A 57,671-nucleotide genomic window follows, 5' to 3' on the forward strand; every position below is an offset into this window, starting at 1 on the left:
ATCCGAACAGATAAGGCTCTTACGCGGCATCCATGCCGCGTAAGGTCCCGCGACGGTGAGCGGGCAAGGACCAGTCGGGATGGTCGGTGTGCATGGTCAGCAGCAGGAGCAGCGGCCGGTGGGTCAGACGCAGCGGTAGTTCCTTGCTCCTTTTGATCTGGCTGACGTGGTCTGATTTCCAACAGCGCTTTCCGTGGGATGCAGGCAGTGTGAGGCGATTGGGTTTTCCTCTATCGCTACATTGCCATGCAGTCATGCATACAAGCGGCTAGGCCGCTGCGTTAAGTCATCTCGCTTTTTGCAGTTCCATCAGCGCACGACCAACTTGGCAGGCGTGCTGTCCTTACCGGTTCCGGGACCCTTGGCGGCATGGATGCCGCCAAGGAGCCTCCATGGACGGATTCACGGCGTGTCCCGGAAGTGGTGAGGGCATCGCGCCCTCGACCAACCAGGCTCTCGACTGCATCCAGCAAGGTGCAGCCAACAAACACCACCGCTCTCACTGCAGGACGGGCGCAGTCGCGCTAGGAAACAGCATGTAAACCTCGTTCACCGCGGTTCCTACACGCCATCCGCGCCACGTCTGACGACTGCGCGCTAGATTTGTTAGCGCGCCAACCCAGCGATGCAGCGGTCATGACCCCGCTCAATACACATCGCGCCGGTAACGCCCCGCCGCGGTCAGCGCCTCCAGCCGCGTCTCGCCCAGCAGTTCGCGCAGCGTGGCATCGACCTCACGCGCCATGCTGTCCAGGCTGCCGCAGACATGGATCACCGCACCGCGATCGATCCAGTGGCGCACGGCGTCGCCGGCTTCGCGCAGGTGATGCTGCACGTAGCGCTTGTGCGCCTGGTCGCGCGAGAACACCCGGTCCAGCTGCTGCAGATGGCCACGCGCGTGCCAGGCCTGGAGTTCGTCGGCAAACAGACCATCGTGCGCGGCCTGCCGTTCGCCGAACAGCAGCCAATGCCCGTGCACGCCGGCCAGTTCGGCCTCGCGCAGCAGGGCGCGCAAGCCGGCGATACCGGTGCCGTTGCCGATCAACACCATCGGCGCCTGTTCGATGCGATGGAAGCCAGGATTGGTGCGCAACCGCGCGCGTATCTGTCCACCGACGGGTGCGTGGCAGATCAGCCAGCCCGAGCCCAGGCCGGGGCTGCCATCGGCGCCTGTGGTCAGGCGCACCACCGCGGTCGCCACGCCATCGGCCGGCACGCTGGCCAGCGAGTAGTCGCGGGTCGGCAGCCAGGCGCAGGCATCCAGCCACGTCTGTGGATCCGGATGCGGCGTTGGCGGGCGCGTGGGCGGCTCCGGCAGCACGCGCTCGGCGACGGCCTGCTGCAGCGGCAGCAGCTGCGCATCGACATGCACCAGCGCGTCGGGCGGCAGCCCCCAGGCGGCCAGGCACGCGCGGACGTGGGTGTAGGCATGCGCCGGCTGCACTTCGAGAATGTCGCCGGCCTGCCACTGCGCACCGGACAGTGGCAGCAGATCGATCTGCCAGATCGGGGCGCCCTCGCTGCCCGGGTTCAGATGCTTGCGCGCCGACAACGTCCAGTGCAGCAACGTCGGGCGGGCCAGCGGCACGGCGGCCACCGGCGCGCCGGCAATCTGCGCCAATTGCGCATGCCATTGCGCCAGGGCCTGCGGATCGGTGTTGTCCATCTCCACTGCCGGAAACAGCGGCTGCGCGCCCTGCGCCTGCAGCCACTGCTCGATGCGTCGCGAAAACCCGCAGAACTGCGCGTACTGGCGATCGCCCAGGGCCAGCACGGCATAGGTCAGCTGTGACAGCGTCATGCGCTGACGCAACAGTTCGCGCTCGAAGCCGCGTGCGGTGTCGGGCGGCTCGCCATCGCCAAAAGTGCTGACCACGAACAAGGCATGCCGGGTGCCCTGCAGATGCTGCGCGGTGAGCTGTGCCAGCGAGCGCACCTGCACCGGCAGACCGGCGGCCTGCAGATGCCCGGCCGCCTGCCAGGCCAGCCGCTCGGCAAACCCGCTCTGGCTGGCGAACCCGATCAACCACGGCTCGGCCTGCGACGCCGCCGGCGCACCGTGCAGGACATCGCGCGCGGCACGCAGCTCGCGCTTCTTGCGGCGGCGATCCAGATATAGCATCCAGCCGGTCACGAAGAACACCGACATGCCGACACTGGCCAGCATCACCACGATGCGGCCCGGCAGCCCGAAGAAACTGCCCGAATGCAGCGGGAACATGCTGACCAGCAGCTGCTGGCCACGCGGCAGCAGCGCATAGTCCTGGCGACGCAGCAACGCACCGCTGCCCGGCTCGATTTCCAGATTGTCGTAGGCGCGATCGTGGTCGGGATGGTCGGGCAGGAACCGCGCGCTCAGCGGTTGACCCGCACGCGGCGGGATGCGCAGGTCCAATGCGGTGCTGTGCGTGGCCGGGATGGCATCCAGGGTGCGCTGCACGCCCGCGAAATTCACCGTGGCGGGGCGGTGATCGCGCCCGTCGCCGCGCATCGCCGGCTCGGTGCCGAGCAAGGCCACCATGCCGTCGCGGTACCAGGGGTAGGACCAGGTCAGCCCGGTCAGCGCCACCAGCAGATACACCAGCAGGCACCAGGTGCCGAACACCGCGTGCAGGCTCCACAGAAAGCTGCGCCCCTGTCGTCGCCATTCCACCGCCCACCAGGTGCGCAGGCTCCACCAGCGTCGCGGCCAACGCAGATACAGGCCGGAGGCGCAGAAGAACAACAGGATCAGGGTGCTGGCACCGGTCACTGCCTGGCCGCGCTTGCCGGCCGCCAGATGGCGATGCAGATCCTCGATGAAGGCAAACGCGCCGCTCAACCGCGGAGCGGCGGCCTTGTCGCCGGTATACGGGTCGAAATACACCCGCCCGCCCCCCTTGCCGGCCAGGCGTGCGGTGGACGGACGCTTGCCGGTCGGATCGATCAGCATGCGCGTGACTGCCTGCTGTTGATCCAGGTCGAGCCGACGCAGCAGCACATCCACCGGCAATGGCCGCTCGCCTGCCGCATGCCGCTGCGCCAGCTGTGCGATCGCCGGGTTGGCCAACCGCACGATCTCGTTCTCGAAGGACATCAACGCGCCGGTCAGCCCCATTACCGACAGCACCAGCCCGGCCGTGATGCCGAGCAGCCAGTGCAGTTGGAACAGGACGGTCTTGAGCACGCGCGAACAGCCTGAAACAGTGGGGTCCGCTATTGTAGATGAGAATCGTTATCGCAGTTTGCGTGGGATTTTCGAGGCTCACGCCTACGCCATCAGCGACAAGAGCGCGCGGGTCAGCGTGCAGGTCGGCAACCTGCAGGGCGTGGTCGATGCGGATATGCGGCACGCCGCCTGACGCAATGCGATGACGTCGCGATCGGTTATCGCTTGATCATTGCCGCACCGCCGGTGCCTGCTGATCCGCGGAAATCAGCCTGGCCAAAGCTGTCTGCGTCGCAACCTCCTCGCTCATCAGGCGATTGCCGCGCTCTGCACCAAGCGCGGGCCGCGAAAGAACGCGGCCCGCGGGGATCATTGTGTTTCCATCGCATCAAGCCAAGCCTGCAAGCGCCGATTCCCCGCCTGCCAGGCATCACACCACCGCATCCCTCTACTCAGCCTTCCCGCAACCAACGCGCCACCTGGGGGGCGAAATAGGTCAGCACGCCATCGGCGCCGGCGCGCTTGAATGCCATCAGCGCTTCCAGCACGCAACGACGCTCGTCCAGCCAGCCATTGGCGGCGGCGGCCTTGAGCATCGCGTACTCGCCGCTGACCTGATAGGCGAAGGTGGGCACGCGGAATTCCTGCTTCACCCGCCGCACCACATCCAGATACGGCATGCCCGGCTTGACCATCACCATGTCGGCGCCCTCTTCCAGGTCCAGCGCGATCTCGCGCATCGCCTCGTCGCTGTTGGCCGGATCCATCTGATAGGTGGTCTTGTCGGCCTTGCCGAGATTGCCGGCGCTGCCGACCGCATCGCGGAACGGACCGTAGAACGCCGAGGCGTACTTGGCCGAGTAGGCCATGATGCGCACGTTGAGATGGTCCTGCGCATCCAGCGCGCGGCGGATCGCACCGATGCGGCCATCCATCATGTCCGAGGGCGAGATGATGTCCACACCGGCTTCGGCGTGCGACAGCGATTGCCTGACCAGCGCCTCGACGGTGATCTCGTTGAGCACATAGCCCTTGGCGTCGATGAGGCCGTCCTGGCCGTGCGTGGTGTACGGGTCCAGCGCCACGTCGGTCATGATGCCGAGTTCGGGAAAGCGCGCCTTGAGCGCACGTACCGCACGCTGTGCCAGGCCGTCCGGATTCCAGGCCTCGGCCGCGTCCAGGCTCTTGCCGGCCGGGTCGATCACCGGGAACAGGTCGATCACCGGGATACCCAGTTCCAGGGCCGCTTCGGCTTCGCGCAGCAAGTCGTCCAGCGACAGACGCTCCACGCCCGGCATCGAGGCGATCGGCGCACGGCCGGACAATTCATGCACGAACACCGGCCAGATCAGGTCGTCGGTGGTCAGCGTGTTTTCGCGCATCAGGCGCCGCGAAAACGCATCGTGGCGCATGCGGCGGGGACGGTAGTGGGGATGGGCCATCGTGGGCTCCTGTCGGCAGCCGGCAAGTTTACGCCCGCCATCCGCCGCCGGACGCGCTGCGACGCAGTGTCGCAGCGCTGCAACGGACAGGAGCGCGCCGCGATTCATGCCAGCGTGATTCGCCGGGGCACACGGTCGGCTCGCCCCATAGTGAACGCGTCCGGATGGCGGCGGTGTCACGCAGCGACCTTCTTCATCGCCAGCCGGTGCAAGGCGCTTCCGGCTCGCGCGACCTGCTTTGACGCCGCCGCGCGCTAGATCACGCCGCCGCCCAGGCTCAGGCGGATCACCCCGACCACGATCACCAGGCCGTTGAGCAGCAGACCGGTCTTGGCACGCCCGCGATTGCCGGCCGAGGTGAACAGCAGCGCGATCGCCGCAATCAGCGCGCCCACCGCCGCAAACGGGATCAGGAACCAGTTGCCCCAGCCCAGCAACGGGATGAAGGCCAGCACCATCCACAGCAGCGCCACAATGCCCCACAGCAGGCTGATCAATCCCACGTGCCACCTCGTATCTAAAGAATGGCATGAGCTTAGCGCCGCGCCCGCCAAGACGCTGTGGGCAGATGGTCACCCTGACCAATGGCGGTTTGGCGGTAGCCTCACGTGGGCATGGCTAGGGTGCGGCAAAGTCCGGAGCGATTCAGTCCGGGCGCCGGATCATCGCCACCATCGTCGTCAACAGGGCCCACATCATGAACAAGCATGCCGTCATCGCCGCTGCGCTCGCCATGCTCCTGGCCGGTTGTGCCAGCAGTTCCAAGGTGATGCTGGGCCAGGCGCGCGTGCCGATCGACCCGGCGCAGGTGCAGGTGTACTCCAATGCACCGGTCGGCTCGGTGGAGATCGCCCAGCTCGAATCCACCAGCGCTGCCGGTTTCGGCACCCAGGGCCAGACCGATGCAGCCGTGCAACGGCTCAAGCGCGAAGCCGCCAAGCTCGGCGCCAACGGCGTGGTCATCGTCGGCGTGGGCTCGGAACGCTCCGGCGGCGGCCTGTCGGTGGGCGGCGGCAGCTACGGCGGCCGCGTCGGCGGCGGCCTGGGCATCGGCATCCCGACCACCCAGAAGCGCGCGGCCGGCATGGCGATCTGGGTGCCGGCGGGGGCACCGCAGCGCGCGGCGCAAGAGGTGCCGCCTCCAACGCCCTGAGGCGACTCCAAGGATTGGAAAGCATTTGAAAAGGCAGCTCTGCATCAAGGCGCGATGGTTGGCTGATTGAAGCTCCATCGTGCCCTGATGCGTTACGCAGTCTCGAGTGGCTTAGCGCTTGCCCTGCTGTGCCGGGATGAACTGCGTCTCCACCGCCTTGGCCAGCTGGTCCGGCGGCAGCAGGCCCTGGTCGAGCAGGAAGTTGTTGAAGGCCAGGCGGTCGAACTTTTTGCCTAGAACCAGCTCAGTGCGCATGCGCAGTTCCAGGATTCGGGTGTAGCCGTAGAAGTAGCTACCGGCCTGGCCGGGCGCGCGGACGGTGTAGCGGTCCAGCTCCTGGCGGGTCATGGCGGGCGAGAGGCCGAGGTCGTCTTCGAGTACCTGGCGTGCGCGGTCGCGGTCGATCAGGCCGAGGTTGAGCATCGGGTCGAGCATGGCGCGCGCGGCGCGCAGCAGGCGGAACTGCAAGGCGATCAGCTGGCCGTCGAGCGGCTCGTACGGGACCATTTCGGCTTCGGCATACAGCGCCCAGCCTTCGACGTTGACCGAGTTGAACGCGAACAGACTGCGCGCCAGCGATACGCCGCGTTCGACCATGGCGGTGAACTGCAGCTCGTGGCCGGGGCGGCCTTCATGCGCGCTGAGCGTCCAGGCGGCCGAGCCGAAGTTGAAGTCGTCGTACTGCTCCTTCTTGGCGCCGTCAGCGGTCGGGTTGCCCAGCGGCAGCACGAACTGGCCCTGCTGACCGGTATTGCCGATCAGCGGGGCCGGCAGGAAGTGCGGCGCCGGTTGCGCGGCGCTTTCGGCCGCACTGCCCAGGCGCATCTGCATCGGGCGGTTGGGCACATCGACGATGCGCTGTTGACGGATGATCGGGTCGATCTGGTCGATCACGCCTCGGTAGTGGGTTTCCAGCTGGTCGTCGGCGATCTTGTTGCCCTTGAGCGCGCGGATCACCTGCACGTAATCGCTGCCCTGCACGCCCTTGGCCTTGGCCACCAGCGGCGCCAGCTGACGCATCGCCGAGCGCGTTTCCATGAATTCCAGCTGTGCGCGCTGGATCAGCTGCTGTGGAGCGATGTCGATGCCGACCTGCTTGAGCTGGAAGGCATACAGCGGCTCGGGCAGGCGGGTGTCCTTGCGCGCCTTCGGCAGCACCGTGGTGCGGGTCCAGTTGGCGTATTCCTTCAACTGGGTGGACATCGCCTTGAGCGCTTCGTCGGCGCCGGCGATCTTGTACTTGGCGAACAACTCGCCGATGCCGGCGACATAGGTGTCCACGTTCGCCAGCGCCTGCTCCACTTCGCGCTCGGTGGGCTGCAGCAAGGCCTTATTGCCAAGCTGTTCCTCGTAGCGCTGGCGGGCCAGCGTGGTGGTCGGCGTGCTCCCCGGCACCAGGCCGACGTAACGCTTGAGGCGATCCAGCGCCTTGGCGCGGCGCTCGGGCACGGTCTGGTCGGACAGCAATCCATTGAGGCCGCTGAAGACCAACTGCGGCGCGTCGTTCCACGGCAGCAGGTAGCGCTCGTTGAGCTGGCTGCCTTCGATGTTCTGTTCGGCCGCACCGATCATGATCTGCAGGTCCTGGCGCACATTGATGTCGCGCTCGGTCGCCAGCTTGGCCTGCAACGCGGCGCGCGCCTTGTTCATCGCATCGCGGTAGCGCGCGGCATTGTTGGGCCCCAGGTCGATGACCTGGTCGTCGTAGCCGGGCACGCCGAAGAAGCTGGCATATTCAGGCTGGAACGGCGCCTGCGCGTTCAGCAGGATCTGCGCGTCGCCGTTGCTGGTCTGTACCCAGGCCGGCGTGGCAGGTTGGGCCTGCGCGGTTTTGCCGGTCTGTGCCTGCAATGGCAGCGAAGCACCGAGCGCCAGCGCAATGGCGAGAACGAGTGGTTTCATGGGGCGGATCCGCAAGTTGGGTAGCGCGACCCTACCCATCCGCAGCGGCTGCGGCAATGCGTCTTAGGTCATGGTCGGCAGGAGTGCGGCGGCGCTTGCGGGCCCGTTACCAAGCTGCAGACGTTGGGCGATTGCAGCGTGCGAGGCGATGCAGTGGGAATCGGTGGCGGCGATGACATGGCAACGTCCTTGTAGGCCAGGTGTCGGTAAGCGACGGCGGATGATGTCCGCGGTGAGCAAGACCACAGCCCCACCAACATCGCCGATGTCGCCGATACCCGGCAGCGGCAGCCACCTTACCGCTGCAGTTAACGCATCCCCTGCACCCGATCGCCGACCGCTCAGGGCATCAGGCAGCGCTGGATGAAGGCCTCCGCGGTCTTGTAGCGATGCAAGGCGGTGCTGCCGGACAAGCCGTGCTTGGCGCCGGGATAGGTCATCAATTCGAAAGTGGTACCGCGCTGCTGCAGGTCGCTCATCAGCGCGGTGGAGTTGGTGAACAGCACGTTGTCGTCGGCCATGCCGTGGATCAGCAGCAGCTTGGCGCGCAGGCCGTCCAGATGGGTGGCGATGCGTGCGTTGCGGTAGCCGGCGGCGTTGCCGGCCGGCAGGTCCATGTACCGCTCGGTGTAGTGGGTGTCGTACAGGCCCCAATCGGTGACCGGTGCGCCGGCCACGCCGCAGGCATAGGCCTCGCTGTGCCTAGCCAGCAGCATCAGCGTCATGTAGCCGCCGTTGGACCAGCCCTGCACGCCGATGCGGGTGGGATCGACCCAGCGCTGCGCCTTGAGCCAGGCCACACCCTGCAGCTGATCGTCCACTTCGACACTGCCCTGCCTGCCGTACAGCGCACCACCGAAGGCGCGGCCGCGCCGCGGCGTGCCGCGGTTGTCCAGCGAGAACACCACATAGCCACGCTGGGCGAGGTACTGGTCAAACAGCGCATCGCCACGGCTCGGCCAGGCATCGAGCACGGTCTGCGCGGCGGGGCCGCCATACACGTACACCATCACCGGATAGCGCTTGGACGGGTCGAAGTCGTCCGGTTTGATCAGGCGATACTGCAGCGGCGTGGTGCCGTCGGCAGCGGTGAGCGTGCCGAATTCCACCGGGCGCTGCGCGTCGCGGTATCTGGCGTAAGGGTGCTGCGGATCGGCCAGGTCGTTCTTCAGCAGCGTGGCGATTTTTTCGCCATTGGCGCGGAACAGCTCGATCTGCGGCGGCGTGGCGGTGTTGGACCAGGTATCGACATACACACTGGCATTGCCCGCGAAGCTGGCAGCGTGCGTGCCGTGGGGTGTCGAACGTTTTTCGATCGCACCGCCGGCCAGCGGCACGGCGTAGATATGGGCCTGGGTCGGCGATTCCTTGCTAGCGGAAAAATACACCGTGCCGGCTTGCTCATCGACGGCGAGCAGTGCATCGACCACCCAGGCGCCGGAGGTCAGCGGCGTGAGCGTGCGGCCATCTTCCGATGCCACATACAGATGCGCGTAGCCGCTGCGCTCGGAGTTCCAGATAAAGCGGCCGTCCTTGAGAAAACGCAGATCGTTGTGGAGCGGCACCCAGGTCGGCGAGGTCTCGGTGATCAGCACGCGCTGCTTGCCGCTGGCCAGCGTGGCTTCGATCAACTCGAGGGTTTTCTGGTCGCGCGACTGGCGCTGGAAGGTCAGCCGCTGCGCATCGCGCCAATCCACCCGTGCGAGATAGATATCGGGGTTGTTGCCCAACTCGATCCAGCGCGGCGCGGCGTTGGCACGTGGCGCGATCACACCCAGTCGCACGGCCACATTGGGCTGGCCTGCCTGCGGATAGCGCTGGTCGATCACCTCGGTGTGGTCGGCGTAGACCTCCGGGCGCTTCTGGATCGGCACGGCCGATTCGTCGATGCGCGCGAAGGCGATTGCCGAATCGTCCGGCGCCCACCAGTAGCCGGTGTGGCGATCCATTTCCTCGTCGGCGACGAACTCGGCCACACCATTGCCGATGGTGTCGCTGCCATCATGGGTGAGTTGCAGCTGCTTGCCGCTGGCCAGATCGATCACCCACAGGTTGCGCGCGCGCACGAAGCTGACGAAGCCGCCCTTGGGCGAGAGCTTGGCGTCGGTGGCGAAGCCTTCACCGTGGGTGAGCTGGCGCACCGAGACGCTGCCGGTCTTGCGCAGGTCGTACAGATACAGTTCGCCACCGAGCGGGAACAACAGTGCATGTGCGTCCGGCGCCCATTGGTAATCGACGATGCCGGCGAAGGCGGCGATGCGTTGGCGCTCGCGGCGGGCCTTTTCCACATCGCTGAGCGTCTCGGTGCCGGGTAGCACAAGCTTGGAATCGACCAGCAGGCGGGTCTGGCCGCTGGCGATGTCGTATTCCCACAGATCCAGTTGATTACGGTCGCTGTCCTTGCCGCGCAGGAAGGTCACGCGCGAACCGTCGGGGGCGACCTTGGGTTTCATCAGCGTCGGGCCGGACAACGGCAATGGGCCGGTGATGGCGTCGAGGGTGAGTTTTTCGGCGTGGGCGGTGGGGATCGTGCTGAGCATGAGGGCAAGGGCGGCGAACAGGGCGCGCATCGAAGATCCTGTCTTGAGATAGCACACAGGATGCGGGCGCGGGGGATGTTTGAGAAGCGCGGCGATGGTGCGTGTGCGCGATGAAGGGCTGTGCGCGTGTGCTGCAGCGTGGTGCTGGGGGTGTCGTCGCTTTAGCTTTGAGCGGGCAGAGGTGCGTTTGGACTGATGGTCGCAGTTGGCGCGCTGCGGATGATGCATGCGCATTTCGTGCTGCGCAGGTTCCGGGGGCGGTGGGTCTGGCTCCACTTGCGTACCCTCACCCCCAACCCCTCTCCCAGGGGGAGAGGGGCTCGAGGCGCCGGGTGTGTGTCGCGCGCGATTGATGCACGCGCGTTCCGCTGCTAGAGCTCCTGATGCTGGCTTGCTATTGCTGCTTGCTGCCTGCTGTTGTTGTTGCTTACTGTTGTTGTTGCGCCGTTGCAATAGTCGCCGCTATCGCCGCGCGGACCGTTACGCAACCGCGCCTACTGCTTTGCCGCAGCGCTTGCCGAACAGGTGCTTGCGTTCTTCCTCGCCCAGCGGCTTGCCGGCGTTGGGGTTGACCTGTTCCTTGAGCGCATAGGCGCGTTGCGTTGCCGGACGCGCGGCGATGGCGTCGTGCCAGCGCTTCAGATGCGGGAACTCGGCGTAATCGGGGCGGATGTCGGCGTAGACCTCGATCCAGGGATAGCTGGCCATGTCGGCGATGCCGTACTCGGGGCCGGCCAGGAACGCGGAGGCGGCCAGGCGCTTGTCGAGCACGCCATGCAGGCGGCGTACTTCGGCGTTGTAGCGATCAATCGCGTAGGGAATCTTTTCCGGCGCATAGACGTTGAAGTGGCCCATCTGGCCGCTCATCGGCCCCAGCCCGCCCATCTGCCAGAACAACCATTCCAGCGCGGCGATGCGGCCACGTGCATCGCGCGGCAGGAAGCGGCTGGTCTTCTCGGCCAGGTACAGCAGGATGGCGCCGGATTCGAACACGCTCTGCGCGGGGCCGCCATCGGTCGGTGCGTGGTCGACGATCGCCGGCATCTTATTGTTGGGCGAAATCTGCAGGAAGGCCGGTTCGAACTGCTCGCCCTTGCCGATGTTGACCGGCTTGAGCGTGTAGTCCAGCCCGGCTTCTTCCAGGAACAAGGTGACCTTGTGGCCGTTGGGGGTGGGCCAGTAGTACAGGTCGATCATCGTGCGCTCCAGTTCGGCAGGGGATGGCACGCAGCCGCGTGCCTTGACCGCCGATGGTACGACCAAGCCTGCGACCTGCGCGTGCGCTCGCGGTGGTGCTGACTGGAACGATGTGTGACGCGATTGCTCGCGGCCGATGCTGCAGTGCAAGTTGACTTGGTTAAGGCTGCGCTCACAAATGCACGACTGTTTCATCGACCTTCGCCTGTCCCGCCTGGGGCCGGCTTATCTTCACTTGGGGAAGAAATCATCGTGAGAGAGCCACGCACCCTGCCGCGCACGCGGCGTCTGACGTCTGCCCTGCTGTTTGCCCTGTCGACGCCGCTGGCCGCGCAGACCGCGCCGGCACCGCAGTCCGCATACACGGTCCCCGGCGCGAGCCAGGCCGATCCGGCCACGCTCGATGCGGTGCAGGTCACCGGCATCCGTGGCAGCCTGACCTCGTCGATGAACGTCAAGCGCGATGCGCAGGGCATCGTCGACGGCATCGTGGCCGAGGACATCGGCAAGTTCCCCGATACCAATCTGGCCGAGTCGCTGCAACGCATCAGCGGCGTGTCGATCGACCGCTCGCTGGGCGAAGGCTCGCGCGTCACCGTGCGCGGCGTCGGCCCGGACTTCAACCTGGTGTTGTTGAACGGCCGGCAGATGCCGGGCGCCAGCATCGAGGAATCCAACGCCTCCAACTCGCGTGCGTTCGACTTCGCCAACCTGGCGTCGGAGTCGATCTCCGGCATCGAGGTGTTCAAGACCAGCCGTGCCAGCACGCCCACCGGCGGCATCGGCGCGACCATCAACATCAAGACCAGCCGGCCGCTGGACAACCCCGGCCTGCATGCCAACGTCGGCCTCAAGGGCGTGCACGACAGCTCCAATGAAAACCTGCCCGGGCGTTTGCAAGGTGATTCCCTGACCCCGGAAATCTCCGGCATCTTCAGCAACACCTCGGCCGATGGACGCTTCGGCGTATCGCTGAGCGGCAGCTACCAGGAACGCGACTTCGGCTACAGCCAGGTCGGCGTGCCCAACGGCTGGCGCTCGTTCCGTGGCGATTCCACCGCCTACGGCACTATCCCGCAGCCAGGTACGCCCGGCTCGGAGAACATCGTCAACCGCCCCGGCCCGAACGATATCTATTCGGTGCCGCAGAACCTCAACTACCGCGTGGTCGGCGTGGAGCGCCAGCGCACCAACGGCCAGCTGGTGCTGCAGTACAAGCCGCTGGACAACGTCACCACCACGCTGGATTACACCTATTCGGAAAACAAGATCCAGCAGCAGCGCAACGAGATGTCGGTGTGGTTCAACTACGGGCCCTCCGCCAGCGCCTGGACCAACGGCCCGGTGGCGGGGCCGATCACCTATTCGGAAATCGTCAATCCGGCCACCAGCGACCTGGCCACCGCCGGCTCCAATGCGGCCACGCGCAACCAGAACAAGTCGCTGGGCTTCAACGTGGATTGGGCGGTCAACGACCAGTTCAAGCTCAACTTCGACATCCACCGCTCCACCGCCGAAGCCGGCGCGGACAGTCCGTTCGGTTCCAGCAATTCGCTGGGCGTGTCCGGCTTTTACCGCGGCACCTCGGTGGTGGATTTCAGCAAGGATTTCCCGGTGTTGCAGCAGCAGCTGGGCTTCGGCCTGACCGGACTGGATCCGGCACGCACGCTGGTCACCGGCTCGGCGTTCCGCAACAGCTACATGAAGTCGGAGATCGACCAGGCCCAGGTCAACGGCGACTTCACCTTCGAAAATTATTCGCAGTTGAAGTTCGGCATCGGCAGCACCGAGGTCAAGAACCGCTCGGCATTTTCCAACGTGCAGCGCGACACCTGGGGCGGTGCCGGCACCGCGGCCGATTATCCGGACGATCTGTGGATTCCAAGCTCGTTCGCGCAGTATTTCGATGCGATCGATGGCAGCGGCAATCCGGCGCAGTTCAACCAACTGTTCCTGTTCGACTTCGAACGCGCCCGCCAGGCCGCCGCGCAGGTGGCCGGCGACGACGCGCTGTACCGCACCTCGCCGGTGTTCACCACCGACCGCCGCGTGACCGAAAAATCCAAGAACGCCTACCTGCAGTGGAACAACAGCTGGGACGAGTTGCGTGTGCCGATCAGTCTGGCCGCCGGTGTGCGCTACGAAGAAACCAAGGTGGACGCACAGGCGCTGGTGCCGGTGGCGGTGGGCATCGACTGGGTCGCCAACAACGAGTTGCCGCTCCGCCTGGCTGATTCGGCATTCGCCAGCGGCAGCGGCAAGTACGAGTACTGGCTGCCCAGCCTGGACCTGAGCTTTAAGCTCACCGAGGATCTGGTGTTGCGCGGCAGCTACGGCGAAACCATCGGCCGGCCCGGCTGGGGCGATATCCAGGGAGGGCAGACGCTCAACCAGATCGCGCGCCTGGAAGGCGGCACCGGCCAGGAAGGCAATCCCGGCCTCAAGCCGCTGCTCTCGCACAACATCGACCTGTCGCTGGAGTGGTACTACAGCGATGCCAGCTACGCCTCGGTGGGCTTCTTCCGCAAGAACATCGACAACTACATCGGCGTGACCACGCGCAACGATTCCTCGCTGGGATTGAACACGCCGGTGGGCGGCACTTACTGGAACGAAGCGCTGGGCAACGGCTGCGCTTCGGCCGACCTGACCTGCATCCGCAACTACATCTTCCGCAACCGCGGCGGTGCGCCGGGTGTGGTGCGCGGGCCGGACGATTCCAATGGCAATGCCACCGGTGTGATCAGCGGGCAGCCGGGCGACCCGGTGGCCAACTTCGCCATCACCGCGCCGGCCAACCAGCGCTCGGCCTCGCTGGACGGGTGGGAATTCAACCTGCAGCACATGTTCGGCGACAGCGGCTTCGGCGTGTCGGCCAACTACACCATGGTCGACTCCGGCCTGACCTACAACAACTACGTGATCGGCGAGCAGTTCGCGCTGGAAGGGCTGAGCGACTCGGCCAACGTGGTCGGCTTCTACGACCGGGACAAGTGGCAGGTGCGTGCGGCCTACAACTGGCGCGACGAGTTCCTGGCCGCACGTTTCGACGGCAGCGGCCAGCCCAATCCGGTCTATACCGAAGCCTACGGCCAGCTGGACCTGAGCATCGGCTACCAGTGGACCGACAACCTGTCGCTGAGCCTGGAGGCGATCAACCTCACCGACGAGGTGCAGCGCCAGCACGGCCGTCACCCGAACCAGATCATCTACGCCACCCAGACCGGCCCGCGCTACATGTTGGGCGTGCGCTACAAGTTCTGGTGAGGCAGCGCGTTGGTCATGCAGTGATGTTCTTTTAAGCGCTCCCGGCAGTGAGTCTGCCGGGGCGTCTCGCACGGCTCTCTCGTGGCGTTTCCCGGATGTGTCGCATCCAGGACTTGCCATGTCGAAGCAACTGTCCAAGCATGGGCCACGCGCCCCGCGTGATGTATCTGCCCCCCCCATGACCAATGCCGCGTTGTTGAACAATCTCGATCACCGCGATCTGCGCGTGATCACCGCGCACGGCGCCGCCTTCGGCGACGACGTGATGTCGGCTGCGACCTTTCCGCAGGAATTTCGCCAACTGCAGGCGCAATACCCGATCGTGTTCCATCGCAGCGGCGAGCGCAGTTTCCAGCCGCTGGCGTTGCTGGGATTACGCGTGGGCGAGAACCTGTTCCTGGACGGCGCGCGCTGGGATGCGCCGTACGTGCCGCTGGCGATCCAGCGGCAACCGTTCTTGATCGGCGAGCAGGCGGATGGGCCGATGGTGCACGTGGATCTGGACAGCCCGCGCATCAGCCGCAGCGAAGGCGAGGTGCTGTTTCGCGAACATGGCGGCACCACCGAATTTCTCGACCACATCAGCCAGGTGTTGCGCACCTTGCACGATGGCCTGGCCGCGAGCGAGGCCTTCGTCGCACGCCTGCTTGGCTACGACCTGCTCGAACCGTTCGTGTTCGAGGCCACGCTGCAGAACGGCCTGGAATGCCGTCTGACCGGGCTCTACGCCGTGCACGAAGAACGCCTGCGCGCACTCGACGATGCGGCCTTGCTCGATCTGCACCGGCATGGCGATCTGGAACCGTTGTACATGGCAGTGGCCTCGATTGCGCAGTTCCGCCATCTGCTCGACCGCATGCAGCGCCGTCATGCTGGCTGAGCCGCGCGCCATCGAAGAATTGCACGGGCTGGACCCGGCCGTGCTGCGCTCCACCACGCCGCTGGTGTTGCGCGGGCTGGTGCGCGACTGGCCACTGGCGCAGGCCGGCGCGACCTCGGCGCAGGCGGCGGCCGCCTACCTGCGCGGTTTCGATCGCGGCGAGGCGGTGGTGGCACAGGTCGGCCCGCCGGACATCGGCGGGCGCTTCTTCTACAACGCGGACATGAGCGGCTTCAATTTCCGCTCCGAGCGGGTGCCATTGAGCGTGGTGCTGGAGACCTTGCTGCGCGATCTGCACAACCCGCAGCCACCGGCGATCTATGTCGGATCCACCACGCTGGACACCTACCTGCCCGGCCTGCGCGCGCACAACCCCATCGCCCTGCCGCAGGCGCAGCCGCTGGCCAGCATCTGGATCGGCAACCGCACCCGCATCGCTGCCCACCAGGACCTGCCCGACAACCTGGCCTGCGTGGTCGCCGGGCGCCGCCGCTTCACGCTGTTTCCGCCGCAGCAACTGGCCAACCTGTATATCGGCCCGCTCGATCTCACCCCGGCCGGGCAGCCGGTCAGCCTGGTGGATATCGCCGCGCCGGACCTGCAGCGCTTTCCGCGTTATGCGCAGGCGCTGGAACACGCGCTGGTGGCCGAGCTGGAACCGGGCGATGCACTGTTCATTCCCAGCATGTGGTGGCATCACGTCCAAGCGCTGACGCCGTTCAACGTGCTGGTGAATTTCTGGTGGCGGCAGAGCCCGGCCTACATGGATTCGCCGATGAACGCGCTGATGCTGGCGCTGCTCACCCTCCGCGACCTGCCAGCGGAGCAACGCGCCATCTGGCAGGACGTGTTCGACCATTACGTGTTCGATGCCGACGCGGATACCGCCGCACACATGCCCGAGTCTGCGCGCGGCGTGCTGGCGCCGATGGACGAGGCCCGTGCCCGCAGCCTGCGCGCGCGCTTGCTGCAACGCCTGAATCGCTGAGGATCTGATGCCATGACCGACACCACGCCTGCGGATCCACAACAGCGCCCGGTGCGCCGCGTCGTCATCGCCGGTGGCGGCACCGCCGGCTGGATGGCCGCCGCCGCGTTATCCAAGGTGCTGGGCCGGCACCTGCAGATCGTGCTGGTGGAATCGGACGAGATCGGCACGGTGGGCGTGGGCGAAGCCACCATCCCCAGCCTGGTCACCTTCCATCGCCTGCTGGAGATCGACGAGGCCGCGTTCATGGCCGCCACCCAGGCCACCATCAAGCTGGGCATCGGCTTCGAGCATTGGCGCGATGTGGACCGGCACTACATCCACTCCTTCGGCCACACCGGCACCGATCACTGGAGCGCGGGCTTCCAGCATTTCTGGTTGAAGGGCCGGCAGCGTGGCGTGGCGCGCGACTTCGGCGACTACTGCCTGGAACTGCGTGCCGCGCAGGAAGGCCGCTTTGCGCATCTGCCCAATGGCGGCATGAATTACGCCTATCACCTGGATGCCGGCCTGTACGCGCGCTTCCTGCGCCGCTTCAGCGAAGGCTTCGGCGTGCAGCGCATCGAAGGCCGCATCGGCAGCGTGGAGACCGATGCGCACAGCGGCTATCTCACCGCACTGACGCTGGACAACGGCACGCGGGTGGAAGGCGATCTGTTCCTGGATTGCACCGGCTTTGCCGGCCTGCTGATCGGCAAGACGCTGAGCGTGGGCACGGACGATTGGTCGCACTGGCTGTTCGCCGACAGCGCGCTGGCGGTGCAGACCGAATCGGTCGGCGCGCCGGTGCCCTACACCCGCTCGCGCGCCAATCAGGCGGGCTGGATGTGGCGCATTCCGCTGCAGCACCGGGTCGGCAACGGCATCGTGTATTCCAGCCGCTACATGGACCAGGACAGCGCCGCGCAGGTGCTGCAGCGCAATCTCAGCGGCCGCGCACTGAGCCAGCCGCGGGCACTGCGCTTCACGCCCAATCAGCGGCATCGGGTCTGGGAAAAGAACTGCGTGGCGCTGGGGCTGGCCAGCGGCTTTCTGGAGCCGCTGGAATCGACCAATATCCATCTGATCCAGCGCGGCATCATCCGGTTGATGCAGACCTTTCCGCAGGTCATCAACGATGTCGACATCGCCGAATACAACCGCCAGGCCGCCGCCGAAATCACCCATATCCGCGATTTCGTGATCCTGCATTACCACGCCACCGACCGCCGCGACACGCCGTTCTGGCGCGATTGCGCGGCGATGGACATCCCCGACACGCTGCGCCATCGGGTGGAGTTGTTCCGCCAGAGCGGGCGGGTGTTCCACCAGGCCAACGAGCTGTTTGCGGAAAATTCCTGGGTGCAGGTGATGCTGGGCCAGGGCATCACGCCGAAGCAGCATCACCCGGTGGCCGACCTGATGGGCGATGCCGAGCTCCGTCATTTTCTGGAGACCATCCACACGCGTGTCGATGCTGCCTTGGTGCGGCTGCCGGCGCATGCGGACTTCCTGCGGCGCTATTGCCCGGCACCGCTGCCGGAGCCGGCAACGCGGCTGCCGACCGACACGGCGCTGGTCACCGGGACGCGATGAATTTCGCGCCCGGCAGGCGCCCCCCCTTGGCTTAGACCGCCCCGGCAATGCTAGATTGCCGCTTTGCCAGCCATTGCGGGAACAATGGCCGGCGCTCGCCGCAGCATCTTTTTGCAATCGGGGTAAGGGGAACGCATGTTGGATCTGACACAGGGCCGTATGGCACGCCGGATCGCGCCGGTCATTTTGTTGGTCGGCCTGGCCGCCTGCTCCAGGCAGGACGACAAGGCCGCCACCACCGCGCCTGCCACCGGCGCCACGCCTGCGGCACCGGCCGCCGCGCCAACGCCGGCCACGGCGGTGTCGCCGCAGGTGCAATTGATGGCTGCCGACCAGTTGCGCGCCTCGGCCACCAAGGCCTTGCAGGACAACCGCATGTACGCCCCGGCCGGCGACAACGCGGTGGAGTACTACCTGGCCCTGCGTGAGAAGCAGCCGCAGGACGCCACCGTCAACAGCGCGCTGACCGACCTGCTGCCGTACACGCTGATCGCCGCCGAACAGGGCATCAGCCGCGAAGAATTCCCCGAGGCGCAGCGCCTGATCGCGCTGATCGAAAAGGTGGACCCGAAGGCACCGGCACTGCCGCGCCTGAAGAGTGGCCTGGACACCGGCATGAAGACCGCCGCCAGCCGCTCCGAGCAGGATGCCGAGCAGGCCAGGAAGCTGGTCGAGGACAAGGCCAAGCAGGCGGCCGAGCAGAAGCGTCTGGCCGAGCAGCAGACCCGCGAGGCGGCCGCTGCGCAGCAGATCGCCGCGCAACAGGAAGCCGCCCGCCAGCAGAGCGCCGAGGCCGAACGCCAGGCCGCCGCGCGCCGTCAGGCCGAGACCCCGGCGCCGGTGCCGGCCGCCCCGCGCCCGGCACCGGCGGCCACCGCAGCTGCACCGGCCGCGCAGTCGCTGCGCCCGATCAGCACCCCGGCACCGCGTTACCCTCCCGAAGCGCTGCGCGCCGGCACCTCCGGCGAAGTGCTGGTGGAGATCACCGTCGGCACCGACGGCTCGATCACCGCCTCGCGCGTGCTGCGTGCCACTCCGCCGCGCGTGTTCGACCGCGAAGCGCTCAATGCGGTCAAGCGCTGGCGTTTCGAACCGGTGGCCGCACCGGTGACCACGCGGCGCACGCTGTCGTTCAACCCGAGCGGTTGAGTGGGGCGTTGGGCGATCGAGTCGTTCTGCATGCGGCTGAGTGAGTGAGTCTGTTGGTTGCTTGATTGATTGCTTGATTGCTTGGTTGCTTGGTTGCTTGGTCGTTGATCGCTTGATTGGTCGATCGTTTGTTGATTGCTGGCTGATGGCTGATGGCTGATGGCTGATGGCTGCCGATGATCGATGCACTGCACTCCCGGCAAATGTCGGGCGCCAAACAAAAGCCGCAGCGATGCGGGCTTTTTGTTTCCTGGTGATCCGTACCCTCATCCGCCCTTCGGGCACCTTCTCCCGAGGGGAGAAGGAACATCAACCGGAAATCGCCAGCCGTTCCTGGTGATAGCGCCGCACTGCCGCGTACCACAACAGCGCGGCCAGGCCGAAGCCCGCCAGCAGGTACACCGCCCAGATCTGTGCGTCGATCTGCTCGTGGCGGATCACCTTGAGCAGCATCTGGTTCTGCGCCAGAAACGGCACCGCGAAATGCCATAGCTGCGTCTTCAACGGATACGCCATCAGCGCATAGCCCGGCAGCATCGGCAGCAGCAACAGCCAGGTCATATGCGCCTGCGCTTCCTTCATGCTCTTGGCGGCGGCGGCCAGATAGGTCAGCAGCGAGGTGCCGATAAACAGCATCGGCACCAGGATGAACAGCATCTGCAGCATCGGCACGACGCCGACATTGAGCTGGCGGCCCAGGTTCGACGTGGACAGCTGCGCGCTCACCTTGAAGGCCAGCAAGGTCAGCAGCAACGACAGCATGCCGATCACGCAGGCGGCAGCGATCTTGCCGCTGACAATCGCGCTGCGCGGCGCAGGCGTGGCCAATAGGGGTTCCAGCGACTGGCGTTCGCGCTCGCCGGCGGTGGCATCCAGGATCAGCGAGGCGCCGCCCAGGAACGAGGTGATCACCAGCAGCACCGGCAGCAGCATCGCCATCATCTGCCCGCGTTTGGCGTCGGCGGTGGCCAGATCCTGCGCGGCGATTTCCAGCGGCCTGCCCACCTGCGCATCGATGCCGCGCGCCAGCAGGCGCAGTGCACCGACCTGCTGGCTATAGCTGCTGAGCGCGGCCTGCAGGCGCAGGCTCGGCACGTCGGCCTCGCGGCGGGTGCTGTCCTTGATCACCTCCACCAGGGCCGGTCGCCCGGCGCGCCAATCGTCGGCGTAGCTGGCGCTGATGCGCAGTGCCACATCCACATCCTGATTGCGGATTGCGGCGGTCAGATCGGCTGGCGCATCGACCGCGTTGAGCCCCTGCGCGGCCAGAAAGCGCACCAGATTGGGCGCATTCTCGCGGCCGAGCATGGGGATCTCCAGCGGCTTGTCGATCTGCGTGCGCACGCGGCTTTCGCTCAGTGCGCCCATGCCCAGGATCAGGATCGGGTACAGCAATGGCGACAGCAGCAAGGCCAATGCCAGCGTGCGGCGATCGCGGCCGATATCGCGTAACTCCTTGCGCAGTACCGTCCACAGCGTGGACAACAACGATGTGGTGCTCATGCGTGCAGTCCCTCGTCCGAGCCGATCGCCTTGACGAAGGCATCTTCCAGATTGTCTTCACCGGTGGCAGCGCGCAGTTCGTCGGCGCTGCCGCAGGCCACCACCGTGCCCTTGGCGACGATGACGATGCGATCGCACAGCGCCGCCACCTCCTGCATGATGTGGCTGGAAAAGACCACGCAACGCCCCTCGGCCCGCAGTTGCTGCAGGAAGCCGCGCATGGCGCGCGTGGTCATCACATCCAGCCCGTTGGTGGGCTCGTCGAGAATCACGTTGCGCGGGTCGTGCACCAGCGCGCGTGCAATCGCGGTCTTGGTGCGCTGGCCCTGGCTGAAGCCTTCGGTCTGACGATCGAGAATGTCGTCCATGTCCAACGCGGCCGACAGCAGCCGCGTGCGCTCGGCGATCTGCGTGCGCGACAGTCCGTGCAGCTCACCGAAATAGGTGATGTTCTCGCGCGCGGTCAGCCGCTTGTACACGCCGCGCGCATCCGGCAACACGCCCAACGCGCGGCGCACCGTCACCGGGTCGCGGGCGGCATCCACGCCATCGACGCTGACGCTGCCCTGGTCCGGCGACATCAGCGTGTAGAGCATGCGCAAGGTGGTGGTCTTGCCGGCGCCGTTGGGGCCGAGCAGGCCGGTGATCTGGCCATCGGCAGCACTGAAGCTGACCCCATCCACCGCCTTCACCAGCCCGGTCTTGGTCTTGAACGATTTGTGCAGGTTGTCGACAACGATCATGCATGCGCCTCCGTGGCGTGGTCGGTGCGGCTCATGGTTCCCATCCGTTGAACGAGGTAAACGCGGGCACGTTGTTGAGATCGGCAACGCAGTGCGCGTCCAGCGCACCGGCGTTGGCAGTTTCCATGAACTGCGCCATCAGTTTGGGCATGCAGCCCAGCGCCATGACGCTGTGTCCCTGGCCGGGCGCAACCAGATGCCGCCCATTGGGCAGTCCCTTGAGCACGGTGTCGGCATAGCGTGGTGGCGTGACCGGATCCAGCTGACCGGACAACAGCAAGGCCGGAACCTGCGAGCGCAGTGGTGCGGTGAAGTCTGCGGCACGCTTGCCGGTGGGCCACACAGGGCATGCGGCAAACACGCTGCGTGGGACATCCTCGCCCAGCAGCAGCGCCTGGTGATCGGGTGCCGGATGATAGCGGTCGGCATCTTCAGCGCACACCACCGACCATTGCATGGGCTGGTTGATCTGCATGTCCATGTGCGACAAAGCCATCAGCGGCGCGTAGCGACCTGCGGCGGCTTCATCCAGCACCAGCGGCAGCAGGGCAGCGCTCTGCGGTGCGTAGGAAAACGTAAAGGCCAGGCCGATCACCGCATCGGCGGTCACCCGATCGCGCTTGATGGCGTTGGTGCGCAGATCGCGATACTCCACCTCCGGCGATTCGGTCTTCAAGCGGTCCATCACGGTGCGCAGCTGCGTGCGCACATCGGTGGGAAAGCGCGCGCGACAGGCGGCGATGGCACGGCATTGCTCGGACTGCAGGATCAGTGCGTCTTCGAAGGTGCGTGCAAACTCACCGCTGATCACCAGATCGCTGGGCGCAACGCCATCGAGCACGATGGCCCGCGTCTGTGCGGGGTAGCGTTTGGCATAGTGCTGCGCCACGCGCGTGCCGTACGACACACCGACCAGGTCGATACGTGGCACGCCCAGGGCGGCTCTGACGGCATCCAGATCGCCGATGGCTTCGGCGGTGGTGTAGTACCGCGGGTCGGCACGGCCTTGCAAGCCCTCGGCACACTGCCGGGCATAGGCCATCAATTCCTCCGGACTGGACGCCATGCCGGCCTGCAACGGCTTGCCATCGGCAGTCTCGCACCGTAGTGGGTGCGATCCCCCGGTGCCGCGTTGATCGACCAGAAAGATGTCGCGCTTTTTGCGCACTTCGCGCAATGCAGCCGCGGCGATGGCGGCAACCTCGGTCGCCGACTGCCCCGGCCCACCGGCGATGAAAAACACCGGATCTGGCGTGCTGCCGGCGCCGGCATCGCTTTCCAGCCAGGCGATCTTCAAGTCGATGCCGCGCCCGGTCGGCGCGGCCGGGTTTTCCGGCACGCGCAGGCTGGCGCATTGCGCCTCGATATTGCCGGCCGCGCTGCCGGAACTCAGCGTGCACGGTGCAAATTGCAATGCGCCGTAGCGAGTGCCGGCGGCGGTGCCGGTCTGCGTTTTCGCTGCTCGCGACTGCGCGGTACTGGGCGCAGTGGCGCCAGCCTGGGTTACCGCAGCTGCGTTTTCGGCAGGCTTGTCTGCACGCTGACATCCGGCAGCCAGCATCGCGATCAGCAATGCCGCCACCACTGTGGGTTGCTTCACCATGTCCACCATCTCTCCTGGTATTCCCTATCCCCTGACGCCGCAGCCGGTCGGGTGTGACCGCTGCGACTACTGCCCGTCTTCAAACAGAAACACGTGCTCGATCGATTCCCCAAACAAGCGCGCGATGCGAAACGCCAACGGCAGACTGGGATCGTACTTGCCGGTCTCCAGCGCATTGATGGTCTGCCGCGACACGCCCAACCGCTCGCCCAGCTCGCCTTGCGACCAGCCACTGGCCTCGCGTAATTCGCGCACGCGACTATTCATTGAAACCGTCGTGCGTTGATGCTTTTGGTGATGCCGTAGATGGCGCACAACATCGGAAACACCCACAACATCGCCACCGTTGCGGGGATGTCGATCAGCTCGGCCGCCTGCAGAAACCCGCCGGTCATATACGCGCCGCTGAGCAGGCCGGCGGCAATGGCGATCGACTCCAGCTCGATGCGTCGCTGCATCTCGTCCGAGTCGCGCACGTAGCGCGCCACCGCGCGGATCACCAGGGCGACCAGCACGGCCGGCAACAAGGCGATCAGCACGCGCGCCCAGTTCGGATCCACGTGGGCAAGCAGGTACTTCCAGAACAGCATCACCACCACATACAACCCCATCGGCACGCCGAATTCGCGGTGATAGCGTCGCGCCAGCACCGGCCGCGTGCTGTCGCGCAGGCTGCCACGCGACAGCCATAGCAGCAGCGACAGCAACAGGCACGACACGCCCACGCCCGCACACAGCCCGGCAAGGTAAGCGCTCAGCGGCAGCAGCCGCAATTGCCCGAGCGCGCCGACGGCGAGCAGGCCAGCGCCCAGGCAGAGCGCTATCAGCGCGTTGCGCCTGCAGGCGGTCATGCGCCGTGCCTCGGGAATATTGATGCACGCAGTGGCAGGCCACCGCTCCCCACTCCGACATCGCCGCGCATCAACGGCTGCGCCGACCACGCCGGTATGCATTCCAGTTGCCGATGCTGCTGACGCATTCCCTTAGCCTGTCAAGTCAACTTGACAGGCACGATGCGCCTGGCGCGGCCAGCTGTCAAGCACCCTTTACACATTCGATCGCGTGCGACCCCTCCCCATCGGGACTCGACGATCGCAGGAGGAAGACGCAAGCGCCCGAGGTGCGCAGCGCTGGACCCGAGCTGGGTTACGCTCCCCCGATCCAACCTCGGCGGGAGCGCCAATGCGTCTGAAGATCTTGTTGGCAATCGCACTAAGCGTCTGCATGGCGACCTCTGCCATGGCGCAGGAGGCCGCGCCGCGCACGATCCAGGTGGATCTGGGCAGCGCCGGCGGGCCGGTCGACCGGTTCTACGACCTGTCGATCGGCTCGGACTTTCCCGGCACCTTGATCCGCAGCGACAGCCAGGCGCAGCTGGTTCCGGCGGTGCAGGAGCTGGGGTTTCGCTATATCCGTTTCCACGACGTGTTCCATGACGTGCTCGGCACGGTGAAAGACGTCGACGGCACACTCGTCTACGACTGGACCAAGCTGGATCAGCTCTACGACGCGCTGCTGGCCAAGCGCATCCGTCCGTTCGTCGAGTTGGGCTTTACGCCCGGCGCGATGAAGACCTCCGAACAGACGCTCTTCTACTGGAAGGGCAACACCTCGCATCCGGACCCGGCCAAGTGGACGCAGCTGATCGATGCGTACGTGCGCCACATCCGTGCGCGCTATGGCGCCGACGAAGTGCGGCAGTGGTATTTCGAGGTGTGGAACGAGCCCAACCTCAAGGATTTCTGGGAAAACGCCGACCAGCAGGCCTACTTCGCGCTGTATGCGAACACCGCCCGCACGATCAAGGCGATCGATCCGCAACTGCGCGTCGGCGGCCCCTCCACCGCCGGTGCGGACTGGGTGCCGGAACTGCTGGCCTATGTTGCCAAGAACAAACTGCCGATCGATTTCGTCACCACGCATACCTATGGCGTGGACGGCGGCTTTCTCGACGAACACGGCAAGCAGGACGTCAAACTGTCGACATCACCGGACGCCATCGTCGGCGATGTGCGCCGGGTGCGCGCGCAGATCCAGGCCTCGCCATTTCCGGATCTGCCGCTGTATTTCACCGAGTGGAGCAGCAGCTACACGCCGCGCGATTTCGTCCACGACAGCTACATCAGCGCGCCCTATATCCTGACCAAGCTCAAGCAGGTGCAAGGCCTGGTGCAGGGCATGAGCTACTGGACCTACACCGATCTGTTCGAAGAACCCGGCCCGCCGCCCACGCCCTTCCGCGGCGGCTTCGGGTTGATGAATCGCGAAGGCATCCGCAAGCCGGCTTGGTTCGCCTACAAGTACCTGCACGCGCTCAAGGGCCGCGACATCCCGCTGGGCGATGCGCATGCGTTTGCGGCGGTGGATGACCAGCGCATCGCGGCAGTGGCCTGGGATTGGCAGCAGCCGGTGCAGGCGGTGAGCAATACCCCGTTCTACACCAGGCAGGTACCCAGCACCGACAGCGCAGCGCTGGTGTTCCGGCTGGCGCAGGTGCCGGCCGGCACGTACCGGCTGCAGGTGCGCAAGACCGGCTACCGGCGCAACGACCCGCTGTCGCTGTACATCGACATGGGCATGCCCAAGGACCTGGCGCCGCGGCAGCTGGCGCAGCTACAGCAGGCCACGCGCGACACGCCCGAACAGGACCGGCGCGTGCACGTCGGCGCCGATGGCGTGGTGGAGATCCGCGTGCCGATGCGCAGCAACGATGTGGTGCTGATGACGCTGGAGCCTTCAGCGCGCTGAGTGCACGACAAGCCCTTGCGCCTGCACTCGGGCGAGGGCGGACGGCGCGCAGGAACCGCAGCGCACGCATGGTACATGCCGATTCCGGGCACCCGGCCGCGCCCACCTGGCGGTGAGCGCAGTCGTTTTGATGACCGCTCTTACTTGAGATAGGTCTTGAGAATGGCGGCGATGTCGTCGACCGCCAGTTCGCGCTCGCCCAGTGCCTCCGGTGCCGCGACATGATGCTTCAAGTGCTCGCTGAGCAACTCGACCATCAAACCCTGCGCAGCGCCACGAAACGCCGCCACCTGCGTCAATAACGCCGTGCAGTCCACGTCCTGCGCCAGGGCCTTCTCCAGCCCCTCCACTTGTCCACGGATCCTGCGCACGCGGGCGAGCAGCTTGGATTTGTCCTGATTCAGATGCGCCATTGCCATATACCCCCTGGGGGTACCTACGATACCCTAGGGGGGTATCGTAGCCAGGGCCCCTCCCGATGTCGATCATGCATGCCGCGCCGCACTGCGCGCAGTCGCACACATTCGCCAGCGCCAACCCGCTGGCCGAGCGCAGCACCCGCAAGGCCGTCATCCTGACCGTGGTCATGATGGTGGTGGAGATCGTCGGCGGCTGGACGCTCAATTCCATGGCCCTGCTCGCCGATGGCTGGCATATGAGCTCGCACGCACTGGCGCTGGGGCTGGCACTGTTCGCCTACCGCTTCGCGCGGCGCAATGCCAACGACCTGCGTTTCAGCTTCGGCACCTAGAAGGTCGAAGTGCTGGGCGGCTATACCAGCGCGATCCTGCTGTTGGGCGTGGCCGGCCTGATGGCGTTCCAGTCGGTGGAGCGGCTGTTTTCGCCCAGGTCCATCCAGTACCAGGAAGCCACCGTCATCGCCGTCATCGGCTTGCTGGTCAACCTGATCTGCGCCTGGTGGTTGCGCGACTCGCCTGGCCATGCGCATGGCCACCACCACGGTCACGACCACGCGCAGGACGGTCATGGTCATGGTCATGGTCATGGTCATCACCACGATGGGCATGCCGATCTCAATCTGCGCGCCGCGTACCTGCACGTGGTGGCCGATGCCGCGACCTCTGTCCTGGCGATCATCGCGTTGCTCGCCGGCATGTACTGGGGCGTGAGGTGGCTGGATCCGGTCATGGGCATCGTCGGCGCGGTGCTGGTCACCGTGTGGGCATGGGGGCTGCTGCGCAGTACCGGCCGCGTGTTGCTGGATGCAGAGATGGATACGCCGGTGGTGGCAGAAGTGAAGCAGGTCATCGCCGGGCTGCCGCATGCCATCGCCATCGGCGACCTGCATGTCTGGCGCGTGGGCAGCGATCGTTATGCCTGCGTGGTCAGCCTGGTCACTGCGGCCGACATCGATGCGGACCTGGTGCGCGCCGCCCTGCAGATCCACGAAGAACTGGTGCACATCACTGTCGAGTTGCGTCGCCCGCGGGCGGCGCTGGCGGCGGCCTAGCGGCCCGGCAGCGCCAGGTGTGGGGGACCTTGCCATCACCGTGCAACCAGGCCTGCGCCGGCCTCGCGCGGAAAGCCTCAGATCTTTGCCGGTGCCGGGCTGACGTATTTCTCGCGGCGGATCTGCGCGTTCGGCAGGCCGGCTGCCTTCAGGGCCTCGATGCAGCTGTCCACCATGTCCGGGTTGCCGCACAGGTAGGCGATATCGCCCTGCGCATCGGGCGCGAACTCGGCCAGCTGCTGCTGCACGTACCCCTGCCGCACATCGGCATGCGGCTGCTCGGGCAGTTCGCGCGAAAAGCACGGCACGTAGCGGAACTGCGGATGCGCATCGGCAAACGCGCGGAAGTCGTCGCCGTACAGCAGCTCGGCCGGCGTACGCGCGCCCTGCAGCAGCAGCACCTGCACGCCGCGGATGGCGATCGCCTCGGCCAGCAACGGCAGCATCGAGCGGTACGGGGTGACGCCGGTGCCGGTGGCGATCAGCACATAGCGCCGGTTGTGGTCGCCCGGCGGCAGGCAAAAACGCCCATAGGGACCGCTGGCCTGCAACTGGTCGCCGATCTGCAGGCCTTCGAACAGCGCGGTAGCCGAGCCGCCGGGCACGAAGCTCACCGCGATATCCACCGCCTCGCCCGGTCCGAACGCGTGGTCGTGGATGGTCGCCAGCGAATAGCTGCGCTTGGTCGGCGTGCCGTCGGCGGCGCTGAAATGGATCTGGATGAACTGCCCGGGCTGGAAATCCAGCGGCTGCCCGTCGTCACGCAGGAACTGGCAGTGGGCCACGGTGGGCGCAATCATGCGCCGGTCGACAAGCTTGAGGGGGAATTGAACGGGCACGAACGTATTTGGGACAGTCTGTGATCGGGGCTTGCCCCCGCGGGCTTCTATAATAACGGCCTGCAACTCGCTGCGCCGTCACGCTGACGCGAAGGAACATCTTGAATTCTCCATCTCCGATCACCGCACCCGCGCTGCGTGTGTGCGATCTGCGCAAGACCTACGACAACGGCACCCAGGCGCTCATGGGCGTGTCGCTGGACGTGGCGCCAGGCGACTTCTTCGCCCTGCTCGGCCCCAACGGCGCCGGCAAATCCACCCTGATCGGCATCATCAGCTCGCTGGTGAACCTGTCCGCCGGCCAGGTGGAAGTGTTCGGCACCGACCTGGTCGGCCAGCGCAGCGATGCGATGCGCCTGATCGGCCTGGTCCCGCAGGAGGTCAACTTCAACCTGTTCGAAAAACCCTTCGACATCCTGGTCAACTACGCCGGTTTCTACGGCATGCCGCGCGCCGAGGCCGAGCGGCTGGCCGAAGCGGAGCTGCGCCGCTCGCACCTGTGGGAAAAGGCCCAAGTGATGAGCCGCACGCTGTCCGGCGGCATGAAGCGCCGGCTGATGATCGCCCGCGCCATGATGACCCAGCCGCGCCTGCTGATCCTGGACGAGCCCACCGCCGGCGTGGACATCGAGATCCGCCGCGACATGTGGCGCGTGCTCAAGGAGATCAACGCCGCCGGCACCACCATCATCCTGACCACGCATTACCTGGAAGAAGCCGAGCACCTGTGCCGCAACCTGGCCATCATCAATCACGGCCAGATCGTCACCCAGGGGCCGATGCGCGAACTGCTGGCCAAGCTCGACGTGGAAGGCTTCCTGTTCGATATCGACGGCGACCTGCCGGCCGAATTGCCGGTGATCGAAGGCACCACGCTCACCGCCATCGACGGCCACACGCTGGACCTGGACATGCCGCGCGCGATGGACCTCAACCGCGTGTTCGCCACGCTCGGCAGCGCCGGCATCCGGGTGCGTTCGATGCGCACCAAGAGCAATCGGCTGGAAGAGCTGTTTGTGCGCCTGACCGGCGACGCGCCGGCGCCAGACGCCGCCGCACCCGCGACGCCCATTCCCAACGGCATACCGCCAGCGCAGCCGCGCAGCGGAGGCCAGCCATGAACGAGATCCGCACCGTGACCGAACCCACCAACGCACGCCGCAACTGGATTGCGCTGGGCACCATCGTGCGCCGCGAAGTGCAGCGCATCCTGCGCATCTGGGGCCAGACCCTGGTGCCGCCGGCCATCACCATGACGCTGTACTTCCTGATCTTCGGCGGGCTGATCGGCTCGCGCGTGGGCGACATGGGCGGCTACTCGTACATGCAGTTCATCGTGCCGGGCCTGGTGATGATGAGCGTGATCCAGAACAGCTACGGCAACATCTCCTCCAGCTTCTTCGGCGCCAAGTTCGGCCGGCATGTGGAGGAGCTGCTGGTCAGCCCGATGCCCAACTGGGTGATCCTGTGGGGCTACGTCTCCGGCGCGGTGCTGCGCGGGGTGATGGTCGGCGCGTTGGTGCTGATCATCGCGATGTTCTTCACCCCGGTGCGCATCCCGCATCCGCTGGTCACGCTGACCACGGTGCTGCTGGGCGCGACCATCTTCTCGCTGGCCGGCTTCGTCAATGCGGTGTACGCCAAGAAGTTCGACGATGTGGCGATCGTGCCGACCTTCATCCTGACCCCGCTGACCTATCTGGGCGGCGTGTTCTATTCGGTGAAGTTGCTGCCGCCTTGGGCCGAAGCGGCCACCCACGCCAACCCGATCTTCTACATGGTCAACGCGTTCCGTTATGGCCTGCTCGGCAGCTCGGATGTGCCGATCTGGGTCGCCTACGCGCTGATGCTGGGTTTTGTCGCGGTGCTCAGCGCGCTGGCGCTGTGGCTGCTGCGCCGTGGCGTGGGTTTGCGGAGCTGATGACGATGGCAATGCATATCCTCATCCTCGGTGCCGGCGGCACCGGCGGCTATTTCGGCGGGCGTCTTGCGCAGGCCGGTGTCGATGTCACCTTTCTGGTGCGCGATGCGCGGGCGGCGCAGCTGCAGGCCGATGGCTTGCGCATTCGCAGTCCGCTGGGCGATGCGGATCTGCCGGTGGCGCATGTCACCGCGCAGGACTTGCCGGCCCTGGTGGCGCAGCGGCCGTTCGATCTGGTGATCCTCAGCTGCAAGGCCTACGACCTGGACAGCGCGATCGAGGCGATTGCGCCGGCGGTGGGCGAGCACACCACGGTGCTGCCGATCCTCAACGGCCTGCGTCATTATGCGGCGCTGGACGAGCGTTTCGGTGCGGCACGCGTGCTGGGCGGGCTGTGCTTCATCAGCGCGACCAAGGGCGCGCACGGCGAGATCCTGCACTTGGGCAAGCCGGCGGCGATGACCTTCGGCGAGCGCGATGGCGGCACCGCATCGGCACGGGTGCAGGCGTTTGCTGCAGCGTGCGCGCAGGCCGGCATCGATCATGTGGCCAGCGCGCAGATCGCGCAGGAGCAGTGGATCAAGTACAGCTTCCTCACCGCGCTGGCGGCGGCCACCTGTCTGATGCGTGCGCCGGTCGGGGCGATCGTCGCCACCGACGACGGCCGCGCGTTGATCAACGGCGTGTACAACGAATGCCTGTGGGCCGCCGATGCGGCCGGCCAGTCGATTCCCGAAAGCGCGCGCGCCAAGGCGTTGCAGACGCTGTTGCAGGTGGATTCGCCATTGAAGGCCTCGATGTTGCGCGACCTGGAAGCCGGCCAGGAGGTGGAAGCGTCGCAGATCGTCGGCGACATGCTCAGGCGCGTGCGCGAGACGGGGCGTAATGCGCCGCTGCTGATGGCGGCGAATGTACATCTGCAGGCGTATCAGGTGTTGCGGCAGAGCTGAGGCTGTTGCTGCGTGTGCGGTGCGGCTGCGTGTAAACCGTACCCCCATCCGCCCTGCGGGCACCTTCCCCCGATAGGGGAAGGGTTGCGGCTCCGGCTGACGGCTTCTTTTTGTATGGCGCGGCTTGTCCTCGAACAGTTCCATCGCAGCTGATTGGCGTCTTTATGGCGCCGTTCGTTGAGGCGATCTGCGGAAACAACCCGCCGCTGATGTCGGTGTCTATCTGCTGCATGCGTCGCACTGGCGCCGTGCATCACCACTGCGCGGCGACTGCTTCCGCATCATGCCGCGGCCTCAGCCTCAGACTCGACATTGCCATTGCCATTGCCATTGCCTTCGCGCCATCACGACGCAGTGCGCACGATGCTCTGCATCCCCTCGCCCGTGTCGCCGCCGATGAAACTGCTCAGCCACCTGTTCCGTGCCGGTCATTTCGTGATCCTGGCGTTTTTCGTGCTGTGCGCGGCGGGTCTGGTGGCGATGGCCGGGTTGGAGCTGTGGCATGGCTTCACCCCCGGCGGCGACATGGTGGTGCGCGACCGCTTCAACGTGGTGCTGGAGGCGATCGGCCTGCTCACCGTGGCGCTGGTGACGCTGGAACTGGGCCAGACCATCTTCGAAGAAGAGATCCTGCGCGACGTCAAGGTCAGCGGCCCCACGCGGGTGCGCCGCTACCTGTCGCGGTTCTTCGTGGTGATCGTGATTGCGCTGGCGATCGAGACGCTGGTGTCGATCTTCGAGCTGATGCACGACGACCCGGCCAAGCTGCCGTATGCGGCGGCAGTCGGCCTGTGCGCAGCGCTGCTGCTGATCGCCTGGGGCGTATTCGTCAAACTCAATCGCAGCGCCGAGGAGCTGGAGCCCGAGGCGATGGCAGAAACCAAGCGCGAGGACCAAGAAGTCGAGGAATGAGCGCCGTCAGTCGCTGGCAACGGACAGGGGCGGCACTGTAGTCGGCTTGCCGTCGTCGCCGAGCGCGATCATCACGAAGTGGCCGCGGGTGCACAGCTCGCGTGCACCGCTGAGCAGATCCTCGGCGATCAATTCCACTTCCACCTTGATCGAACTGCGTCCCACCGACACCACCCGCGCGATGGTTTCCACCATCTGGCCCTGGCGGATCGGCAGCTTGAAATCCACCTGGTCCGAGCGCGCGGTCACCACTGCACGCCGCGCATAGCGCGATGCCGCCAGAAACGCGGCCTTGTCCATCCACGCCAGCGCCTGCCCGCCGAACAGCGTGCCCATATGGTTGGTGTGGTTGGGGAACACGATCTCGGCCATGCGGGCTTCGATCGGTGGCTGGGTCTGCAAGCTGTCTGACATCGTGGGATCCAAGGAAAGAAGGGACAAACGGCAAGCAGGCCATGCGGCCGAGGCCGATGTGTGGCACGCCCACTTTCGACATGCCACGCGTGTCGAAAGCACAACGATAGCCTGATCGACGCGAGGTGCAGGCGATGACGCTACGCAATGCGAGGCATTCGTGCTTTCTTGGGTCGTCATGCCGTTACCGCGTGCGACTGCAGCAAACGACCAGGAACGTGCGCGTCCATGCAAGTCACGGTGTCAGTGTCGCAAATGTAGCGAAAGCGTAAGGGCAACCGTGGACAGCTGTCGCGGCCGGGTCCGCTCCTACGAGAGCGCAGTGCTCGCTAGCGCTTGGCCGTGTGTGCGCCGCGCCAGCAATCGCTCAGAGGCTGGTCTTGACCGCGGTTTCCACCTGCGCCGGCGACTGGAAGCCGGGCAGGCGCGCCACCTCGCTGCCATCGCGGTACAGCGCCAGGGTCGGGGTCTGGCGCAGGCCCAGATCGCGGAAGAATTCCTCGCCCACCACTTCCAGCTTGACCTTCAACAAGGCCACACCCTCGGCGGCATCGCTGTTGGCGAACTTGTCCAACGACATGTCGAGCATGCGGCAGCCGGGGCAGTTGTCCTTGTAGAAATCCACCAGCGCGCGCGGATGCGCGGCCAGGGTGGCGGTGTAGTGCTCAGGCGACGTGACGGTAATGGTGTGCATCGTGGGGATCGTGTTGGCATTGGGCCAGGACCTCGTCGGTCCAGGCGGCGATGGCCTGCGCGTCGCGCACGCCGTGGGGCATCTGTTCGATGGTCAAACGCGGAAACGGGCTGACGAAGAACTGTGCGATGCGATGTACCGCACCGCAAAAATAGTCCTCACCCCACTGCGTTTCGCCGGTGCCGAACACCGCCACCCGCGGTGGCTTGCCCAGCGTCTGGACCAGCTCGACGATGAAGCGTTTCATCTCTGCCGGCGTACGGCCACCGTTGTCGGTCCAGCTACCAAGCAGAAACAGGTCGTACTGTCCGGGCGCATGCGGCACCTGCGCCAGGGTCTGCAGATCGGTTTCCACCCAGGTCACCGCATGCCCGGCCGCTTCGCAGCGCAGCGCAACACTGCGCGCGACATCACGCGTGTTGCCGCTCAACGAGGCCAGTGCGAGCAGGATGTTCATGGGGCGGGGAATGGGGAGTCGGGAGTGGGGAATCGGAAGAGCATGGTGTGACTGGCTGTTGCGATTTCCGATTCCCGATTACTCACAGATCGTCGAAGCCGTTATCCGAATTGGTCTTCTTGTACGAGGCATTCCGCATTTCGAAGAAGTCGGTCTTGGTTTCGGTGAAGTTGTCGGCGTAGGCCTTGATCCACGGCATCACGTTGTCGTTGGCGCCTTCGTACAGCTTCTCGATGCCGAGCATGCCGGCCATCTTGTTGGCGCGGTACTTCACGTAGCGGATCATCTCGTCGACGTCGATGCCGTCGATGCCGTCCAGCACTTCGGCCGTCCACACCGTTTCCAGGTCGATCGCGTGCTCGAAGGCCTTGTGCACATAGTCGGTGAGCTGGTCGCCCTGCAGCGCCTGGTTCTCGCCGATGATGGCGCGAATCAGCTCGCTGATGAACTTGGAGTGGGCCAGCTCGTCGCGGTTGATGAAGCTGATGATCTTGCCGGTGCCGGTCATGCGGTTCTGGCGGACCAGATTGTAGAAATACGCAAAGCCGGAATAGAAGTTGATGCCTTCCAGGATCGAGGACTGGATCAGCGCGCGGATCAGCGTTTCGGCCGTCTTGTCGCGCATGAAGTCTTCGTAGGCGCCCATGATCGGCGCATTGCGCTTGATGATGGTCGGATGCGTGCGCGCGATTTCGAACACGCGGTTCTGGTCGGCCAGGCCGGTGATCGAGGCCAGCACGTAGCTGTAGCTCTCGTTATGGATCACTTCCTGCTGGCCGATGATCGCGGCATTGGCGTGCGCGGCCGGGTCGGTGATGTATTCGGCAACGTTGTAGATGAAGCGCGTCTGCGGCGAATCCAGCGTGGCCAGCAGGCCGATGATCGAGTCGTAGGCATTCTTCTCGCGCGCCGACAGCTCGTTGTACTGGCGCGCGTCGCCCTTCATGTCCACTTCGTCGGGGATCCAGAAGTTGGTCGACAGCTCCTTGTAGGCCCGATAGAAGGACGGGTACGGGATGTCGTTCCAGTTGAGGATGCCGGAGGTTTCGCCATTGATGATGGCGGTGGAGCGGTTCGGGTGACGCGGCTCCAGGATCTTGATGCGCTCAAGCGGTGTTGCGGACATGGGTCTCTACTCGTGTTTCAGGCGTCGCGCGCGCGTGCAGCGGGGACGGCGGCAGCAATTGTTCTGGAGGAAAGCCCCCTGAGTCAGGGGGCGCGCCGAAGGCGCGGGGTGTGGGAGCTGGTGAAGCAGGGTCCACGGTTCGCAACGCGAACCGTGGAAGCGAAGCGCGAATGCGCTTAGCTACTGCATGCGCTTTAGCTCGAACACCACTCGCATTCGCTGATGTCGATGTCGTTGGAGCGCACGTAGTACGTGGTCTTCAGGCCTTCGCGCCAGGCCGTCATGTGCAGGTCCAGCAAGGTGCTCGCACGGATGGTGCTGGGCACGTAGAAGTTGAAGCTGATCGACTGGTCGATATGCCGCTGGCGACGCGCGTTCTGACGCACGCTGGCGAACTGGTCGACCTTGTAGGCGCCCTTTTCGTAGTACGGCCAGGTGTCCAGCGACAGGCCAGGTGCGGCGACCGGACGGCGGAAGTCCTTCTTCTCTTCGTAGTAGAACGCGCTGTAGATCGGGTCGATCGAGGCGGTGGAACCGGCGATCTGCGCGGTGCTCATGTTCGGCGCAACCGCCAGCATCCAGGCATTGCGCACGCCGTTGACCGCCACCTTTGCGGACAGCTCCAGCCACTGCGGGCTGTTGTAGTCGCGCGCACGGAAGTACTCACCGGTGTGCCAGTCGCTGCCGCGGAACACGCTGTAGGTGCCCTTTTCCTTGGCCAGCTCCATGCTCGCCTGGACGGTCAGGTAGTTAATGCGCTCGTACAGCTCGTCGCTGTAGTCCTCGGCTTCCTTGGCATTCCAGTGGATGGACTTCTGCGCCAGCAGATGGTGCCAGCCGAAGGTGCCCAGGCCGATGGCGCGGTACTTCTGGTTGGTGATGGTGGCCTGCGGCACCGGCAACTGATTCAGATCGATCACGTTGTCGAGCATGCGCACCTGGATCGGGATCAAGCGCTCCAGCACGTCGGCGCCCAGCAGATCGGCCTGGTCTGCCTGCACGGTGATCGCGCGGCCCAGGTTGATCGAGGACAGGTTGCACACGACGAAGTCGCCGGCCTTCTTGGTGGTGACGATCTGATTGCCGCTGATGATCTCCTGCATCATCCGCGTCGGGCTCATGTTCTGCAGAATCTCGGTGCACAGGTTGGACGAATAGACCATGCCCTCGTGCTTGTTCGGGTTCTTGCGATTGACTTCATCGCGATAGAACATGAACGGGTTGCCGGTTTCCAGCTGGCTGACCATGATCCGCTTGAAGATCTCGATCGCCTTGACCGTCTTGCGGGTGATGCGCTCGTCGGCGACCACTTCCTCGTACTTGCGACGGAAGCTGCTGTTGGCGTCGCCCTTCTTCTCGTCGTAGAAGTCCTGCAGGTACCAGCCCTTGATCCGCTTCACTTCGTGCGGATCGAACAGGTACCAGTCGCCGCGACGCTCGACCGCTTCCATGAACAGGTCGGGGATACACACCGAGGTGAACACGTCGTGCGCACGCAGACGCTGGTCGCCGTTGTTCAGGCGCAGATCCAGGAACGCCTCGATGTCGCGGTGGAAGATGTCCAGATAGACCGCGATGGCGCCCTTGCGCTGGCCCAGCTGATCCACCGACACCGCAGTGTTGTTGAGCTGCTTGATCCACGGCACCACGCCGCCGGAGGAATTGGACACGCCGCGGATCGCCGAACCGGACGAACGCACATAGCCCAGATACGCGCCCACGCCGCCGCCGTGCTTGGACACACGCGCCACGTCGGTATTGGAGTCGTAGATGCCCTGCAGGCTGTCGTCGACGGTGTCGATGAAGCAGCTCGACAGCTGGCCGCCGACCTTGCCGGCATTGGCCAGGGTCGGGGTGGCCACGGTCATGTACAGGTTGGACAGCGCCCAGTAGGCCTCGCCGACCAGCTGCATGCGGCGCTCGCGGCTGCCCTTGCCGTTGCCGATCTCGTCCTGCATCAGATACAGCGCAATCGTCAGCCAACGCTCCTGCGGCAGCTCGAACACGCCGCGCGAGTTGTCGGTGGCCAGGTAACGCGTGGCCAGCAGATACAGGCCGTTATAGGCGAACAGTTTGTCGCGCTCGGGCTCGATCATCTTGCCGGCTTCGATCAGCTCGTCCTTGGAGTAGCGGCGCAGGATGTCGTTGGAGTAGACATTGCGGTCGGCCAGGCTCTCCTGCAGGCCGACGAACGAGCCGTACTTCTGGCTGGCATCGTAGAAACGGTTGCGGCTGGCGCGCTTGTACAGGCGGCGCAGGTACAGGCGCGCGGCAAAGTGCTCCCACTCCGGGGTGGTCAGATCGACGCGGGCTTCGGCCTCGCGGATCAGGTGGTCGACCAGGTCGTCAGCGTTGACGCTGTCCTTGCGGTCGACGAAGCCGAACACCGAGCGCTTGTAGTCGGCCACGTCCAGCTGCGGAAATTCGGCATGGATCTGGTCGATGGCGCGCTCCAGGCGCTCCGGCTCGAACGGGATCCGGCGGTTGCCGGCTTCCTTGGTGATCCAGGTGGCGACGGCTTGTTCTTCGATGGTCTGTGCGTGCATTGCAATGGCTTGGCGGGGAGGCGGCACGATGTCCGACGGGTCGGTCAATTCCGGCGCGCCGCAACCGGGCGCGCTGACACTGGCGGGAACGCTGGTGGGTGTTGCGGTACCGGCGGCGATCGCGGCAAGGGTGTCGTTGGTGGTCATGCGTCCTCCATGCGTAGGCACACGAACCCGGCTGGGGACGGGTTGCGGCCGGATCCGGATTCCCTGGACAGCGATGGCGGTGCGCGACGACCAGCACGCAAGACCCACGGTCTGCGGCGGCATCGCCTTCACCAGCCATCTCCTTACCGGAGATTCCACGGCCGCCACCGCGCGGTGTGCTGTCGCGCAGTGGTCGGTGGCGAAACAACCGCGGCGCAACGAGACCACGCCGCCCGCTCCAGGCGACGCCCGGATGGCTGTGATCGTTCGTTGCTGCCGCCGCGGAGAGGCGTTTGATTGGCAACCTGCTGCAAATCATGCTCTCACTGGTCCGGACGCCTTGGGGCGACCAACCACCGACTCCCCCAAGATAGTGGGGTCACCCGGAGGGGTCAACACCAAATGTAGGAAAATCTCGAAAACCCTTACAGCACAAAGCACTGTCTGACGAACGGTCGATGCCGCCCCTGGAACCCGCCAATTTGGTTGCGCAGTCAAGACCCAAACCGGCAATTCTGTCGATCAGTTGGGTCCGGTTGGGTTGGCCGTGACACCCATCGATACTGAAGCCGGTCAGTTGGCCGCGACTGCCTCAAGCCGCACCGCACGCCTGGCGGGCCGCTCTGACGCCGGCGCATGCCCAAGCTGCGGGAGCAAACTCGCCACTGCCGAATCCAGGTGTGCGCCGCCTCTCTCTTTATTTGACGTTGCGGTAGAGGGCCCCGCAGCAAGAACGCGCAGCGTCGAGGGCGCGGTGCCCTCACCGCTTGCGGGACACGCCGTGAACCCTTCCCTGGGGGCTCGGTGGCGGCATCCATGCCGCCACACGGTCCCGCAACCGGCAAGGACACCGCACCAGACAGTTGGTCGGCGCTCGTTCGAAAAGCTGTCTGTCGTGCGGCGTTCCTCAGACATGGAGCCGATGCGTCACGATCGAACAGGCGCATCCAGCACTGCTCTTCCATGCGCCCCGACCATCTCGACTGGCCCTTGTCCGCCCACCGTCGCGGGACCTTACGCGGCATGGATGCCGCGTAAGAGCCTATAGGGACGTACTTGCGGCGTGTCCTGCGATGGTGGGCGGGCAAGGGCCCTGCAGCAAACTCGCAGCGTCAAGGGCGCGGTGCCCTCACCGCTCGCGGGACGCGCCATGACTGGCCAAGAAGGCACTTTGTTAGCCGCTCTCAAATGAACCGCTTGACGCCTTTTGCGCGGCCAATGCGCGAGATCAGATCTCGGTCGGGCCGATATGGTGGCGCTTGCGGTAGCGGATCGACGACCACACCGAGGCGGCGATGAAGGCCACGCCGATCAGGCCGGTCAGCACTTCCGGTACGTGATACACGGTGCCGACCAGCATGATGATCGCCAGTACGCCGATCGCGTAATGGGCGCCGTGCTCCAGGAACACGAACTCGTCCAGGGTGCCTTTGTGCACCAGGTAGACCGTCATCGAGCGCACGAACATCGCGCCGATCGCCAGGCCCAGCATGATGATGACCACGTCGCGGGTGATCGCGAACGCGCCGATCACGCCATCGAACGAGAACGAGGCGTCCAGCACTTCCAGGTACAGGAACGCGGCAATGCCCGAGCGCTTGGCCGGGCCCATGCCGTCCTCGCTTTCTTCGGACTCGAACAAGGCATCCACGCTGCCCACCAGCAGATACAGCAGGATGCCGCCCAGGCCGGCGAACAGCACGCTCTGGAAGATTGCCTCGGGCAGGAACAGCTTGGTGCACAGCAGGACCGTCACCGCCACGATCACCGACATCGCATCGGCCTTGCCCAGCTTGCCGACCAGCCGTTCCACCGGGCCGAGCCAGTGCAGCTTGCGCTCCTGGTCGAACAGAAAGTTGAGGAACACCAGCAACAGGAACATGCCGCCGAAGGCGGCGATGGACGGGTAGTTGTCAGTCAGCACCTGGCTGTAGCGGTCCGGCTCCTTCAGCGCCATCTGCATCACCGGCACCAGGCCCATGCCGGTGGCCACCGACACGATCACGATCGGAAACACCAGGCGCATGCCGAACACCGCGATCAGGATGCCGACGGTGAGGAACAGCTTCTGCCAGAACGCGTTCATGTGCTTGAGCACGCCGGCGTTGACCACCGCGTTGTCGAACGACAACGACACCTCCAGCACGCTCAGCACCAGGCATAGCCACAACGCCTGCCACAGGCCCATTGAGGTGGTTTGGCCCCACCAGGCGGCGACGCCCAGGCAGATGGCGGCGACCAACAACGACATTCTGAACTCGCGAAACATTGACACTCCCAGGCGGGCCGAGACGACAGCCGGAGCAACGGGCCAGGGCGAGGCCCGGCAGATCCGGCATGCGGTGAGGAGGGGGGGACCGCGGCGTGACGCAAGGTCAGGCCGGGCGTGGCTCGCCCATTATAGGGAGTGTCACCGCCATCAGGGTCGCATCGTCCGGATCCGGGCGGACCCCGAAGCCCAGGCTCTGGCACATCGCCAGCATGGTGCGGTTCTCGCGCAGCACCTGGCCTTCGATCTGCTTCAGGCCCAGCCAGCGCGCGTACTCGATCATGATGCGCATCAGCTGCCAGCCGATGCCGTGGCCCTTGAGGTCGGAGCGGATCAGGATGCCGTATTCGCCGCGCTCGTAGTCGGCGTCGGCATGCAGCCGCACCGCACCAAGCATGTCGCCGGTCTTGGGGTCGATGGCCACCAGCGCGATCGAGCGCGCGTAATCAAGCTGGGTCAGCCGGGCGATGAATTCGTGGCTGAAATGCTTGACCGACTGGAAGAAGCGCAGCCGCAGGTCTTCGTCGGTGACCCGCGCGAAGAACGCGCGGAACAAGGCGTCGTCCTCCGGGCGCACCGGACGCACCAGCGCATGCGTGCCATCGCCCAGCCCGATCTGACGCTCCCATTCCTTCGGATACGGAAAGATCGCAAAGCGCGGATGGCCGCGGCCCTTGTGCAGCTTGCGCGCCGGCGCCACCGCCACGCGCGCGTCCAGCGCGATCACGCCATCGCGGTCGGCCAGCAACGGGTTGATGTCCAGCTCGGTGATTTCGGGGATGTCGGCGGCCAGCTGCGCCAGCTTGACCAGCACCAGCGCCACCGCGCGCTCGTCGGCCGCCGGCACGTCGCGGTAGGCCTTGAGGATGCGCGAGACCCGCGTGCGGCCGATCAGCTCGTGGGCCAGGCGCAGGTCCAGCGGCGGCAACGCCAGCTCGCGGTCGTTGATCACTTCCACCGCAGTGCCGCCACGGCCGAACACGATGGCCGGGCCGAATACCGGGTCGTCGGCGATGCCGGCGATCAGTTCGCGCGCCTTGGGCCGCAGTACGGTGGGCTGCACGATCACCCCCTCGATCACCGCATCCGGCAGCGCGGCGCGTGCCCGCGCCAGGATGCCGGCCGCCGCTTCGCGCACCGCCGCCACGCTGGACAGATTCAGGCGCACGCCGTCGACATCGGACTTGTGCGCGATGTCGTTGGACAGCACCTTCAAGGTCACCGTGCGGCCGACGGCCAACAGCGGGTCGGCCAGCAATGCGGCCTCGTTGGCGGTGGCGGCCACCTGCAGCGGCACGATCGGGATGCCGTAGGCGGCCAGCAGGCGGTTGGTGGCGACCGGGTCCAGCCAGCGCCGACCGGCGGCCAGGGCGTCGTCGACCACGGTGCGGGCGATGGCCGCATCCACCACGAAATCTTCCGGCAGGCTGGGCGGGGTCTCCATCAACGCCGCCTGCGCCTCGCGATAGCGCACCAGGTGGGTGAAGCCGCGCACCGCGTCCGATTCGGTCGCATAGGTGGGCACGCGCGCGGCGTTGAGCGCGGCAATCGCCGCATCGTCCTGGCCCAGCCACACCGCAAACACCGGCTTTTCGCGCTGGTAGCGGTTGCGTTGGTCCAGCGCGCGGGTCAGCGCCTTGGCCGCATCGGCCGAAGAGGTGAACGCGGTGGGCACGTTGACCACCAGCAGCGCGTCGTTCTCCGGGTCGTCCAGCAAGGCTTCGATCGCCGAGGCATACCGCGGCCCATCGGCATCGACGATGATGTCGACCGGATTGCCGCGCGACCAGCCTTGCGGCAACGACTGATCCAGCCGCTCCAGCGTCTTGGCCGACAGCTCGGCCAGGGTGCCGCCGCGCAGCACCAGCTGGTCCACCGCCAGCTGCCCCACCCCGCCGCCATTGCTGAGGATGGCCAGCCGCCGGCCGGGAAAACTGCCGAGCCGGCCCAGGGTTTCGGCGGCAGCGAACAATTCGTCCAGCGCGCCCACCCGCAGCAGGCCGGCACGCGCGAATGCCGCGCCATACACCGCGTCCGAGCCGGCCAGCGCCTGCGCGTGGGTATCGGCATTGGGATTGATGCGGAACTGGCGCCCGGACTTGACCACCACCACCGGCTTGGCGCGCGCGGCGGCACGGGCGGCCGACATGAACTTGCGCGCATCGCCGATGCGTTCGACGTACAGCAGGATCGCGCGGGTGCGGTAGTCGGTGGCGAAGTAGTCGAGCAGGTCGCCGAAATCCACATCCAGCGTGTCGCCCAGCGACACCACCGCCGAGAACCCCACCGAGCGCGCCACGCCCCATTCCACCAGCGCGGCGGCAATCGCGCTGGATTCGGAGATCAATGCCAGGTCGCCGGCCTGCGGGCAATGCGCGGCGATGCTGGCATTGAGCCGCGCATGCGGGGCGATCACGCCCAGGCAGTGCGGGCCGAGGATGCGCATGCCCTTGGCGCGCGCGGCCGCTTCCATCCGCGCGGCTGGCGAGCCGGGGCCGCTGCCCAGCCCGGCGGTGAGGATGATCGCCGCGGCCACCCCGCGCCGCGCGGCGATGGAGACGATGCGCGGCACGATGCGCGCCGGCGCGGTGATCACCACCAGGTCCGGCACCCATGGCAGATCGGTCAGCCGCGCCACCGTGCGCACGCCGTCAATCTCGCTGTAACGCGGGCTCACCCAGCCGATCTGCCCGGGAAACCCGGCCGCGCGCAGGTTGCGCACCACTGCCCGCCCGGCCGAGCGATCGCGCGGGCTGCCGCCGACCACCGCCACGGTGGTGGGACGAAAGACCTGCTGCAGGTGGTAGGTACTCATCGTGCGGGGGAGAACAATGCCATCGCGCTACGGTACACGCACTGCCGTGCGAGGGCATGCGGCAAGGTTGGCGAACGCGAGATGGCGGGGCGGCCGACCGGTGCGCGTGCCCCCTGCGGCCAGCGACTTGGCGCAGCCGTCTCGCGGCATGGCCGTCGTCGACAATCGTCGATCGTTTCCACCGAAGACCGTTCGGGTTGGTGATTCGTTTGGCTGGTCAGTGCACCACTGCCTGCACCGTCGTCATGCCTGCCGCCTTGTCGATGCCTGCCTACTTTGAAAGTGTCGAGGTCGATGTGCGGCAACGCTGGGCGCCGTAAGCCACCGAATAGGGTTCGTCGTAGCATTTGATCAAGCCATCGACGACATCCAGGTTTGGTGGCCAGCGCACCTTCATCTCAGCTCGGCCCTTCTCGGCGGGAAAAACCATATAGCCATCCTTCAACGGCGGCATATCCTTGGCCTGCGGATAGGGCACCGACGCAAGCCGCGCACGTGCGGCATCCAGGCCGGCGCGGTCGCGTTTGAGGAACGCGAGCATCGCATCCACATACAGATTCCAGCCGGCGAGATCCTTGGCGGCTGGCTTGTAAGACTTTTCGAACAAGGCGATCGCCTGTGCCGTTTGACCAGCCTCTGCACGCATCTGGCCTTCGTGCCAGGTCACTATCCCGCCAGTGATCGCATGCGCCAGGCGATACTCGCGCAGCAGATCGGCTGCCGCCACGGTGCAACCGGGGCGGTCGGCGATGGTGCGCCAGCCGCCCTGCATGTCTTGGTCGAAGGCGTTCTCATCCAGCGCCAGCATGGCGGCGCGATCATAGGCACAGGCCGGTGGATGGGCCTGTTCGGCCCATCCTGGCTGCGACATGGCGACCAGCAACGCACTCGCCCCAAGTACATACCGCAGCGCCTTGTTGCCCATCGCGATCTCCTTATCGGTCGTGTTAGCAAAGCCTACAACAAGGTTCCGCTGAGGATCGCCGCGGCAATGCTGAAATAGATCACCAGCCCGGTGACATCCACCAGCGTGGCCACGAACGGTGCCGAGGCGCTGGCCGGGTCGAAGCCGAGCCGTTGCAGCACGAACGGCAGCATCGAGCCGGACAGCGAGCCGAAGGTGACGATGCCGATCAGCGCTGCGCCGATGGTCAGCGCCACCATCTGCCAGTGCGGGCCGTAGTCGTACAGGCCGGCGGTCTGCCAGATGGTGATGCGCACGATCGCCAGGAGGCCCAGGATGGTGCCCAGGGTGAGCCCGGTCGGCAGCTCGCGCAGCGCCACCTTCCACCAGTCGCCCAGGCGCAGTTCGCGCAGTGCCAGCGAGCGGATCAGCAGCGAGGTGGCCTGCGAGCCGGAATTGCCGCCCGAGCTCATGATCAGCGGAATGAACAGGGTCAGCACCACCGCCTTGGACAGCTCGTCCTCGAAGTGCTGCATCGCGCTGGCGGTGAGCATTTCGCCCAGGAACAGCACGCTCAGCCAACCGGCGCGCTTCTTGATCATCTGGCCGAAGCCGATCTGCATATAGGGCTTGTCCAGCGCTTCCATGCCGCCGAACTTGTGCACGTCCTCGGTGGATTCGGCGATCAATGCGTCCAGCACATCATCCACGGTGACGATGCCGAGCACATGGCCGTGCGCATCCACCACCGGGATCGCCAGCAGGTCGTGGCGGCGGATCAGGCGGGCGACTTCTTCCTGGTCCAGCGCCGGGTCCACCGTGACCGGCGGATTGACCTGCGCCACCTCCAGGATCGGCGCCTCCGGCGCGCCGGTGATCAGCCGGCGCATGGTGACCACCTGGGTCAGCACGCGGCTGTGCGGATCGAGCAGATAGATCGCATAGACCGTCTCGCGGCTGCGCTCCACCTCGCGGATGTGCTGCAGCGTGCGGCCCACCGTCCAGTCGGCCGACACTGCCACGAACTCGGTGGTCATCAGCGCGCCGGCGGTATTGGGCGGGTAGCGCATCAACGCCTGGATCGACAGCCGCGCCTCGGCACTGAGCAGCCACAGCAGCGGCTGGCGCTGCTCGGCATCCAGGCCATGGAAGATGTCGGTGGCGCGGTCGTCGGCCATCTGCCCGAGCAGGGAGGCGGCCTGCTCGGCCGGCAGCAGCGCGACCAGCGCGCTGGCGGCATGCAGCTCGGGCTGTTCGAGCAATTTCACCGCACGCGGCTGCGGCAGCGCGGCCAGCACCTGTGCGGCCTCGTCGCGGTCGAGGGTGTTGAGGTATTCCACCGCATCGGCCGTGTTGAAGTCGGCGATGGGTGCGATCAAGGCATCGACGCCTTGGGCAAGGCGCAGGGTTTCGTTGTACATGGTGGTTCGCCTGGTGACGACCGTCGTCGATGACAGCCAGCGAACCCTAACGTCTCAGGCGCGCGCCAACTGGGTCATCGACCCGGGTCTAGGGTGACTGTCGCTGGACATGAGTTAAGGGCTCCGAGAGTGCGTACCGACCGGTGATCCGGGCGGCAGCGCGGCGCAGTCTGCGCGCCTGAGCTCGCGTGGTCAATGCCCTGCGCGGGCTGCGCTCAGCGCGCGTCCAGGCGACGGTGCACGGCATGGCTTGCATGCCTGGACCAGGCGCTGGGCAGCGGATGCAGCACGCGCGCCTGCAGCAGATCCACAGTGGGGAGCAGCCATCGGGGAGCCGCCGGAAGATGGCGCGTCCGTCGCGCCGCAGGCTGCCACGGCGTTCGATGGCGATGCCGGCGCCAACTGGCGGCGATCACCCGCCGTGTTGCAGGCAGGACACGCTGATCCAGGCCGACATGTCGCCGCGGGCGGCATAATGCGAACCTCAACGGAGAACGTGCATGCATAGCGGTGGTCTGGAACTGGCTCTGGTGCTGATGCTGGCCGCCATTGTGGCGGTACCGGTGTTCAAGCGCTTCGGCCTGGGCGCGGTGTTGGCCTATCTGGTCGCCGGTGTGGTACTTGGGCCCAATGGCGTGGGCGTGGTGCAGGATGCCGAGCGCATCAGCGGCGCGGCCGAGATCGGCGTGGTGATGCTGCTGTTCGTGATCGGCCTGGAGCTGTCGCCGGCGCGCCTGAAGGTGATGCGTCATTCGGTGTTCGGTGCCGGCGCCACCCAGGTGGTGGTGACCACGCTGATCCTGGGCGGCCTGCTGATGCTCGGCAAGCTGGGCTGGAAGAGCGCATTGATCGTCGGCGTGGCGCTGGCATTGTCGTCCACCGCGGTGGGCCTGCAATTGCTGGCCGAGCGCAAGGCGCTCAATAGCGACTACGGGCGCCTGGCGTTCGCCATCCTGCTGTTCCAGGATCTGATCGCCATTCCGTTGCTGGCGGCGATTCCGCTGCTGGGCGGCAGCAAGAACGCCACCCTGGAATGGCAGGACGTGGCCAAGGCGGTGGCGGCGCTGGCGCTGGTGATCCTGTGCGGGCGCTTCGTGCTGCGCTACCTGTTCAACATGGTGGCGCGCACGCGCATGCCGGAAGTGTTCACCGCCAGCGCCTTGCTGGTGGTGCTGGGCACTGCCTGGATCATGCAGGAAGCCGGATTGAGCGCCAGCCTGGGCGCGTTTCTGGCCGGTGTGCTGCTGGCCGATTCGGAATTCCGCCACGAGCTCGAATCGCAGATCGAGCCGTTCGAAGGGTTGCTGCTGGGACTGTTTTTCATCTCGGTCGGCATGGGCATCGACCTGAACCGGGTGGTCGCCGAGCCGTGGCTGATCGCCAGCGGCGTGGCGATCCTGCTGGTGGTGAAGTTCTCGCTGCTGGTCGGGATCGGCAGCGTGGCCAGACTCCCGCTGCGCAGCAGCCTGATGCTGGGCAGCGTGTTGTGGCTGGGCGGCGAGTTCGCCTTCGTGGTGTTCAACGAGGCCGATCGGGTCGGCTTGCTGGAGCGCGCCAACCATGACCGACTGGTGGCCATTGTCGGTGTCTCGATGGCGCTGACGCCGCTGTTGCTGCTCGGCATGCAGCGCATCCTCAACGGGCCGCTGCGGCTGCATGCGCCCAAGTCCGACCGCCCGTTCGACACCATCGATGCGCAGACGCCCAAGGTGCTGGTCGCCGGCATGGGCCGCTTCGGTCAGGTCGTCGCGCGCCTGCTCACCGCGCGGCATGTGCCGTTCGTGGCGCTGGAACACAATCCGGACACCGTGGAGGACTTGCGCCGCTTCGGCAGCCAGCTGTACTACGGCGACCCCACCCGCCCGGAACTGCTGCGCGCCGCCGGTGCCGACCGCATCAAGGTGTTCGTGATCGCGGTGGACGACCCGGAAACCAACATCAAGGCGGTGCGGCTGATCCGCCGCCTGTACCCGCAGGCCACGGTGCTGGCACGTGCACGCAATCGCCAGCACGCCTGGAAACTGATGGACCTGGGCGCCGAACCGTTCCGCGAGGTGTTCGCCTCCAGCCTGGAACTGAGCGAACGCGTGCTCACCTCGCTCGGCCTTGGGGAGACGGTTGCCAGGGAGCACGTCAAACGGTTCCGCCAGCACGACGAAGAGTTGCTGCATCGCCAGCACCTGGTCTATGACGACGAAGCCAAGGTGATCCAGACCTCGCGCGATGCACGCGCCGACCTGATGAATCTGTTCGAAGCCGACGTCAAGGCGGATGTGGACAGCGAGCCTGCACCCACCACGCTCGATCGCTGAGCCCTTCGTAGGAGCGTGCCTGCGCGCGACGGGGCGTTACCGGTAACGCCTCATCGCGCGCAAGCGCGCTCCTACAGGGATTTTCTGCACACCTAGCCGCCGCACGATCGCAGCGGCTGTGTGTTGATCGCATCACTCAGCGGCGCGGTGTGCGCACTGCGGGCTTGCTGGCCGACTTCTTCGCTGCGCTCTTGCCAGCCGCAGCTTTGCTCACGGCCTTCGCTGCTGCTTTTGCAACCTTCTTGGTCGCGCGCTTGGTGACGGATGTCTTTGCCACCTTGCCGGGCGAACCGGCTGCGCCTTGAGCGGATTTTGCAGCAGGTGCGGCGGCACGTTTGGGTGTCGCCTTGCTCGCTTTCTTCGCGGTCTTCTTGGTGGCTTTCTTGATCGGCGTCGTGGCGCTGCCACGTGCTTCCGGTGCGCGACGCGGCGGTGGCTTGCGGCCCGGGGTGAGCGCGCGCCAGGCGTGTCCGCCATTCATGGCCAGCAAGGCATCGGCGGCCGAGGGGCCGGCGCTGCCGGCGGCGTAGTTGGGGAAGTCGCTGGGCGGTTGTTTCCAGGCATCCAGGATCGGTTGCACGATGCGCCAGGCACCTTCCACCATCGCCGCATCCTGGAACAGGCCAGCCTCGCCGTTCATGCAGTCCTGCAGCAGGCGCTCGTAGCCCACCGTGTATTCCTTGGGGAACCAGTCGCGGTAGCGGAAGTCCATGCGCACCGGTGCCAGACTGACCTGCGCGCCGGGGCGCTTGACGTCGAACTGCAGCGAGATGCCTTCGTCGGGCTGGATGTGCAGCACCAGCCAGTCGGGGCCGTAGCCGCCTACTTCAGTACTCCGAAACGGCGCCAGCGGCGCCGGCTTGAAGCGGATCGCGATCTCGGTGGTGCGCTCACGCAGGCGCTTGCCGGTGCGCAGGTAGAACGGCACGCCGGCCCAGCGCCAGGTGTCCACCTGCAGCTTCATCGCCACATAGGTTTCGGTTTCCGAATCGTCCGGCACCGTGTCTTCTTCGCGATACCCCGGCACGGCGCTGCGGTTGACCGCGCCGGAGGCGTACTGGCCGCGCACCACGTCTTCGGGCTTGATCGGGCGCACCGCTTCGATCACTTCAGCACGGCGACGGTGCATCGCCTCGGTGGTGAACGCGGCCGGCGGTTCCATCGCAATCATCGCCAGCAACTGGAACAGGTGATTGGGCACCATGTCGCGCAGACAGCCGGTGGGGTCGTAGAAACGTCCGCGCCCTTCCACGCCGATGGTTTCGGCGGCGGTGATCTGCACATGATCGATGCGGTCGCGGTTCCACACCGGCTCGAACAGGCCGTTGGCGAAACGGAACGCCAGGATGTTCTGCACGGTTTCCTTGCCGAGGAAGTGGTCGATGCGGAACACCTGGTCTTCGTGCAAGACCTTGGCGACGGTGGCGTTGAGCGCAACGGCGCTGGGCAGGTCGTGGCCGAAGGGTTTTTCCACGATCACCCGACGCCAGCCCTCGCCCTCGCGTTGCTTGACCAGCCCGGCTTCGCCCAGGTTTAGCAGCACCGGTTCGAAGAAGCGCGCGGCGGTGGCCAGGTAAAACAGCACGTTGCCCTGCGTGCCGTAGCGCTTGTGCAGTTTCTCCAGCGCGCCATCCAGGGTTTGATAGGCGCCCAGGTCGGTGAAATCGCCACGCAGATAATGCATGCGCTCGCGCAGCCACTCCCAGGTGTCGGTGTCGAATTCGTCGGTCTGAAATTCGGCATCGCGGCTGCTGAGCAGCTCGGTCATCGACTGACCCATCATCGTGCGCCACGAGCGCTCGCTGATATCGCCGTGATCCATGCCGACGATGGCGAACTGCTCGCCCAGTGCGCCGGAGCGACGCAGGTTGTACAGCGCCGGCATCACCAGGCGCTTGGTCAGATCACCGCGTGCACCGAACACCACGATGATGCACGGCGGGGTTGTGGCTTGTTCGTTCATGGATGTGTTTCCTCTTCGCCCATGCGTCCGTGCAGGCGCAATGCCGCATTGACCAGAGCCACGTGGGAATACCCTTGCGGGAAGTTGCCAAGCATGCGTTTGCTGCGCGGGTCGTACTCTTCGGCGAGCAGGCCCACGTCGTTGCACAGCCCGAGCAGACGCTCGAGCAGGACACGCGCCTGCTCGGTGCGCCCGAGCAGTGCATAGTTTTCCACCAGCCAGAAGCTGCAGGCAAGAAAGGTGCCCTCACCGGCCGGCAAGCCGTCGGCGCTGTCGTCGGCGCGATAGCGTTCGACCAATCCATCGATGGTCAGGTCGCGTGCGATCGCATCGGCGGTGGCGGCAATGCGTGGATCCTCGGCCGGCAGGAACCCCACGATCGGAATCAGCAACAGCGACGCGTCCAGACGGTCGGAACCATAGCTCTGCACGAAATGCCCGTCCGGGTGCACGCCTTTTTCCAGCACTTCGGCGCGGATCTCGTCGGCAATGCGGCCCCAGTGCGCGCGCTTGGCCGCATCGGCGTTGGTGATGCCATCGCGCGCGCCGCAATCGAATGCCAGCCAGGCCATGACCTTGGAATGCACGAAATGACGGCGCTCGTCGCGGATTTCCCAGATGCCTTCGTCGGGCAGGCGCCACAGCGTTTCCAGTGTCTCCAGCACTTTTTCCAGCAACGATGCCGATGAGCCATCGTCATCGGACGGCGGCGCCACGCCCTTTTCGCGCGCGTAATGGAACGCGCCGATCAACTCGCCGTAGACGTCGAGCTGGAACTGATCCACCGCACCGTTGCCGATACGCACCGGGCCGGAGTTTTCATGGCCGGGCAGCCAGTGCGCCTCCCATTCCTGCAGCCGGCGTTCGCCGGCGATGCCGTAGAGCGCCTGCAACTGATCCGGTGAACCGGCGATGGCGCGCTGCACCCAGTCGCGGAACGCCTCTGCCTCGTCGCGATATCCGGCCTGCAGCAGGGCGATCAGCGTGAACACCGAATCGCGCAGCCAGCAATAGCGGTAATCCCAGTTGCGGCTGCCGCCCAGATGCTCGGGCAGCGAGGCCGTCGGCGCAGCGACGATGCCGCCGGTGGGCAGATAGCTGAGCCCCTTCAACACCACCAGCGAGCGACGCACCTGTGCGGTCCAGGGGCCGACATCGGTGCAGCGACGTGCCCAGCCGTGCCAGAACGCGGTCGTGCGTTGCAGCGCCTGTTCCGGATCGATCGCCGCTGGCGTGGGCTGATACGACAGACCGTGGCTGAGCAGAAACCAGGTGCTTTCGCCCTGACGCAGCGTGAAGTCGGCTTCGGTGCCCATGTCCTCGCCATGCAGCGCCTGCGGCGAGCGCAGGGCGAGCTGGTCGGGCCCGGCGATGGCGCGGATACCGCCGTCGATACGCGTCACCCATGGCACGGTGCGGCCGTAGTTGAAGCGGAAGGTCAGGCGCATGTGCATCGGCACCTCGCCCTGCACGCAACGCACGATCCGCACCAGGTGCTGGTGGCTGTCGCCTTCGTCGCTGGCGACCATGAAGTCGACCAGTTCCACCGTGCCGGTGCCGGTGCGCATGCGCGTGCACAACACCAGACTGTCGTCTTCGTAGGCACGTTCGCTGCGAAAGTCGCCTGCCGGCGACAACGCCCATTGCCCGTGCTGCTCATCGCCCAGCAGGGATGCGAAAAACGCGTCGGAATCGAAACGTGGCAGACACAGCCAGTCGATGGTGCCGCGGTGGTCGACCAGGGCCGCGCTGTGGCAATTGCCCAGCATGGCATGGTCCTCGATACGCACGCTCATCGTAGAGGCGCTTCCTTCGTGCGAGGGAACGCCCAGTCTTGCACGCGCAGTGTCGGGATCAGGTTACGAATGCGCCGGCAGACGCAGCAACGGTGGCACCGTGTGTTCCAGCCGACGGATCAGTGCCGGATCCATATACGCGTAGTCGTCGGGAATCTGCAGGCAGATCACCCGGCAATGGCGCAGATGCGCGGCAAAGCGTTTGCGTAACAGCTGCAGATGGCGACGCTCCATCACCAGCACCAGCTGCGCTTCGTGCAACAGCTCCGGGGTGAGCTGTACGTCCGCATCGGCGGCCAGCCCGGCCGATTGCGTCTGCACGCCGGGCCAGTCGGCGAACACGCGCTCGGCGGTGGGGCTGCGCAGGCGGTTGCGGCTGCAGACGAACAGCACCCGCAGCGGTGCCCCGCCGCGCTGGCTCAGCGGCCTTCGCGCAGGAAGCGCGCCATCGAGGACACACCCGGCAAGGCGGGCTCGAACTGGCCGGCCACATCGATGAAACCGCGCATGATCGCGATCTCGCGCGGGGTACGGTTGAGCGCGTCGCGGCGGTCGGCATCGGCGCCGGCGCGCAGCAGGCGCTGCACCAGCAGCGGCAGGCCGTGCAGTGCGGCCAGATGCAACGGGCCGAAGCCGCGCTGATCGGCCACATCCAGCGAGACGTCTTCGTCGAGCAGGCGTTCGACGCCGGCCAGCACCACCTGCTCGTCGCAGGCGGTGCCGGGTTCGGCGCGCGCACCCAGCAACAGCAGCAGGGGGCTGACCCGGCCGCCAGCCAGGTAGTCCGGGTCGGCGCCGGCCAGCAGCAAGGTATCCAGCAAGGCCAGCAGGCGGCTCTTGTCGCGCGCGGTGAAGCCGTACAGCGCGGCGCAATGCAGCGGCGCCAGGCCCTGGTCGTCGTTGGCGTGCACATCGGCCGCCGCGGTGAGCAGGCGCGCCACGATATCCGGCAGGCCCAGCGCGCAGGCCAGCATCAGCACGGTGACGCCGCCGGGCAGGCGGTGCTCGATCTGCGCGCCGGCCTGCAGCAGCGCGGCCACGATCTCGGTCTGGCGCATGCTCACCGCCGCCGACAACGGCGTGGCGCCGCTATTGGCCGCGCGTTGCGGGTCGGCGCCACGACCGAGCAGATGCGCCACCACGCCGAGATGGCCGCCACCGGCCGCACGCAGCAGCGCGGTGCAGCCCTGCGCATCGACGGCGTCGACCGGCAGGCCGAGATCGATCAGGCGACGCACCGCATCGGTGTCGCCGACCATCGCGGCCGCCGGCACATCCGCCTCGCGCAGGCTGCGATGCGGCAGCGACCAGATGCGCCAGTCCAGCCAGTCGGCCAGATCGCGACGGCCGATCGACAGCGCCACGCCCAATGGGGTCTGCCCGTCGGCAGCGCGCGCTTCCGGCGAGGCGCCCTGCTTGACCAGCAATTTCAGCGAGGCCTCGCGGCCCAGCGCGGTGGCCAGATGCAGCGCGGTCATGCCGTGGCTGTCGCGCGCCTCGCGGTCCACGCCGTGTTCCAGCAACCACTGCTGCAGGCGCAGCCAGCCCAGCCGCACCGCCAGCGACAACGGCGGATCGCCGGCCGCCGACGCGGCGAACGGGTCGGCGCCGCGTTCGAGCAATTCCAGCGCGAACTGTTCCAGCCCGCGCGATGCCGCATCGTGCTGCACGCAGGCGCTGAGCAGCCGCGTCAGACCGCCCGCACCGGCCGGCGACACGCCATGGCGCAGCAGCGCCTGCAGTGCCGGCACCGCCTCCACGCCTCGCGACAGCAGCGCAAACATCGGCACATCGCCGCAGGCATCGCGCACTTCGGCATCGGCACCGTGGCGCAGCAGCCAGTCAACCGCGTCGGCATTCAAGGCCAGGTGCGCGTCGTGCAGCAGGCCGCCAAGTTCTTCCGGGCCGCACAGGCGGGCCAGCGCGACCAGACCGTCGCGTTGACCGAACTGCAGTCCTTCGCGCAACAGGACCAGGGGCGGGCGATCAGGCAGCAGCGCAACGCCAGGGGTCTCGCCGTGCGCATCGCTGACCGCCGCCGGCAACGGATAGGCGGGGTCGAGCAATTGCACGATCGCCCAGCGCCCGGCTTCGGCGGCCACATCCACCGCGCGTCGGCCGTGCGCATCGGTGCTGTCGGCCGGCACCTGCAGGTCGAGCAGGCGCCGGATCAGGGCCGGCAACACGCTGTCGGCGGCGCAGGCCAACATCACCGCGTTGCGGCCCTCGCCATCGATGGCCAGCACATCGGCCTTGCGTGCGACCAGGCGTTCGAGCACGCCGCTGCGCGCCTGCCGCGCTGCATCCAGCCACGGCGTGCGGCCGAGCAGATCGCGCGCTTCCAGATTGGCACCGGCTGACAGCAGTGCCTCGACGATGTCGCCGTGCCCGGCCAACGCCGCTTCGTGCAGGGCGCTGCGGCGTTGGCGATCGCGCGCATCCACACGCGCCTTGTGCTTGAGCAGCAACTGCACGCCGGCCGGGTCGTCTTCCTCGGTGCCGGCCGCCGCCAGCAGCACCGGCGCGCCGCCGTCCGGTTCGGAGTGGGCGCCGCGTTCCAGCAGGAACTTGGCCAGCCGCCAGTTGCCGACCTGGCAGGCCATCGCCAGCGGCGAGTGACCTTCGTGGTTGAGCGCATCGAGCTCGGCGGCGGCATCGCGCAGCAGCGCGGCCACGCCCGGGTCGGAACTGCGCACCGCGTGATGCAGCGGCGTGTTGCCGTCGTTGTCGCTTGCGCGCGGGTCGGCGCCGTTGGCCAGCAGCGTCATCACCGCGTCCGGGCGACCGTGCCAGCTGTCGCGCGTGGCGGCCAGCAACGGCGTCATGCCGCGATGCGGCTGGTTGACGTCGACACGGCGCACGATCAGCTCGCGCAGCAGGCGCAGATCCGGCAGCACCGCAGCAAGCGCGGGCAGGCTGCGTTGGTCGCGCCATTCCGGCAGCGGCATCGCCTGCGGGTCGGCGCCGGCGTCGAGCAACTGCAGCGCGCGGTCCACGCGTCCGCTGCGCGCGGCCTCGAACAGCTCGGGCACCAGTTGATGCTGGGCCACCGGCTCCAGCGGACGCGGTTCGGCCGCCGCTTCGGAAAAGAAATCGGCCGCCTGCAAGGCCGCCGGGGTATCGCTGCGCACCGGGGCGGCGGTGCGTTGCAACAGCAGATGGGCGACCGGCAGCAGCACGCTGGCGGCGATCGCCAGACTCCAGCGCCAACTGCTCGACAACCAGCCCGGCCAGGCCAGCGCCACCACCAGCGTGCACATCGCCAGCACCAGTGCAGCGGCGAGCAAGCCACGCCAGGCGTGCAACTCCTGCGCCGCCAGCGCATGCCAGCGCGGGGCCAGGGCGCCGCCGTCGCGCTCGACCTCGCCCCACAGCGGCCAGGTCCGCCACAGCCCGAGCAGCGCGGCGCTGACCGCCACACTCAAGGCCAACGCGGCAGCCAGGCTGCCGCTGTCGCGCAGGGCGGTCAGCGGCCAGCTGATCAGGGCGGCCAGCGCCAGCAGGCCCACACCCCAGATCGTCAGCAGCGGCAGCAAGGCCTGCGCAACCGCGCGCGGCGGGCTGGGCAGTGCGCGGGTACCGCGCGCCCACGACACCGCCAGCGCGAACGCCGGCTGCGCCAGCCACAGCGCCACCGCGGCAACACCGCCGCCGATGCCGCCCAGCAACGACAATGCCACGCCGGCCGCCCCGGCCAGCGCTGCGGCCCGCACGCGTGCGGCCCGTGCGGCCTCAGTCATAGTCGCACTCGCCCGCCAGCACCACCGTCTTGGGCAGTTGCAGATAGAAGCCATGCTTGCCGAGTGCGTCGCGCACCGTGACCACGTCGGCCTGCGCCAGACGGCGCTCCGGCGTCAACGCCACCTCCAGCACGAACGCGAACGGCGCCAGCTGCGCGTGCACGGCGGCGGGAAGACCGGAGAAGTCGTCGCGCGTGGCGAGATAGACGAAGGTGTCCTGCTTGCGTTGGCTTTTATAGACGTAGGCGTGCATGCGCGCGTGGTCGCGCTCGATCGGCAAGTGTGTCGCAGGATTGTGTCCCAATTGCGCCGATGGCGAAAGCGCGGCAGCACGCGAAAACTCCTGCCCCGTCAGCGACATGACCGGCACGTTCAGTTGCGCCATCGACGGGAGGCAGACCCGCCATCGATATACTGAGCCCACTTTTTGCCAGCAGACCACCGTGAGCCAAGCGCAGCATCCGTCCCAGATGGCCCCGGTCGCCGTCACCGCCTTTACCTCCACCACCGCGCTCGGCGCCGGGCTCGATGCCCAGGCTGCCGCCCTGACCGCTCGCCGCAGCGGCATGCGTCGCAACGATTTCGGCCCGCAGCCGCTGCCCTGCTGGATCGGCCGCGTGGAGGGCGTGGAAGACGTCGTCCTGCCGCAATCTCTGCAAGACTGGGACTGCCGCAACAATCGCCTGGCCTGGCTGGCCCTGCAGCAGGACGGCATGGCCGAGGCCGTGCAGGCCGCCGCGCAGCGCTACGGCGCCGAGCGCGTGGCGGTGATCATCGGCACCTCCACCTCCAGCATCGGCGCCAGTGAGGAGGCCTATACCCGCCTGGTCGAAGACGCCGACGGCGCGCGCTTCCCCGACGATCTGAATCGCCCGATCGTGCACACCCCGCACTCGCTGGGCGACTTCGTGCAGCACGCCACCGGCCTGCGCGGCCCCAGCGTGACCGTGGCCACCGCCTGTTCGTCCAGCGCAAAGGTGTTCGCCCAGGCCGCGCGCCTGATCGACGCCGGGGTGGTGGATGCCGCCCTGGTCGGCGGCGTGGATACCTTGTGCGGCAGCGTGCTGTTCGGCTTCAACTCGCTGCAGGTGGTGGCGCCGGAGCTGTGCCAGCCGTTCGATGCGCGCCGGGTCGGCCTGAGCCTGGGCGAGGCCGGCGGCTTTGCCATGCTCGAACGCACCGCCGCCGCACCGCACGCAACGCTGTGGCTGTACGGCTATGGCGAATCCAGCGATGCGCACCATATGTCTGCCCCTCATCCGCAGGGCCTGGGCGCGCAGCTGGCGATGCGCGATGCGCTCGATCGCGCCGGCCTGGACGCCGATGCGGTGGGCTATCTGAACCTGCACGGCACCGCCACCCCGGCCAACGACAGCGTGGAGGCGGCCGCGGTGGCAGCGATCTTCCCCGCCACCCTGCACGCCAGTTCGACCAAGGCCTGGACCGGCCACACCCTGGGCGCAGCCGGCATCGTCGAATCGGTGATCGCGCTGCTGGCGCTGCGCGACGGCGTGCTGGCGGGCACACTCAATAGCGCCGTGCCCGACCCGGCCTGTGGCCCGCAGATCCGTTTCGACAACGTCCTTTCCAAGATCGATTACGCCATGAACAACTCCTTCGGTTTTGGCGGCAACAACTGTTCGCTGCTGTTTGGGCGGGCCCGCTGATGCTGGCTGCCACCATCGAGGGGATCGGCTTCTGGACCCAGGGCCTGCCGAGCTGGGACGCCGCTGCGGCGTTCGTGCGCGGCGGCGCGCTGCAGGACACCGGGGCACGCCCGGCGCCGCAGCTGCTGGCCGCCAACGAGCGCCGCCGCGCACCGGACACGGTGGCGGTCTCGCTGGAGGCCGCGCTGGCCGCCTGTCACGCCGCCGGCCGCGAGCCGGCCAGCCTGCCGTCGATCTTTACCTCCACGTACGGCGATCTGGCCATCTCCGACTACATGTGCGCCACCCTGGCCAGCGACCCGACGGCGATCTCGCCGACCAAGTTCCACAACTCGGTGCACAACGCCGCGGCCGGCTACTGGACCATCGGCGCCGGGGCGATGACCCCGGCCACGGCGATCAGCGCCAGCCTGGGCAGCTTTGCGCAGGGCCTGCTGGAGGCGCTGGTCCAACGCGCCGCCGGCATGGACGCGGTGCTGCTGGCCGGCTACGACGCCCGCTCGGTCGGGCCGCTGGGCCGGGTCGCGCCCAGCCAGGGCCTGCTCGGCGGCGCGCTGGTGCTGGGCGCCCCCGGCCAGGCCGGCAAGCCGCAGCTGCGAGCGCGGCTGGACGATGGCACGCCTTCGCCGGGCGAGGGCCCGCTGTCGCGGCAGGTCGCCGGCAACGCAATGGCGCCGATGCTGCCGCTGTTCGACCTGATCGCCGCTGGCGGCGAGCGCGTGGCGCTGTACGCCGGCCCGGGCCGGGTGCTGCAGCTGGAGATCCAGCGATGAGCCGGCAGCCGCTGACCCGCGAGGACACCGCGATCCTGGTGCCGGCCCTGAACGAGTCGCTGCGCATCCGCGAAGTGGTCAACGATGCGCTGACCTATTGCTCGAACGTGATCGTGATCGACGACGGCTCCGACGATGGCACCGCCGACTGCATCGCCGACCTGCCGATCACCCTGATCCGGCATCCGCAGCGCAAGGGCAAGGGCGCCGCGTTGCGCAGCGGGTTTGCGCAGGCACAGCGGATGGGCATGCGCGCCGTGATGACCATGGACGGCGACGGCCAGCACAAGGCCGCCGATTTCCCGCGCCTGTTGGCGGCGGCCAACCGCCACCCCGGCTGCGTCATCGTCGGCGCCCGCATGCGCAAGCGCGCCACCCAGCCCACCATTCGCCGCATCGGCAACGATTTCGGCGACTGGGGCATCGCCTGGGCCTGCGGCTTCCAGCTGGTCGACAGCCAGAGCGGCCAGCGCCTGTATCCGGCCTCGGTGTTCACCCTGCCCGACGTGCCCGGCGAAGGTTTCGTGTTCGAAGCGCAGCTGCTGATTTCCGCCGCGCGCCAGGCCGGCGCGCGCGTGGTCGCGGTGCCGATCGAAACCCGCTATGCCGGCACCTCGCCGGGCACCTTCCGCAAGAGCCATTTCCGCCTGGTGCGCGACCTGTGGGAGATCACCTCGCACGTGGTCGTGCAGGCCT

At 66.6% G+C, this 57,671-nt stretch carries 43 protein-coding genes and 1 pseudogene (1 of these 44 running past the window's edge); 17 read left to right on the plus strand and 27 right to left on the minus strand.

What is annotated here, in order from left to right:
• Window positions 1–646: 646 nt before the first annotated feature.
• Entirely contained in the window at window positions 647–3,166 is a 2,520-nt protein-coding gene (locus tag LL972_RS14860; protein ID WP_228328245.1) for a PepSY domain-containing protein, read from the minus strand.
• Here LL972_RS14860 and LL972_RS14865 point away from each other — a divergent pair.
• The gene (locus LL972_RS14865) at window positions 3,159–3,341 is read left to right on the plus strand and encodes a hypothetical protein (protein ID WP_228328246.1); all 183 of its coding nucleotides are present in this window, start codon (window positions 3,159–3,161) and stop codon (window positions 3,339–3,341) included. The two genes, LL972_RS14860 and LL972_RS14865, sit on opposite strands and share 8 nt — an antisense overlap.
• 259 nt (window positions 3,342–3,600) lie before the next feature.
• Here the strand turns inward: LL972_RS14865 and hemB are convergent, their stop codons facing one another.
• Together hemB and LL972_RS14875 are read right to left on the minus strand one after the other, a co-directional pair.
• Window positions 3,601–4,590 (minus strand): porphobilinogen synthase, encoded by a 990-nt coding sequence (hemB, locus tag LL972_RS14870; RefSeq protein ID WP_104584204.1) that lies wholly within the window; start codon window positions 4,588–4,590, stop codon window positions 3,601–3,603.
• Window positions 4,591–4,844: 254 nt separating this feature from the next.
• Window positions 4,845–5,087, minus strand: a complete 243-nt coding sequence (locus LL972_RS14875; RefSeq protein WP_005989387.1) for a hypothetical protein — start codon at window positions 5,085–5,087, stop codon at window positions 4,845–4,847.
• Between the two features lie 200 nt (window positions 5,088–5,287).
• Between LL972_RS14875 and LL972_RS14880 the strand changes: the two genes are divergently transcribed.
• A complete protein-coding gene (locus LL972_RS14880; protein ID WP_228328247.1) occupies window positions 5,288–5,743 on the plus strand; it encodes a hypothetical protein in 456 nt (151 codons plus the stop codon).
• A gap of 111 nt (window positions 5,744–5,854) precedes the next feature.
• Here LL972_RS14880 and LL972_RS14885 read toward each other — a convergent pair whose 3' ends face one another.
• The 3 genes from LL972_RS14885 to LL972_RS14895 all read right to left on the minus strand — a co-directional run bounded on the left by LL972_RS14885 (window position 5,855) and on the right by LL972_RS14895 (window position 11,382).
• Window positions 5,855–7,645: a DUF885 domain-containing protein gene (locus tag LL972_RS14885; protein ID WP_228328248.1), complete on the minus strand. Its 1,791-nt coding sequence runs from the start codon at window positions 7,643–7,645 to the stop codon at window positions 5,855–5,857.
• Between the two features lie 341 nt (window positions 7,646–7,986).
• Window positions 7,987–10,215 carry a S9 family peptidase gene (locus LL972_RS14890; protein WP_228328249.1) on the minus strand — a complete coding sequence of 743 codons (2,229 nt, stop codon included), beginning with the start codon at window positions 10,213–10,215 and terminating at the stop codon, window positions 7,987–7,989.
• Window positions 10,216–10,665: 450 nt separating this feature from the next.
• A complete protein-coding gene (locus tag LL972_RS14895; protein ID WP_228328280.1) occupies window positions 10,666–11,382 on the minus strand; it encodes a glutathione binding-like protein in 717 nt (238 codons plus the stop codon).
• Between the two features lie 252 nt (window positions 11,383–11,634).
• Here LL972_RS14895 and LL972_RS14900 point away from each other — a divergent pair, with 252 nt between their 5' ends.
• The 5 genes from LL972_RS14900 (at window position 11,635) to LL972_RS14920 (ending at window position 19,241) form a co-directional block, all read left to right on the plus strand.
• Window positions 11,635–14,649, plus strand: a complete 3,015-nt coding sequence (locus LL972_RS14900) for a TonB-dependent receptor (protein ID WP_228328250.1) — start codon at window positions 11,635–11,637, stop codon at window positions 14,647–14,649.
• A gap of 178 nt (window positions 14,650–14,827) precedes the next feature.
• Entirely contained in the window at window positions 14,828–15,529 is a 702-nt protein-coding gene (locus tag LL972_RS14905; protein ID WP_228328281.1) for a SapC family protein, read from the plus strand.
• The gene (locus LL972_RS14910) at window positions 15,519–16,517 is read left to right on the plus strand and encodes a cupin-like domain-containing protein (RefSeq protein WP_228328251.1); all 999 of its coding nucleotides are present in this window, start codon (window positions 15,519–15,521) and stop codon (window positions 16,515–16,517) included. The genes LL972_RS14905 and LL972_RS14910 overlap by 11 nt, the downstream gene beginning before the upstream one ends.
• Window positions 16,518–16,529: 12 nt before the next feature.
• Window positions 16,530–18,092, plus strand: a complete 1,563-nt coding sequence (locus tag LL972_RS14915) for a tryptophan halogenase family protein (RefSeq protein WP_228328252.1) — start codon at window positions 16,530–16,532, stop codon at window positions 18,090–18,092.
• 135 nt (window positions 18,093–18,227) lie between these two features.
• Window positions 18,228–19,241, plus strand: coding sequence for an energy transducer TonB (locus LL972_RS14920; protein WP_228328253.1), 1,014 nt, complete (start codon window positions 18,228–18,230; stop codon window positions 19,239–19,241).
• A 309-nt stretch (window positions 19,242–19,550) separates the two neighbouring features.
• On the opposite strand, the gene LL972_RS14925 is transcribed toward LL972_RS14920, so the two are convergent.
• The 5 genes from LL972_RS14925 to LL972_RS14945 are packed head-to-tail and all read right to left on the minus strand — an operon-like array spanning window position 19,551 to window position 23,941.
• Window positions 19,551–20,744 carry an ABC transporter permease gene (locus LL972_RS14925; protein WP_228328254.1) on the minus strand — a complete coding sequence of 398 codons (1,194 nt, stop codon included), beginning with the start codon at window positions 20,742–20,744 and terminating at the stop codon, window positions 19,551–19,553.
• Window positions 20,741–21,487 carry an ATP-binding cassette domain-containing protein gene (locus LL972_RS14930; protein WP_228328255.1) on the minus strand — a complete coding sequence of 249 codons (747 nt, stop codon included), beginning with the start codon at window positions 21,485–21,487 and terminating at the stop codon, window positions 20,741–20,743. The genes LL972_RS14925 and LL972_RS14930 overlap by 4 nt, the downstream gene beginning before the upstream one ends.
• A 31-nt stretch (window positions 21,488–21,518) precedes the next feature.
• Entirely contained in the window at window positions 21,519–23,096 is a 1,578-nt protein-coding gene (locus tag LL972_RS14935) for an alpha/beta hydrolase (RefSeq protein ID WP_228328256.1), read from the minus strand.
• Between the two features lie 60 nt (window positions 23,097–23,156).
• Window positions 23,157–23,357 (minus strand): helix-turn-helix transcriptional regulator, encoded by a 201-nt coding sequence (locus LL972_RS14940; RefSeq protein WP_006449488.1) that lies wholly within the window; start codon window positions 23,355–23,357, stop codon window positions 23,157–23,159.
• Window positions 23,354–23,941 (minus strand): hypothetical protein, encoded by a 588-nt coding sequence (locus LL972_RS14945; RefSeq protein WP_228328257.1) that lies wholly within the window; start codon window positions 23,939–23,941, stop codon window positions 23,354–23,356. Before LL972_RS14945 ends, LL972_RS14940 begins: the two co-directional genes overlap by 4 nt.
• Before the next feature lie 331 nt (window positions 23,942–24,272).
• Here LL972_RS14945 and LL972_RS14950 point away from each other — a divergent pair, with 331 nt between their 5' ends.
• Window positions 24,273–25,838 (plus strand): GH39 family glycosyl hydrolase, encoded by a 1,566-nt coding sequence (locus tag LL972_RS14950; RefSeq protein WP_228328258.1) that lies wholly within the window; start codon window positions 24,273–24,275, stop codon window positions 25,836–25,838.
• A 140-nt stretch (window positions 25,839–25,978) separates the two neighbouring features.
• Here LL972_RS14950 and LL972_RS14955 read toward each other — a convergent pair whose 3' ends face one another.
• Window positions 25,979–26,251 (minus strand): metal/formaldehyde-sensitive transcriptional repressor, encoded by a 273-nt coding sequence (locus LL972_RS14955; RefSeq protein WP_104534928.1) that lies wholly within the window; start codon window positions 26,249–26,251, stop codon window positions 25,979–25,981.
• Between the two features lie 65 nt (window positions 26,252–26,316).
• On the opposite strand from LL972_RS14955, the pseudogene dmeF reads away from it, so the two are divergent.
• Window positions 26,317–27,309 (plus strand): annotated as a pseudogene (dmeF, locus tag LL972_RS14960) (CDF family Co(II)/Ni(II) efflux transporter DmeF).
• A gap of 77 nt (window positions 27,310–27,386) precedes the next feature.
• On the opposite strand, the gene LL972_RS14965 reads toward dmeF, so the two are convergent.
• A complete protein-coding gene (locus LL972_RS14965) occupies window positions 27,387–28,214 on the minus strand; it encodes a ferredoxin--NADP reductase (RefSeq protein WP_228328259.1) in 828 nt (275 codons plus the stop codon).
• Between the two features lie 35 nt (window positions 28,215–28,249).
• Between LL972_RS14965 and LL972_RS14970 the strand changes: the two genes are divergently transcribed.
• From LL972_RS14970 to LL972_RS14985, 4 genes are all read left to right on the plus strand, one after another.
• Window positions 28,250–29,269 carry an ABC transporter ATP-binding protein gene (locus LL972_RS14970; protein ID WP_228328260.1) on the plus strand — a complete coding sequence of 340 codons (1,020 nt, stop codon included), beginning with the start codon at window positions 28,250–28,252 and terminating at the stop codon, window positions 29,267–29,269.
• On the plus strand, window positions 29,266–30,069 hold the full coding sequence (locus LL972_RS14975; protein ID WP_016903649.1) for an ABC transporter permease: 804 nt from the start codon (window positions 29,266–29,268) through the stop codon (window positions 30,067–30,069). The genes LL972_RS14970 and LL972_RS14975 overlap by 4 nt, the downstream gene beginning before the upstream one ends.
• Before the next feature lie 5 nt (window positions 30,070–30,074).
• Window positions 30,075–31,019 carry a 2-dehydropantoate 2-reductase gene (gene panE, locus LL972_RS14980; protein ID WP_228328261.1) on the plus strand — a complete coding sequence of 315 codons (945 nt, stop codon included), beginning with the start codon at window positions 30,075–30,077 and terminating at the stop codon, window positions 31,017–31,019.
• A gap of 396 nt (window positions 31,020–31,415) precedes the next feature.
• A complete protein-coding gene (locus tag LL972_RS14985; protein ID WP_228328262.1) occupies window positions 31,416–31,931 on the plus strand; it encodes a hypothetical protein in 516 nt (171 codons plus the stop codon).
• A 6-nt stretch (window positions 31,932–31,937) separates the two neighbouring features.
• On the opposite strand, the gene LL972_RS14990 is transcribed toward LL972_RS14985, so the two are convergent.
• The 9 genes from LL972_RS14990 to mgtE all read right to left on the minus strand — a co-directional run bounded on the left by LL972_RS14990 (window position 31,938) and on the right by mgtE (window position 44,724).
• On the minus strand, window positions 31,938–32,345 hold the full coding sequence (locus tag LL972_RS14990; RefSeq protein ID WP_228328263.1) for an acyl-CoA thioesterase: 408 nt from the start codon (window positions 32,343–32,345) through the stop codon (window positions 31,938–31,940).
• 367 nt (window positions 32,346–32,712) lie between these two features.
• Complete coding sequence (locus tag LL972_RS14995; RefSeq protein ID WP_228328264.1) at window positions 32,713–33,039, minus strand: thioredoxin family protein; 327 nt, start codon at window positions 33,037–33,039, stop codon at window positions 32,713–32,715.
• Window positions 33,011–33,496: a flavodoxin gene (locus LL972_RS15000; RefSeq protein WP_228328265.1), complete on the minus strand. Its 486-nt coding sequence runs from the start codon at window positions 33,494–33,496 to the stop codon at window positions 33,011–33,013. Before LL972_RS15000 ends, LL972_RS14995 begins: the two co-directional genes overlap by 29 nt.
• Window positions 33,497–33,578: 82 nt before the next feature.
• A complete protein-coding gene (locus LL972_RS15005; protein ID WP_039521116.1) occupies window positions 33,579–34,622 on the minus strand; it encodes a ribonucleotide-diphosphate reductase subunit beta in 1,044 nt (347 codons plus the stop codon).
• Between the two features lie 194 nt (window positions 34,623–34,816).
• The gene (locus tag LL972_RS15010; RefSeq protein WP_228328266.1) at window positions 34,817–37,315 is read right to left on the minus strand and encodes a ribonucleoside-diphosphate reductase subunit alpha; all 2,499 of its coding nucleotides are present in this window, start codon (window positions 37,313–37,315) and stop codon (window positions 34,817–34,819) included.
• Window positions 37,316–38,543: 1,228 nt separating this feature from the next.
• Window positions 38,544–39,584: a DUF475 domain-containing protein gene (locus tag LL972_RS15015; RefSeq protein WP_228328267.1), complete on the minus strand. Its 1,041-nt coding sequence runs from the start codon at window positions 39,582–39,584 to the stop codon at window positions 38,544–38,546.
• A gap of 106 nt (window positions 39,585–39,690) precedes the next feature.
• Window positions 39,691–42,399 (minus strand): bifunctional acetate--CoA ligase family protein/GNAT family N-acetyltransferase, encoded by a 2,709-nt coding sequence (locus LL972_RS15020; protein WP_228328268.1) that lies wholly within the window; start codon window positions 42,397–42,399, stop codon window positions 39,691–39,693.
• A gap of 271 nt (window positions 42,400–42,670) precedes the next feature.
• Window positions 42,671–43,324, minus strand: coding sequence for a hypothetical protein (locus tag LL972_RS15025; protein ID WP_228328269.1), 654 nt, complete (start codon window positions 43,322–43,324; stop codon window positions 42,671–42,673).
• Between the two features lie 32 nt (window positions 43,325–43,356).
• A complete protein-coding gene (mgtE, locus tag LL972_RS15030; protein WP_228328270.1) occupies window positions 43,357–44,724 on the minus strand; it encodes a magnesium transporter in 1,368 nt (455 codons plus the stop codon).
• 500 nt (window positions 44,725–45,224) lie between these two features.
• Here mgtE and LL972_RS15035 point away from each other — a divergent pair, with 500 nt between their 5' ends.
• Window positions 45,225–47,036: a monovalent cation:proton antiporter-2 (CPA2) family protein gene (locus LL972_RS15035; RefSeq protein ID WP_228328271.1), complete on the plus strand. Its 1,812-nt coding sequence runs from the start codon at window positions 45,225–45,227 to the stop codon at window positions 47,034–47,036.
• Window positions 47,037–47,172: 136 nt separating this feature from the next.
• Here the strand turns inward: LL972_RS15035 and zwf are convergent, their stop codons facing one another.
• The 5 genes from zwf to LL972_RS15060 all read right to left on the minus strand — a co-directional run bounded on the left by zwf (window position 47,173) and on the right by LL972_RS15060 (window position 54,788).
• Complete coding sequence (gene zwf, locus LL972_RS15040) at window positions 47,173–48,999, minus strand: glucose-6-phosphate dehydrogenase (protein ID WP_228328272.1); 1,827 nt, start codon at window positions 48,997–48,999, stop codon at window positions 47,173–47,175.
• Complete coding sequence (locus tag LL972_RS15045) at window positions 48,996–50,795, minus strand: glycoside hydrolase family 15 protein (RefSeq protein WP_228328273.1); 1,800 nt, start codon at window positions 50,793–50,795, stop codon at window positions 48,996–48,998. Before LL972_RS15045 ends, zwf begins: the two co-directional genes overlap by 4 nt.
• 63 nt (window positions 50,796–50,858) lie before the next feature.
• On the minus strand, window positions 50,859–51,188 hold the full coding sequence (locus tag LL972_RS15050; protein ID WP_228328274.1) for a low molecular weight protein tyrosine phosphatase family protein: 330 nt from the start codon (window positions 51,186–51,188) through the stop codon (window positions 50,859–50,861).
• A gap of 26 nt (window positions 51,189–51,214) precedes the next feature.
• Entirely contained in the window at window positions 51,215–54,535 is a 3,321-nt protein-coding gene (locus LL972_RS15055; protein WP_228328275.1) for an ankyrin repeat domain-containing protein, read from the minus strand.
• Complete coding sequence (locus LL972_RS15060) at window positions 54,528–54,788, minus strand: YcgL domain-containing protein (RefSeq protein WP_228328282.1); 261 nt, start codon at window positions 54,786–54,788, stop codon at window positions 54,528–54,530. Before LL972_RS15060 ends, LL972_RS15055 begins: the two co-directional genes overlap by 8 nt.
• Before the next feature lie 217 nt (window positions 54,789–55,005).
• Between LL972_RS15060 and LL972_RS15065 the strand changes: the two genes are divergently transcribed.
• The 3 genes in view from LL972_RS15065 to LL972_RS15075 are tightly spaced (each overlapping or abutting the next) and all read left to right on the plus strand, a layout consistent with a single transcriptional unit that may run on beyond the window.
• Entirely contained in the window at window positions 55,006–56,202 is a 1,197-nt protein-coding gene (locus tag LL972_RS15065; RefSeq protein ID WP_228328276.1) for a beta-ketoacyl-[acyl-carrier-protein] synthase family protein, read from the plus strand.
• Complete coding sequence (locus LL972_RS15070) at window positions 56,202–56,975, plus strand: beta-ketoacyl synthase chain length factor (protein ID WP_228328277.1); 774 nt, start codon at window positions 56,202–56,204, stop codon at window positions 56,973–56,975. The genes LL972_RS15065 and LL972_RS15070 overlap by 1 nt, the downstream gene beginning before the upstream one ends.
• A protein-coding gene (locus tag LL972_RS15075) for a glycosyltransferase family 2 protein (protein ID WP_228328278.1) crosses the window boundary here: on the plus strand, window positions 56,972–57,671 show its 5' portion. Its footprint extends 122 nt past the window's final position; the window shows 700 of its 822 coding nt (coding positions 1–700); its start codon is at window positions 56,972–56,974; the stop codon falls past the right edge of the window. Before LL972_RS15070 ends, LL972_RS15075 begins: the two co-directional genes overlap by 4 nt.

This window comes from Xanthomonas campestris pv. asclepiadis (assembly GCF_020784175.1).
Lineage (GTDB): Bacteria > Pseudomonadota > Gammaproteobacteria > Xanthomonadales > Xanthomonadaceae > Xanthomonas > Xanthomonas campestris_D.

Excerpts from the sequence above, each read along its gene's own strand:
- LL972_RS14885 (WP_228328248.1), bottom strand. The coding sequence starts at position 7,645 with ATGAAACCACTCGTTCTCGCCATTGCGCTGGCGCTCGGTGCTTCGCTG.
- LL972_RS15005 (WP_039521116.1), bottom strand. The coding sequence starts at position 34,622 with ATGTCCGCAACACCGCTTGAGCGCATCAAGATCCTGGAGCCGCGTCAC.
- LL972_RS15000 (WP_228328265.1), bottom strand. The coding sequence starts at position 33,496 with ATGAACATCCTGCTCGCACTGGCCTCGTTGAGCGGCAACACGCGTGAT.
- LL972_RS15025 (WP_228328269.1), bottom strand. The coding sequence starts at position 43,324 with ATGGGCAACAAGGCGCTGCGGTATGTACTTGGGGCGAGTGCGTTGCTG.
- LL972_RS15045 (WP_228328273.1), bottom strand. The coding sequence starts at position 50,795 with ATGAGCGTGCGTATCGAGGACCATGCCATGCTGGGCAATTGCCACAGC.
- LL972_RS14950 (WP_228328258.1), top strand. The coding sequence starts at position 24,273 with ATGCGTCTGAAGATCTTGTTGGCAATCGCACTAAGCGTCTGCATGGCG.
- panE (WP_228328261.1), top strand. The coding sequence starts at position 30,075 with ATGGCAATGCATATCCTCATCCTCGGTGCCGGCGGCACCGGCGGCTAT.
- mgtE (WP_228328270.1), bottom strand. The coding sequence starts at position 44,724 with ATGTACAACGAAACCCTGCGCCTTGCCCAAGGCGTCGATGCCTTGATC.
- LL972_RS14940 (WP_006449488.1), bottom strand. The coding sequence starts at position 23,357 with ATGAATAGTCGCGTGCGCGAATTACGCGAGGCCAGTGGCTGGTCGCAA.
- LL972_RS14985 (WP_228328262.1), top strand. The coding sequence starts at position 31,416 with ATGAAACTGCTCAGCCACCTGTTCCGTGCCGGTCATTTCGTGATCCTG.
- LL972_RS14915 (WP_228328252.1), top strand. The coding sequence starts at position 16,530 with ATGACCGACACCACGCCTGCGGATCCACAACAGCGCCCGGTGCGCCGC.
- LL972_RS14920 (WP_228328253.1), top strand. The coding sequence starts at position 18,228 with ATGTTGGATCTGACACAGGGCCGTATGGCACGCCGGATCGCGCCGGTC.
- LL972_RS14975 (WP_016903649.1), top strand. The coding sequence starts at position 29,266 with ATGAACGAGATCCGCACCGTGACCGAACCCACCAACGCACGCCGCAAC.
- hemB (WP_104584204.1), bottom strand. The coding sequence starts at position 4,590 with ATGGCCCATCCCCACTACCGTCCCCGCCGCATGCGCCACGATGCGTTT.
- LL972_RS15035 (WP_228328271.1), top strand. The coding sequence starts at position 45,225 with ATGCATAGCGGTGGTCTGGAACTGGCTCTGGTGCTGATGCTGGCCGCC.
- LL972_RS14990 (WP_228328263.1), bottom strand. The coding sequence starts at position 32,345 with ATGTCAGACAGCTTGCAGACCCAGCCACCGATCGAAGCCCGCATGGCC.
- LL972_RS15020 (WP_228328268.1), bottom strand. The coding sequence starts at position 42,399 with ATGAGTACCTACCACCTGCAGCAGGTCTTTCGTCCCACCACCGTGGCG.
- LL972_RS14910 (WP_228328251.1), top strand. The coding sequence starts at position 15,519 with ATGCTGGCTGAGCCGCGCGCCATCGAAGAATTGCACGGGCTGGACCCG.
- LL972_RS14895 (WP_228328280.1), bottom strand. The coding sequence starts at position 11,382 with ATGATCGACCTGTACTACTGGCCCACCCCCAACGGCCACAAGGTCACC.
- LL972_RS15065 (WP_228328276.1), top strand. The coding sequence starts at position 55,006 with ATGGCCCCGGTCGCCGTCACCGCCTTTACCTCCACCACCGCGCTCGGC.
- LL972_RS14930 (WP_228328255.1), bottom strand. The coding sequence starts at position 21,487 with ATGATCGTTGTCGACAACCTGCACAAATCGTTCAAGACCAAGACCGGG.
- LL972_RS14905 (WP_228328281.1), top strand. The coding sequence starts at position 14,828 with ATGACCAATGCCGCGTTGTTGAACAATCTCGATCACCGCGATCTGCGC.
- LL972_RS15055 (WP_228328275.1), bottom strand. The coding sequence starts at position 54,535 with ATGACTGAGGCCGCACGGGCCGCACGCGTGCGGGCCGCAGCGCTGGCC.
- LL972_RS14880 (WP_228328247.1), top strand. The coding sequence starts at position 5,288 with ATGAACAAGCATGCCGTCATCGCCGCTGCGCTCGCCATGCTCCTGGCC.
- LL972_RS15015 (WP_228328267.1), bottom strand. The coding sequence starts at position 39,584 with ATGTTTCGCGAGTTCAGAATGTCGTTGTTGGTCGCCGCCATCTGCCTG.
- LL972_RS14890 (WP_228328249.1), bottom strand. The coding sequence starts at position 10,215 with ATGCGCGCCCTGTTCGCCGCCCTTGCCCTCATGCTCAGCACGATCCCC.
- LL972_RS15060 (WP_228328282.1), bottom strand. The coding sequence starts at position 54,788 with ATGCACGCCTACGTCTATAAAAGCCAACGCAAGCAGGACACCTTCGTC.
- LL972_RS15070 (WP_228328277.1), top strand. The coding sequence starts at position 56,202 with ATGCTGGCTGCCACCATCGAGGGGATCGGCTTCTGGACCCAGGGCCTG.
- LL972_RS14955 (WP_104534928.1), bottom strand. The coding sequence starts at position 26,251 with ATGGCGCATCTGAATCAGGACAAATCCAAGCTGCTCGCCCGCGTGCGC.
- LL972_RS14925 (WP_228328254.1), bottom strand. The coding sequence starts at position 20,744 with ATGAGCACCACATCGTTGTTGTCCACGCTGTGGACGGTACTGCGCAAG.
- LL972_RS14995 (WP_228328264.1), bottom strand. The coding sequence starts at position 33,039 with ATGCACACCATTACCGTCACGTCGCCTGAGCACTACACCGCCACCCTG.
- LL972_RS15010 (WP_228328266.1), bottom strand. The coding sequence starts at position 37,315 with ATGACCACCAACGACACCCTTGCCGCGATCGCCGCCGGTACCGCAACA.
- LL972_RS14945 (WP_228328257.1), bottom strand. The coding sequence starts at position 23,941 with ATGACCGCCTGCAGGCGCAACGCGCTGATAGCGCTCTGCCTGGGCGCT.
- zwf (WP_228328272.1), bottom strand. The coding sequence starts at position 48,999 with ATGAACGAACAAGCCACAACCCCGCCGTGCATCATCGTGGTGTTCGGT.